We start from the raw sequence: 56,377 nt of genomic DNA, 5'->3' as shown, positions 1-56,377 counted from the left end.
TGGTGGCCGGGGAAACCAGCTGGTCTGGCTTTCGCCCGGACATGATTAACCGCCTCGCCGCGCAGGCCGCAAGGGCATGAGTGGGCTGGTCTACTTCTCCAGCAGCTCGGAAAACACGCTCCGCTTTATGGAGCGCGTCGGGCTGCCTGCGGTGCGCATTCCGCTCAACGAGCGGGAGCGTATTCAGGTAGACGCCCCTTACATTCTGGTGGTTCCCAGCTATGGCGGCGGCGGTACGGCAGGTGCGGTACCGCGTCAGGTGATCCGCTTTCTCAACGATCCCCATAACCGCGCGCTTATTCGCGGCGTGATTGCGGCGGGCAATCGTAATTTCGGCGACGCCTTTGGTCGCGCCGGGGATGTCATCTCTCAAAAATGCGGCGTGCCGTATCTCTATCGCTTTGAACTGATGGGGACACAGCAGGACGTAGAGAACGTGCGTAAAGGAGTGAACGAATTTTGGCAACGACAACCGCAGAACGCGTAATGCAGGCGACACCGGACTACCACGCCTTAAACGCGATGCTTAACCTCTACGATCGCGAGGGGCGCATCCAGTTTGGTAAAGATCATGACGCCGTGGACGCCTTTTTTGCCGCCCACGTCCGTCCAAACAGCGTGACGTTCGCCAGCCAGGATGAGCGTCTCGACTACCTGGTCAACGAAGGGTATTACGAAGAACGCGTGCTCTCCCGTTACAACCGCGCCTTTGTGGTCAGGTTATTTGAGCGGGCCCACGCCAGCGGTTTTCGGTTCCAGACGTTTCTGGGCGCCTGGAAGTATTACACCAGCTACACCCTGAAAACCTTTGACGGCAAACGCTACCTTGAAAGCTTTGAGGATCGCGTGGTTATGGTGGCGCTGACCCTGGCCCAGGGCGATGAAGCCCTGGCTGAACAGCTGATGGAAGAGATCCTCTCCGGACGCTTCCAGCCGGCCACCCCGACCTTCCTTAACTGCGGCAAGACCCAGCGCGGCGAGCTGGTCTCCTGTTTCCTGCTGCGCATAGAAGACAATATGGAGTCGATTGGCCGCGCGGTAAATTCGGCGCTGCAGCTGTCCAAACGCGGCGGCGGCGTGGCGTTTTTACTGTCTAACCTGCGTGAAGCGGGTGCGCCAATTAAGCGCATTGAGAACCAGTCATCCGGCGTGATCCCGGTGATGAAGATGCTGGAAGATGCCTTCTCCTACGCCAACCAGCTTGGCGCGCGTCAGGGGGCCGGGGCGGTCTACTTGCACGCCCACCACCCGGACATTCTGCGTTTTCTGGATACCAAACGCGAAAACGCCGACGAAAAAATCCGTATCAAAACCCTGTCGCTAGGCGTGGTGATCCCGGATATCACCTTTAAGCTCGCCAAAGAGAATGCCGACATGGCGCTGTTCTCGCCGTATGACATCGAGCGAATTTACGGCAAAGCGTTTGGCGACGTGGCGATAAGCGAGCTTTACGACGAGCTGGTTGCCGACGATCGCATTCGCAAAAAATACATCAACGCCCGCGATTTCTTCCAGCGGCTTGCCGAAATTCAGTTTGAGTCCGGCTACCCGTATATCATGTATGAAGACACGGTAAACCGTGCGAACCCGATTGCCGGGCGCATCAACATGAGCAACCTCTGTTCGGAGATTTTGCAGGTCAACAGCGCGTCCACTTATGACGAGAATCTGGACTACGCCGACATCGGCAAAGATATCTCCTGCAACCTCGGGTCGCTGAATATTGCCCACACCATGGATTCCCCCGATTTTGGCCGTACGGTCGACACAGCGGTTCGCGGCCTGACGGCAGTATCAGACATGAGTCATATCCGCAGCGTGCCGTCCATTGAGGCAGGCAACGCCGCGTCGCACGCCATCGGCCTGGGCCAGATGAACCTGCACGGCTATCTGGCGCGGGAAGGCATCGCCTACGGCAGCCCGGAAGGGCTGGATTTCACCAACCTCTATTTTTACACCATCACCTGGCATGCGCTGCACACCTCAATGATGCTGGCGCGCGAGCGCAACCAGCGCTTCGCGGGCTTTGAGCAGTCGCGCTATGCCAGCGGGGAATATTTCAGTCAGTACCTGGAGGGCGACTGGCAGCCGAAAACGGAGAAAGTGCGCGCGTTATTTGCCCGCGCCGGGATCGTTCTGCCCACGCGCGAAATGTGGCAGCAGCTGCGTGACGATGTGATGCGCCACGGCATCTATAACCAGAACCTGCAGGCGGTGCCGCCCACCGGCTCTATCTCCTATATCAATCACGCCACGTCGAGCATTCACCCGATTGTGTCGAAAATTGAGATCCGCAAGGAGGGCAAAACCGGGCGCGTCTACTACCCCGCCCCGTTTATGACCAATGAAAACCTGGCGCTGTATCAGGACGCGTATGAAATTGGCCCGGAAAAAATCATCGATACCTACGCCGAAGCAACCCGACACGTGGATCAGGGCCTGTCGCTGACGCTCTTCTTCCCGGACACGGCCACCACGCGGGATATCAACAAAGCACAGATTTATGCCTGGAAGAAAGGCATTAAAACGCTCTATTACATTCGCCTGCGCCAGCTTGCGCTGGAAGGCACCGAAATCGAAGGCTGCGTGTCCTGCGCGCTGTAAGGAGAAAGGATGAAACTGTCACGCGTGAGTGCGATTAACTGGAACCACATTCAGGATGATAAGGACCTGGAGGTGTGGAACCGCCTGACCAGCAACTTCTGGCTGCCGGAAAAAGTGCCGCTTTCTAACGATATTCCGGCCTGGCAAACCCTGAGTCATGCCGAGCAGCAGCTGACAATTCGCGTCTTTACCGGTCTGACGCTGCTGGACACCATCCAGAATACCGTTGGCGCCCCCGCGCTGATGGCCGATGCGCTGACGCCGCATGAAGAGGCGGTGATGTCGAACATCAGCTTTATGGAAGCGGTGCACGCCCGCTCCTACAGTTCGATCTTCTCGACGCTGTGCCAGACCAAAGATGTGGATGCGGCCTACAGCTGGAGTGAAGAGAGCGAGTCACTGCAGCGCAAGGCCAACCTGGTGCTGGATTATTATCAGGCCGATGAGCCGCTGAAGAAGAAAATCGCCAGCGTGTTTCTGGAATCATTCCTCTTCTACTCCGGCTTCTGGCTGCCGATGTACTGGTCGAGCCGCGGCAAACTCACCAACACCGCCGATCTCATTCGCCTCATTATCCGGGATGAAGCGGTGCACGGGTATTACATCGGCTATAAGTACCAGAAAGGGCTGGAGAAAGTCAGTGATGCCAGACGCGAGGAGCTAAAAGGATTTGCCCTTGATTTGCTGATGGATCTTTATGATAACGAACTGAGCTATACCGAAGAGCTCTACGCCGGAACCGGCTGGGAAGAGGAGGTAAAAGCCTTCCTCTGTTACAACGCCAATAAGGCGCTGATGAACCTCGGCTACGAGGCGTTGTTCCCGCCGGAAATGGCCGACGTGAACCCGGCAATTCTGGCGGCGCTCTCCCCCAACGCTGATGAAAACCACGACTTCTTTTCCGGGTCCGGCTCATCGTATGTGATGGGTAAAGCGGTGGAAACAGAAGATGAGGACTGGGATTTTTAATGAGCGCCTTAACGTTCATTAATTAAATATAAATATTCCAATTTCCTTCCGGATATTTCTCCTTCAGCTACACTGTCATCTCCACGACATATTCGCCTGAATCACTCCGATCCAGGCGAATTCTCCCGATGGCGCAGCAAAAAATTCACAAAAATTCAGATCGCGCTCAGCCCTTTACTCATGGGAAATTCAGCCGTTTCGCTTACTGCAAAATTCAACCCATAAGCAAACCCAGGGTTGCCTCAGAATCTGAGTATGTTAGGGTTATGCCCGTTAACAATTTACCATGGTAATCATATCGACATAAACAAATAACAGGACACTCTCTATTGCATGGCAATTAAATTAGAAGTGAAGAATCTTTATAAAATATTTGGCGAGCATCCGCAGCGCGCATTCAAATATATTGAAAAAGGCCTTTCGAAAGAGCAAATTCTGGAAAAAACCGGGCTATCGCTTGGCGTTAAAGACGCCAGTCTGGCCATTGAAGAAGGCGAGATTTTTGTCATCATGGGGTTATCCGGTTCGGGTAAATCCACTATGGTTCGCCTTCTCAATCGCCTGATTGAACCCACCCGTGGGCAGGTCCTGATTGATGGTGTAGACATTGCCCAAATATCAGATGCCGAACTCCGCGAGGTGCGCAGAAAAAAGATTGCGATGGTCTTCCAGTCGTTCGCCCTGATGCCGCATATGACGGTACTGGATAATACCGCCTTTGGTATGGAATTAGCGGGCGTTGCCGCCAGCGAACGTCAGGAAAAAGCGCTTGATGCATTGCGCCAGGTGGGGCTGGAAAATTATGCCCATGCGTATCCGGATGAGCTTTCCGGCGGCATGCGTCAGCGTGTAGGTTTAGCCCGCGCATTAGCCATTAATCCCGATATTTTATTAATGGATGAAGCCTTCTCGGCGCTTGATCCCTTAATTCGCACCGAGATGCAGGATGAGCTGGTAAAATTACAGGCCAGACACCAGCGCACCATTGTCTTTATTTCTCACGATCTCGATGAAGCCATGCGTATTGGCGACCGCATTGCCATTATGCAAAATGGCGAAGTGGTGCAGGTCGGTACACCGGATGAAATTCTGAATAATCCGGCAAATGATTATGTGCGGACCTTCTTCCGCGGCGTGGATATTAGCCAGGTGTTTAGCGCCAAAGATATTGCCCGTCGTACCCCGAACGGCATTATTCGTAAAACGCCAGGTTTCGGTCCGCGCTCTGCCCTTAAGCTTCTGCAGGACGAAGACCGTGAATACGGTTATCTGGTTGAACGCGGCAATAAATTTGTCGGCGTTGTCTCCATCGATTCTCTCAAAACCGCGCTCAGCGAAAACCAGGGAATTGATGCGGCGTTAATTGACGCTCCGCTTGCCGTGGATGCCGAAACGCCGCTCAGCGAGTTGCTCTCTCATGTCGGCCAGGCACCCTGTGCCGTGCCGGTTATTGGGGAAGAACAACAGTACGTCGGCATCATCTCAAAACGGATGTTGCTGCAGGCTTTAGATCGCGAGGGGGCAAACCATGGCTGATCAATCTAACCCGTGGGGCACCACAGAGGCAGCAGACAGCGCTGCGCAATCTGCCGATGCGTGGGGTTCCACGCCAGCACCTGCCGATGGCGGTGGCGCGGCAGACTGGCTCAATAATGCGCCAGCACCGGCACCAGAACATTTCAATATTATGGATCCGTTCCACAAAACGCTCATCCCCCTGGACAGCTGGGTAACGGAGGGGATCGACTGGGTGGTTACCCATTTCCGTCCCGTCTTCCAGGGGATCCGCGTTCCGGTGGATTACATCCTCAATGGCTTCCAGCAGCTGATGCTGGGCATGCCCGCGCCGGTGGCGATCGTGCTGTTCTCGCTGATCGCCTGGCAGTTTGGTAGCGCAGGCATGGGGATCGCCACGCTGATCTCGTTGATTGCGATTGGTGCTATTGGCGCGTGGTCGCAGGCGATGATCACCCTGGCACTGGTGCTGACCGCCCTGCTCTTCTGCATTGTCATTGGTTTGCCTACGGGGATCTGGCTGGCGCGCAGTCCACGGGCGGCGAAGATCGTTCGTCCGCTGCTGGATGCGATGCAAACCACGCCAGCGTTCGTTTATCTGGTGCCCATCGTGATGCTGTTCGGTATCGGCAACGTGCCGGGCGTGGTGGTGACCATTATCTTCGCCCTGCCGCCGATTATTCGTCTGACGATACTCGGGATTAACCAGGTGCCTGCGGATCTGATTGAGGCCTCCCGTTCGTTCGGTGCCAGCCCGCGGCAGATGCTGTTTAAAGTTCAGCTCCCGCTGGCAATGCCCACCATCATGGCGGGGGTTAACCAGACACTAATGCTGGCGCTCTCGATGGTGGTGATCGCCTCGATGATTGCCGTTGGCGGGCTGGGTCAAATGGTACTGCGCGGTATTGGCCGCCTCGATATGGGGCTGGCGACCGTCGGCGGCGTGGGCATTGTGATCCTCGCCATTATTCTTGACCGCCTGACCCAGGCTGTCGGTCGTGATTCACGCAGTCGCGGCAACCGTCGCTGGTATACCACCGGCCCTGTCGGGTTACTCACCCGCCCATTCAGAAAATAAGGAACAACGATGCGACATAAGGTACTTTTTGCCACAGCGTTTGCCACCCTTGTCTCCACCAGCGCATTCGCCGCGGACCTGCCGGGTAAAGGCATTACCGTGCAGCCGGTGCAGAGCACCATTTCGGAAGAGAGCTTCCAGACGCTTATCGTCAGCCGCGCGCTGGAGAAGCTGGGTTATACGGTCAATACGCCGAGCGAAGTGGATTACAACGTCGGCTACACCTCGATTGCCTCCGGTGATGCGACCTTCACTGCCGTCAACTGGCAGCCGCTGCACGACGATATGTACGCCGCGGCTGGCGGTGATAAGAAGTTCTACCGTGAAGGCACCTTCGTGACCGGTGCGGCGCAGGGTTATCTGATCGACAAGAAAACCGCCGACCAGTACCACATCACCAATATTGAGCAGCTAAAAGATCCGAAGATCGCCAAACTGTTCGACACTAACGGCGACGGCAAAGCCGATATGATGGGCTGCTCGCCGGGCTGGGGTTGTGAAGCGGTGATTAACCACCAGAACAAAGCGTACGGTCTGGCGAAAACCGTCGACGTGAGCCACGGCAACTACTCGGCGATGATGGCCGACACCATCGCCCGCTTTAAAGAGGGTAAACCGGTGATTTATTACACCTGGACCCCGTACTGGGTGAGCGACGTGCTGAAGCCGGGTAAAGATGTGGTGTGGCTGCAGGTGCCGTTCTCCTCCCTGCCGGGCGAGCAGAAAGATATCGACACCAAACTGCCGAACGGCATGAACTACGGCTTCCCGGTGAATACGATGCATATCGTCGCCAACAAAGCCTGGGCGGAGAAAAACCCGGCCGCCGCCAAACTGTTCTCGGTAATGAAGCTGCCGCTGGCGGACATCAACGCCCAGAATGCGATGATGCACGCGGGCAAATCGTCTGAGGCGGATGTGAAGGGCCACGTTGACGGCTGGATTAAAGCCCACCAGCAGCAGTTTGATGGCTGGGTGAAGGAAGCGCTTGAGGCGCAGAAGTAAGTTTTTCCCCTCACCCCGGCTCTCTTAATCGTTCCCTCTCCCACAGGGAGAGGGTTAGGATGAGGGCACCAGACCGCACCATCCCCTAAACCGCACAATCCATCACCCGACAATCCCCCATCCTTCACAATCATTAGTTATTATTGTTTCCGGAAAAATAATCACTTAACTAATGATTTCTGAAACCCATGACAAAAACATCTCAGGGGCTTAGCCCCGCGCTTATTCTTTTAATGTCCGTGGCAACGGGTCTGGCGGTCGCCAGTAACTACTACGCTCAACCTCTGCTCGATACCATCGCCCGGGCGTTTAACCTTTCTGCCAGCTCGGCAGGCTTTATTGTCACCGCCGCGCAGCTCGGCTATGCCGCCGGGCTGCTGTTCCTGGTGCCGCTCGGCGACATGTTTGAGCGCCGGATGCTGATTGTCTCCATGACCCTGCTGGCCGCAGGCGGCATGCTGATCACCGCCAGCAGCCACTCTTTAACAATGATGATTATCGGCACCGCGCTGACGGGTCTGTTCTCCGTGGTGGCGCAAATTCTGGTTCCACTGGCCGCCACCCTCGCCGCACCGGAAAAGCGCGGCAAAGTGGTGGGCACTATCATGAGCGGCCTGCTGCTGGGGATACTGCTGGCACGTACCGTAGCAGGTCTGCTGGCCAGCCTTGGCGGCTGGCGTACCGTCTACTGGGTGGCAAGCGTGCTTATGGTGGTGATGGCGCTCGCGCTCTGGCGCGGCTTGCCGAAGGTGAAGCAGGAAAATCACCTGAACTATCCTCAGCTTCTGGCCTCCGTGTTCAGCCTCTTTACCCGGGATAAACTCCTGCGCACCCGCGCGCTGCTGGGATGTTTCACCTTCGCCAACTTCAGCATCCTATGGACGTCGATGGCCTTTCTGCTGGCCGCACCGCCATTTAACTATTCCGAAGGGGTGATTGGTCTGTTTGGTCTGGCCGGTGCGGCGGGGGCGCTCGGCGCGCGTCCGGCAGGCGGGCTGGCCGATAAGGGCAAATCCCACATGACCACCAGCGCGGGGCTGATACTGCTTCTGCTCTCCTGGGCAGCCATCTGGTACGGTCATACCTCCGTGCTGGCGCTGATCGTCGGCATTCTGGTGCTCGACCTCACCGTACAGGGCGTGCATATCACTAACCAGACCGTGATTTACCGCGTGAAGCCAGACGCGCGAAACCGTCTTACTGCCGGATACATGACCAGCTACTTCATTGGTGGTGCTGCGGGCTCGTTAATTTCCGCCTCGGCGTGGCAGCATGGCGGGTGGACAGGCGTGTGCGCGACAGGAGCCGTTGTCGCCGCGCTAAACCTGGTAGTATGGTGGCGCGGATACCATCGTCAGGAAGCCATTCACTAAGTTTTACATAGCTTTGGGCCTCTTAGGGTGTAAAGGGGCCCCTCACTCTGTTAATGTAAACGTAATCACTTATCCCAGAAATTTTAATGTGGGTGACATATTTTCAAACGGCATGAATAGTTCAGACCCCTGTCCTCACATCCTCTCTTCAGCGGGTTCATCCCTCTCTCTTTCTGTGCTCACCGGGTCACGGACTTACCCGGCGCTTTCTGATAGTGACATTAGTTTGGCGGATTTAACCGCACAAATAATTCATTTACATTATTTGTCACTATCGTTACTATATCGGCTGTAATTAATGAGGTTATGCCCAAATGGATAGTTCGTTTACGCCCATTGAACAAATGCTTAAATTCCGCGCCAGTCGTCATGAGGACTTTCCGTATCAGGAAATCCTGCTGACCCGCCTGTGCATGCACATGCAGGGGAAACTGCTGGATAATCGTAATAAGATGCTGAAAGCTCAGGGGATTAACGAGACGTTATTTATGGCGTTGATTACGCTGGAGTCTCAGGAAAACCACAGTATTCAGCCGTCTGAGCTGAGCTGCGCGCTGGGTTCGTCCCGTACGAACGCCACCCGTATCGCTGATGAGCTGGAAAAGCGCGGCTGGATTGAACGCCGTGAAAGCGATAACGACCGCCGTTGCCTGCATCTGCAACTGACCGACAAAGGTCACCAATTCCTGCGTGAGGTGCTGCCACCTCAGCACAACTGCCTGCACAAACTCTGGTCTGTCCTCAGCACAAGCGAGCGCGACCAGCTTGAGCACATCACTCGCAAGCTGCTCACCCGTCTGGATCAGATGGATGAAGATGGCGCCATCCTTGAGGCGCTGCGCTAACGCGACGACACGCTCGAACATCCAGATTTAATAAAAGAAAACTGACAGGCCAGCACGTGACACTGCTGGCCTTTCTGACAACAGGTCGGCTCAGCCGATGTGAAAATAAGAAGATCGTGGAGAACAACAATGAGCGCAAATGCGGAGAACACAACCCCGCAGCAACCGGCCAACAAGAAAGGCAAACGTAAGAGCGCCCTTCTTCTGTTGACCTTGCTCTTTATCATTATTGCCGTGGCATATGGGATCTATTGGTTTTTAGTATTGCGTCATGCAGAAGAGACAGACGACGCATACGTGGCAGGGAATCAGGTACAAATTATGGCGCAGGTGTCGGGCAGCGTGACAAAAGTCTGGGCTGACAATACCGACTTTGTGCAAAAAGGGGATGTGCTGGTCACGCTGGATCCGACCGACGCTCAACAGGCGTTTGAAAAAGCACAGACCGCGCTGGCCTCCAGCGTGCGTCAGACCCGTCAGCTGATGATCAACAGTAAGCAGCTGCAGGCCAACATCGACGTGCAGAAAACCGCACTCGCCCAGGCGCAGAGCGATTTGAACCGTCGCGTGCCGCTCGGTACCGCCAATCTGATTGGCCGTGAAGAGCTGCAGCACGCCCGCGATGCCGTTGCCAGCGCCCAGGCGCAGCTGGATGTGGCTATTCAGCAGTACAACGCTAACCAGGCGATGATTCTCGGTACCAGCCTTGAAAACCAGCCTGCGGTACAACAGGCGGCGACCGAAGTGCGTAACGCGTGGCTTGCCCTGCAGCGTACCAAAATCGTCAGCCCGATGACCGGCTACGTCTCCCGTCGTTCCGTACAGCCAGGCGCGCAGATCAGCCCAACCACGCCGCTGATGGCGGTCGTGCCGGCGGACAATCTGTGGGTTGATGCGAACTTTAAAGAGACGCAGCTTGCCCATATGCGTATCGGCCAGACCGCAACTGTTATCAGCGACATTTACGGTGACGACGTGAAGTACACCGGTAAAGTAGTGGGTCTGGATATGGGTACCGGCAGCGCCTTCTCGCTGCTGCCTGCGCAAAACGCCACCGGTAACTGGATCAAAGTGGTGCAGCGTCTGCCTGTGCGTATCGAGCTTGATCCTAAACAGCTGGCAGACCATCCGCTGCGTATTGGCCTCTCCACGCTGGTGACGGTGGATACCGCTAACCGCGACGGCCAGATTCTGGCAAGCCAGGTACGTAGCACCCCGGCTTATGAAAGTAACGCCCGTGAAATTAGCCTCGATCCGGTCAACAAGCTGATCGATGACATCGTGAAGGCAAACGCCGGTTAATCCGAAGGTGAGCGTTATGCAACAGCAAAAGCCGCAAAAACCGCTGGAAGGCGCGCAGCTGGTCATTATGACCATTGCGCTGTCGCTGGCGACATTCATGCAGGTGCTGGACTCCACCATCGCAAACGTGGCGATCCCGACGATCGCCGGGAACCTTGGCTCATCATTGAGCCAGGGAACTTGGGTCATTACCTCGTTCGGGGTGGCAAACGCTATCTCCATTCCGATTACCGGCTGGCTGGCGAAGCGCGTCGGTGAGGTGAAGTTGTTCCTGTGGTCAACAGTGGCGTTTGTGCTGGCCTCCTGGGCGTGCGGGATGTCCAGCAGCCTGACGATGCTGATTTTCTTCCGTGTCATCCAGGGGATTGTCGCCGGGCCGCTGATCCCCCTTTCGCAAAGTTTGCTGCTGAGTAACTACCCGCCTGCAAAACGCTCCGTCGCGCTGGCGCTGTGGTCAATGACCGTGATCGTCGCGCCTATCTGCGGACCGATTCTCGGCGGGTACATCAGCGATAACTACCACTGGGGTTGGATCTTCTTCATCAACGTTCCGATTGGAGCGGTTGTGGTTCTGATGACGCTGCAATCCCTGCGCGGTCGTGAGACCCGTACCGAACAGCGGCGAATCGACAGCATTGGTCTGGCGCTGCTGATCCTCGGTATCGGCAGTCTGCAGATAATGCTCGACCGGGGTAAGGAGCTGGACTGGTTCAACTCGCAGGAGATCATCATCCTGACCATTGTCGCGGTGGTGTCGCTGAGCTTCCTGATTGTCTGGGAGCTGACGGACGACAACCCGATAGTCGATCTCTCGCTGTTTAAGTCGCGAAATTTCACCATCGGCTGTCTGTGTATCAGCCTCGCCTATATGCTCTACTTCGGCGCGATTGTTCTGCTGCCGCAGCTGCTGCAGGAGGTGTATGGCTATACAGCGACCTGGGCGGGTCTGGCCTCTGCGCCTGTTGGGGTGATCCCGGTGCTGCTGTCGCCGATCATTGGCCGCTTTGCCCATAAGCTCGACATGCGCAGGCTGGTGACTTTCAGCTTCATTATGTATGCGGTGTGCTTCTACTGGCGTGCGTATACCTTTGAACCGGGGATGGACTTTGGCGCCTCTGCGTGGCCGCAGTTTATTCAGGGCTTCGCGGTAGCGTGCTTCTTTATGCCGCTGACCACCATCACGCTGTCTGGCTTACCGCCTGAGCGTCTGGCGGCCGCGTCGAGCCTGTCGAACTTTACCCGTACATTAGCGGGCTCCATCGGGACATCGATCACCACCACGCTGTGGACAAACCGGGAATCGATGCACCATGCGCAACTGACCGAAGCGGTAAATCCGTACAACCCGAATGCGCAGCAGATGTATAGCCAGCTTCAGGGGATGGGCATGACGGAACAGCAGGCGTCCGGCTGGATTGCCCAGCAGATCACCAACCAGGGGCTGATTATCTCGGCTAACGAGATTTTCTGGATATCCGCGGGGATCTTCATCGTCCTGCTGGGGCTGGTGTGGTTTGCCAGACCGCCGTTTGGTGCCGGCGGTGGAGGGGGTGGCGCGCACTAGTCCTCTGCGTGAAATGCCCGGTGGCGCTTCGCTTACCGGGCCTACGATATGTGCACATCCGGCAAAACCCGCGCTGTTGTCCAAAACGCGACAGCAATTGTCACATCCGATAAAGCAGCGCTCCTGAAATCGATTCACGATAGTGAAAAGACAACAGGAGCGCATCATGCTGAACACACCCGCCGACAAGTACCAGCCTTATCCCGTTATTTCTCTTTCCGACCGTCGCTGGCCTGAGCAACGCATCACCCATGCCCCGCGCTGGCTCTCAACCGATTTACGCGATGGCAACCAGGCCCTGGCCGAACCCATGGACAGCACGCGCAAGCTGCAGTTCTGGGATCTGCTGTTAAGCTGCGGGTTTAAAGAGATTGAAGTTGCCTTTCCTTCTGCGTCGCAGACGGATTTCAACTTTGTTCGCCAGTTGATTGAAGAGAATCGCATCCCGGATGACGTCACAATTCAGGTATTAACCCAGGCACGGGAAGACCTGATCGTCCGCACCTTTGAATCGTTACGTGGCGCGAAACAGGCCACCGTCCATCTGTATAACGCCACCGCCCCGCTGTTTCGCCGCCTGGTGTTCGGCCTGGAGAAAGCGCAAATCGTTGAGCTGGCAACACGCTCCACGCGGCTTATCCGCACGCTGTGCGAAGAGAACCCGGAGACGCGCTGGCAGTACGAATACTCCCCGGAGACCTTCTGCTTTACCGAGCCGGAGTTTGCGCTGGAGATTTGTGAAGCGGTGGCGGAGATCTGGCAGCCCTGCGCCGAACGGCCCATGGTGATCAACTTACCGGCCACCGTGGAGGTCAGCACGCCAAACGTGTATGCCGATCAGATCGAGTATTTCTGCCGCCACTTTAGCCGTCGCACCGATGTTTGCATCAGCGTTCACCCGCATAATGACCGCGGCACCGGCGTGGCCAGCGCAGAGCTGGCGGTGATGGCGGGTGCGGACCGGGTGGAAGGCTGTCTGTTTGGCAACGGCGAACGCACGGGTAACGTCTGCCTGGTAACGCTGGCGATGAATCTCTACAGCCAGGGGATCAGCCCGAATCTCAACTTTAGCGATATGAACCGGGTGGTAGAAGTGGTGGAAGCCTGCAACCAGCTTCCGGTACACCCGCGCCATCCGTGGGCGGGACGGCTGGCCTATACCGCCTTCTCGGGCTCGCATCAGGACGCCATTAAAAAAGGCTTTGATGCCCGCAAACCGGGCGAGCGCTGGGTGATGCCGTATCTGCCCGTCGATCCGCAGGATATCGGCTGCACGTATGAAGCGGTGATTAGGGTTAACAGCCAGTCCGGGAAAAGCGGCAGCGCCTGGCTCATCGAGCAGAATCATGGTCTGAAGTTGCCCCGCGCGTTGCAGCAGGATTTTAGCCAGCATGTGCAGCAGGAGACCGATCGCCATGGTAAAGAGATGACGCAGCACGCCCTGTGGCAGCTGTTTCGCAGCCGCTACGGGCTGGTCGCAGACCCACACTTTGCCCTGCAATCTTATCGCAGCGACAGTCAGCAGGACGGTCAGTTACGTTTGACGGCAAGCGTCGTGACGCAGGGCGCAACGCGCCAGCTTGAAGGCCAGGGCAACGGGCTATTATCCGCGGCAGCCAGTGGGTTAAGCCGCTGGCTCAACACCCCGTTTGTGATTAAAGACTACCACGAACATACGCTGGGGGAGCGCAGCGACAGCCGCTCGGTGGCTTACATCCGCTGCCTGTTCCAGGACGGCAGCAGCCGTTGGGGAGTGGGCATTGACAGTGACGTGGCGCGCGCCTCGCTCCAGGCGCTGTTTAATGCGGTGAGCTGTCTTTGAAGTAATCGCTGGGTGATGTCCCCATCACCCGGCGAAACATCGCGGTAAAGGCGCTGTGGCTACCGTAGCCCAGATCCAGCGCCACGCGTAACACGGGCTGCCCCTGAGCCAGCCGTTGCAACGCCTCCAGCAGGCGCGCCCTTCTCAACCACTCTGCGTAGCGTAAACCGGTCTGCTGTTGAAAATGACGGTTCAGTGTGCGCTCGCTCATGCCTGCGCAGCTCGCCGCCTCAGTACTGCTCCAGCTTTCACCGGGTGCCTGGCGGATCCGCTGGCAAAGCTGGCGTAACGGCTCGCTTTCCGGCTCCGGCAGATGAAACGGCAGCACTGGCATCAAACGGATCTCATCCAGAATCAGCTCATACACCCGCTCGTCGCGGCTCCCCGGCGAGTAAGATTCATCAAGCAGCAGGGAAGCGAGGATCAGTTCGCGTAACAGCGACGAGATCTGCACGATCTGGCAGGTTGCAGGGAGATCGGCCCGCGCCAGCGGATCGATAAACAGCGTACGCGCCGCCACGTTGCCGGTGATGCGAAGCGAGTGTTGCGTTCCTGCTGGCAGCCAGACGCCACGGCCCGGCGGAACAACCCAACAGCCCGATGCGGTATCCACTCTTACCACCCCGCTCAGGGTGTGCAGCAGCTGGGCACAGTCGTGCTGGTGCCACGGCTCGCTGTCACCATGAACGTAATCATGGGCAAACGGAACGAGGGGACGATGGGTAAAGGAGAAGGTAGACGTTGTGGTCATGGGTTAAACAACCCTCACCCTACCCTCTCCCGGTGGGAGAGGGAAAAGGTGCACTAGATGTGCAGTTCCTGCAGTTTTTCTTTTGGCAGGGCCAGCTCTTCGTTGCTGTTGACGCGAACATCACGCTCGATGATGTGACGCGCGATCTCCTGGGCTTCTTCCAGAGAGTGCATCTGGTATGTGCCGCACTGGTAGACGTTCAGCTCGGGGATCTGGTTCTGCTCTTTTACCTTCAGCACGTCCTGCATGGCCGCTTTCCAGGCATCAGCAACACGCTTCTCTTCAGGCTGGCCGATCAGGCTCATGTAAAAACCGGTACGGCAGCCCATCGGAGAGATATCGATAATCTCCACGCCGTTACCGTTCAGGTGGTCACGCATAAAACCAGCAAACAGGTGTTCCAGCGTATGAATGCCCTTTTCCGGCATCACTTCTTTATTCGGCACGCAGAAGCGCAGATCGAAAACGGTGATCGTGTCGCCGTGCGGGGTGTTCATGGTCTTCGCCACGCGGACTGCAGGTGCTTCCATACGGGTATGGTCGACAGTAAAGCTATCTAATAACGGCATACGTCACCTCCGATAGTGATTTTTTTTAAAATAAACTGAACTCTTCTACAGAATGCACGTCTGAGTATATGAAAGACGCGCATTTGTTATCATCATCCCTGAATTCAGAGATGTATATTTTGGCCACAGCGATGTGGCCTTTTTCTTTTCTGCTTAAGCCTGCTTAGCCAGAAACGCCTCAAACGACTCCGTATCCGCCGCTTCGACCTCTTTCTGACGTACGACAGACGCATCGCGCTCCGCCGCAAAATCCGCTTCGCTCAGGATCTCTAATGGCTCCTGCATCAGCATTTCACGGTACTCCGCGGAGAGGGCTCGCCCTGTTCCGCCGATGCCCTGATCAATCATAGAACGCAGAATACGCGCCGAGAATGTCAGTTCCGGGTTATCAAAGCATTCCACTAACTGGTCGCAGACCTGTTGATACGCTTCGCCACCGTAAAGGCTGTCCATTGTCTGGGCAACGCGCTTCAGGTCGCGGAACAGATCTTTACCCACTTTCGGCAGCGGGAACTGCGCCGTTTCACAGCCGATACCCAGCGTCAGGCCCGGTTTGCGCCCTTCCAGGATCACGCGGTTCCAGTTAGTGCGGGTACAGAGCAGTTCGTCTGAACTCATTTCCGGCGCATCGGCCAGCACACACCAGACCATAAACAGATCCAGGAAGCGAACCTGCTGCTCATCAACACCGACCGGTGAGAACGGGTTGATATCCAGTGAGCGCACTTCAATGTATTCGATCCCGCCGCGCTGCAGCGCATCCGACGGGGTTTCACCGCTGCGCGTCACGCGCTTCGGACGAATCGGTGCGTACAGTTCGTTTTCAATCTGCAGCACATTGCTGTTGATTTGCAGACGTTTGCCGTCTTTTTCGAGGCCGATTTTCTCGTACTCTTCCGACGGGGTTTTGATCGCCCGCTTCAATCCTGCCACATATTCGTGCAATTCGTTAAACGTAATACCGAGATTGCTTTGCGATTTATTGGTATAGCCAAGGTCGCTCAGACGCAGCGAGGTGGCATACGGCAGGTAGTACATTCCGCACGCGGTCTTCTCGAACGGTAGCGTCGTCGGTTTCCCCTGCAGGAACGAGGAGCATATAGCCGGAGACGCACCAAACAGGTAAGGAATAACCCAGCCAAAACGGTAATAGTTGCGGATCAGGCGGAAATAACCCGCGGAGATCGCGTCCTTATCCGTTTCACCGCATTTCGCCTGCCAGAAAGCCATCGGCAAAGAGAAGTTGTAATGTACGCCTGAGATCGTCTGCATCAACGCGCCGTAGCGGTTTTTCAGACCCTCGCGATACAGCGTTTTCAGTCGACCGATATTCGACGTGCCGTATTGCGCCAGTTCAATCTCCTGCCCCTGCTCGATATAGCAGGGCATGCTGAGCGGCCACATACGCTCATCGCCCATATTTCGGGCGGTGTAGCGATGGATGTCGCGCAATATCGTCAGCATATGATCAATATCACCGTCCACCGGAGTGATAAATTCCAGCAGTGCTTCAGCGAAATCGGTAGTGATCCATTTATGTGTCAGCGCCGAGCCTAACGTCTTCGGGTGACCCGTCGTCGCTAAGCTGCCATCCGCGTTTACGCGCAGCGTTTCACGCTCAAGGCCACGCTGAATACCCTTCAGTGCCTGAGGGTGGTTTTCCAGCCAGGCCAGCGCCTGTGATACGTCCGGGATCAAATTGACCTCCCGCCTGTCAAAGTAATGTTACTCAGCATAATTGTAATGGTTGACGATTGAAGGTCGCGTATTCATTCCACCAATTAGTGCCACCACGTCATACCCTGTAGTGTTGCCCACGCCACAAGAACATAGCGCAACGCCTTGCCAAGGCACAAAAAAAAGAGCACCGGCCCCCAGGAGATGCGCATCCATCCCGCCAGCAGACACAGTAAATCGCCTATTACAGGCATCCAGCTTAATAACAGCGTGGCAGCGCCATAGCGTTTTAGCCAGCCGACTGCCTTTTCCTGCCAGCGCGATTTTTCACGCAGCGGAAAGAAACGCCCAAGAATAACGTTAGTCAGCCCTCCAAGGCTATTACCCATTATTGCTATTAACACAAGCAACCAGGGCTGACTCACGCCAGACAACAGCATCGCCACCAGCACCACTTCCGAATTACCCGGTAAGAGCGTAGCACTTAAAAAACTGCTGGCGAATAATGATAAAAGTGACAGCGCGTCACTCACAGTAAGCGAACATCCACCGCATCCATTCCGGCAGCACGCGCGGCCTGAATGCCAAAGTCGGCATCTTCAAAGACAACGCATTTTGCCGCCGGCACACCCATTCGTTCTGCGCAAAGCAGGAAGGTGTCCGGTGCGGGTTTGTGATTTTTAACATGGTCGGCGGCAACCACTGCAGAAAAATAGTGGCGCAGGCCAAGATGGTTGAGCAGCGCTTCGGCGATGGCGCTTTCGCTGCCCGTGCCGACCGACATCGGGCGACGTCCGTGCCACTCTTTTACCACGTCAATAAGCGGCAGAGGACGCACGGTATCCAGCAGGATAGCTTTGACTGCATCGGTTTTTTCACGCGCGAGCTGGTGCGGATCGAGATCGGCCTGATTAAGTTCAATCACGGCCTGTGCGATACGCCAGGTAGGAGATCCGTTGAGGGCAATCATCGCCTGGAGATCGAAGCGCATACCGTAACGTCCAAGAACGTCCGTCCAGGCCTGGCGATGCGTGGGTTCGGTATCCAGAAGCGTGCCATCCATATCGAAGATCAAACCGTCATACTGTGCGTACATCGTGCTCTCGCTAACCGATTAACAAAGGGTTACTTTATCGTAAACGGGCGTTTTTGTCGCTGACAGAGAATGTGATTGCTGACGGAACGTCGAAGGAATAAACAAACCAGGAGAAGATGGTGCATCCGGGAGGATTCGAACCTCCGACCGCTCGGTTCGTAGCCGAGTACTCTATCCAGCTGAGCTACGGATGCATCGGGATTTACTGCTATTGCTGCTGATACTTGGTGTCACTTCAAAAGCAACACAAAGTAATAGATGGTGCATCCGGGAGGATTCGAACCTCCGACCGCTCGGTTCGTAGCCGAGTACTCTATCCAGCTGAGCTACGGATGCATCAGGGTACTGCTTTCAGAAATAGTAAATGGTGCATCCGGGAGGATTCGAACCTCCGACCGCTCGGTTCGTAGCCGAGTACTCTATCCAGCTGAGCTACGGATGCATCGGGATTTACTACTGTACTGCTCGATGTTCATATCACTTCTAAAGCAATATGAAGTAATAGATGGTGCATCCGGGAGGATTCGAACCTCCGACCGCTCGGTTCGTAGCCGAGTACTCTATCCAGCTGAGCTACGGATGCAAAATGGCGGTGAGGCGGGGATTCGAACCCCGGATGCAGCTTTTGACCGCATACTCCCTTAGCAGGGGAGCGCCTTCAGCCTCTCGGCCACCTCACCACACAACGCCTCTTTCGAGTGCTTCGAGCCACTCGTTAAGAGCTTCTCGTCGCTGCGTGGCGCATATATTACTTTCTGGGACTTATAAGTCAAACAATTTTCCAAAAGCTTTTATCGTTTGCACAAATCACAGGCAATTCGCATGTAAAAGCCGCAAAGAGAGTGTTTTATAAGCGGATTTTGCAGGCATCCTCACAGAAATCTATGAAGAGAAGCGTGTGGTTTGGACGAGATAAGCTGGCGAGAGTGGTTAAAAACAGAGCGATTGAAATCGAACGGTAACTTTAAGCAGGAAAAATAACAGGAGGGGTTGCGTCTCGCCCGACAGCGAGACGCGACAATATCAGTAACTGGACTGCTGGGATTTTTCAGCCTGGATACGCTGGTAGATCTCTTCACGGTGGACAGATACTTCTTTAGGAGCGTTAACACCAATACGTACCTGGTTACCCTTTACCCCTAAAACTGTCACGGTGACCTCATCCCCAATCATGAGGGTCTCACCAACTCGACGAGTCAGAATCAGCATTCTTTGCTCCTTGAAAGATTAAAAGAGTCGGGTCTCTTGTATCCCGGCATTATCCATCATATAACGCCAAAAAGTAAGCGATGACAAACACGTAAAGTGTAAGCAGTCACGGCATCACATTCTGTTAAACGTAAGTTTAGCCGATATACACAAACTCAACCTGACTTTATCGTTATCGATAGTGCAGTGAACAAGACGCCATAACGTTACCGCTATGGCGTCTGTTTGTGCTTTGTAGTTATTACAGTTTCGCGCTTACCCAGCTTTCAACGCTGGCCAATGCCGCAGGAAGTGCCGCCGCATCCGTACCACCGGCTTGCGCCATGTCCGGACGACCGCCACCTTTGCCACCCACCTGCTGGGCAACCATGCCAATCAGTTCCCCTGCTTTAACGCGGTCGGTCACATCCTTAGAGACGCCCGCAATCAGAGAAACCTTACCTTCTGCTACCGTCGCCAGTACGATAACCGTCGAACCAAGCTGGTTCTTGAGATCGTCGACCATGGTACGCAGCATCTTAGGCTCTACACCTGCCAGATCGCTGACAAGCAGTTTGACGCCCTTAATGTCTACAGCCTTGCTGGAGAGGTTTGCACTCTCCTGCGCCGCAGCCTGCTCTTTCAGCTGCTGCAGCTCTTTTTCCAGCTGGCGAGTACGATCCAGCGCAGCACGCACTTTCTCGCCCAGATTCTGGGTATCGCCTTTCAACAGCTGCGCGATATCGTGCAACTGGTCGCTCTGCGCATGCAGGCTGGCAATCGCGCCTTCACCGGTCACCGCTTCAATACGACGCACACCTGCCGCCGTACCGGATTCAGAAACGATGCGGAACAGACCGATATCACCGGTACGCGATGCGTGTGTACCACCGCACAGCTCGGTAGAGAAGTCGCCCATGCTCAATACGCGAACACGGTCGTCATATTTCTCACCAAACAGGGCCATCGCACCTTTTTTCTTCGCCGCGTCGAGATCCATAATGTGGGTTTCGATTGGCAGGTTACGACGGATTTGCGCGTTCACCAGATCTTCCACCGCACGGATTTCAGACGGTTTCATCGCTTCAAAATGCGAGAAGTCGAAACGGAGCACTTTGTCGTTAACCAGAGAACCTTTCTGTGCAACATGCGTTCCCAGAACCTCACGCAGTGCAGCGTGCATCAGGTGCGTTGCCGAGTGGTTCAGACGGATGCGTGCGCGGCGCGCTTCGTCAACATTAGCCTGAACGCCCTCGCCCACTTTCAGGGAGCCTGAAACCAGTTTACCCAGATGACCAATCGCCTGGCCGTATTTCTGAGTGTCGTTCACACTGAAGCTGAAACCGTTGCCTTTCAGTTCGCCTTTATCGCCAACCTGACCACCGGATTCCGCATAGAACGGGGTTTTATCCAGAATGACAACTGCATCCTGACCTGCACTGATACTGTCTACGGCTTTGCCGTCAACAAACAGGGCGGTCACTTTGCCAGTCAGTTCCAGCGCTTCATAACCTTTGAATTCAGACGCGCTATCCACGCGGATCATCGCGTTGTAGTCTGCGCCAAAACCGCTGGACTCACGCGCACGACGACGCTGCTCTTCCATCGCCGCTTCGAAGCCCGCTTCGTCCACTTTGATGTTGCGCTCACGGCAAACGTCCGCCGTCAGGTCAACCGGGAAGCCGTAAGTGTCGTACAGGCGGAAGGCGGTTTCGCCATCCAGCGTGTCGCCCTTAAGCTTAGCGAGTTCTTCATCCAGCAGCGCCAGACCACGCTCCAGCGTACGGGCAAATTGCTCTTCTTCAGTCTTCAGTACTTGCTCAACCTGCGCCTGCTGGCGTTTCAGCTCATCACCCGCTGAACCCATTACGCCAATCAGTGGCCCAACGAGCTTATAGAAGAAGGTGTCCTTCGCGCCCAGCATGTTGCCGTGACGGATAGCACGACGAATGATACGACGCAGCACATAGCCACGGTTTTCATTCGACGGAATAACACCGTCAGCAATCAGGAACGCACAGGAACGGATATGGTCTGCGATTACGCGCAGTGATTTGTTGTTCAGATCGGTCGCGCCAGTCACTTCTGCAACGGCTTTGATCAGGGTGCTGAACAGATCAATTTCGTAGTTGGAGTTAACGTGCTGCAGAACAGCCGCAATACGCTCCAGGCCCATACCGGTATCAACGGACGGTTTTGGCAGCGGCTCCATGGTGCCGTCGGCCTGACGGTTGAACTGCATGAAGACGATGTTCCAGATCTCAATGTAGCGATCGCCGTCTTCTTCCGGGCTGCCTGGAGGGCCACCCCAGATGTGGTCGCCGTGATCGTAGAAGATCTCGGTGCATGGACCGCAAGGGCCGGTATCACCCATCTGCCAGAAGTTGTCAGACGCGTACGGTGCGCCTTTGTTGTCACCGATGCGAATAATACGTTCGCGCGGGATACCGACTTCTTTTTCCCAGATTTCGTAGGCCTCGTCATCGGTTTCATAGACGGTAACCCACAGACGCTCTTTCGGCAGGTTGAACCAGTTTTCACCGGTCAGCAGTTCCCACGCGTATTGAATAGCATCATGTTTGAAATAGTCGCCGAAGCTGAAGTTACCCAGCATTTCGAAGAAGGTATGGTGGCGCGCGGTGTAACCGACGTTTTCCAGGTCGTTGTGTTTACCGCCCGCACGCACGCAACGCTGTGAGGTTGTGGCGCGGGAATAATTACGCTTGTCGAGACCAAGGAACACATCCTTGAACTGGTTCATCCCGGCGTTGGTAAACAGCAGAGTTGGGTCGTTGTTCGGTACCAGGGAGCTGCTGGCAACAACCTGGTGTCCCTTACTATGGAAAAAATCGAGAAACGCCTGACGGATCTCAGCGGTGCTCTTGCTCATAATTATCCTGAAATCAAGCTAACGAAATGTCGTAGCAAGCCGGTATCGGTAAACCCCTGGACAGACCTGCTACTGGAAAAAGTGGGAATAAGATAAGTTTTCTTTGGTGGGAAGTAAAATCCCGCATGCGTTCAATCGGCAAAATTACGCCAGATATCCTGAATATCTTCCATCAGAAAGCCGCGGTAGAGCAAAAAGCGCTGGATTTTGACTTTTTCTGAAAATTCACGCGGCAGCGGTTCACCGTATTTACGAATCGCCTGCTCTTTTGCCAGCGCACACCAGTCGGTGTCACAGTCGCGCATTGCTTTTTCGATGGACTCACGGGCAACGCCCCTCTGGTTCAGCTCCTGACGGATACGCGCCGGACCGTATCCCTTGCGGCCACGGCTGGCCAGGAACCGGGAAGCAAAACGGTCGTCATCCAGATAGTGATGCTCGTAGCACCAGGCAATCACCCGGTCATAATCTTCCGCGGTGGCATCAATCTCTTCCGGCCCATTTTTACTCATCACCGGGGCCGACAGTTTACGCCGCAGCTCTTGTTCACTGTGGTCACGCACGGCAAGGATCCGCACCGCGCGGTCCAGTAATCGCGCATAAGCGGGTCGACGCGTTGTGGATTCGCTCATAAAAAACCTGCTGGTTCAGAAATGCAAAAAGGGCCGCATCAGCAGCCCTTCATTTTTAAACGAAAGCCTTAAAAGTCTTCGTTAGTTTCTTCAGCATCCGCACCATCAACCACAAAATCAGGTTTAGAGTCCTGGTTGTTCAGCAGAAGCTCACGCACTTTCTTCTCGATCTCTTTCGCTGCAGCCGGGTTCTCTTTCAGCCAGGAGATCGCATTCGCTTTACCCTGACCAATTTTATCGCCGTTGTAGCTGTACCATGCGCCCGCTTTTTCGATCAGCTTCTCTTTCACGCCCAGGTCAACCAGTTCGCCGAAGAAGTTGATACCTTCACCGTAGAGGATCTGGAATTCAGCCTGTTTGAACGGCGCGGCGATCTTGTTCTTCACGACCTTCACGCGGGTTTCACTCCCCACCACGTTCTCACCCTCTTTCACCGCACCGATACGGCGGATATCCAGACGGACAGAAGCATAGAATTTCAGCGCGTTACCACCGGTAGTGGTTTCCGGGTTACCGAACATTACGCCAATTTTCATACGGATCTGGTTGATGAAGATCAGCAGCGTGTTGGACTGCTTCAGGTTACCGGCCAGCTTACGCATTGCCTGGCTCATCATACGTGCCGCGAGGCCCATGTGAGAGTCGCCGATTTCGCCTTCGATTTCCGCTTTTGGCGTCAGCGCAGCAACGGAGTCGACCACGATAACGTCAACCGCACCGGAACGCGCCAGCGCGTCACAAATCTCCAGCGCCTGTTCACCTGTATCTGGCTGAGAACACAGCAGGTTATCGATATCCACACCCAGCTTACGAGCATAAACAGGGTCCAGCGCGTGCTCGGCATCGATAAAGGCACAGGTTTTACCTTCGCGCTGCGCCGCGGCAATCACCTGCAGCGTCAGGGTGGTTTTACCGGAGGATTCTGGCCCGTAGATCTCTACGATACGGCCCATTGGCAGACCGCCCGCGCCCAGCGCGATATCCAGAGAAAGCGAACCGGTGGAGATCGTTTCCACATCCATGGTACGGTCTTCACCCAGGCGCATGATGGAGCCTTTACCGAATTGCTTTTCGATCTGGCCCAGTGCTGCCGCCAACGCTTTCTGTTTGTTTTCGTCGATAGCCATTATTACTCCTGTCATGCCGGGAGAAGCGACTGTGCTTCACCGTGGATTTCTGTTCTGTTGGTGCAATTATACTGTATGGTCATACAGTATCAAGTATTTTGTAGAAATTGTTGCCAGAGCGTTTTTAACGCATAAACGGTGGCCTGACGACGCACGCTTTCACGATCGCCGCTAAAGCACTCGCGACGCGTGATCCCTTCACCTTTAGAGGTGGCAAAACCAAACCAGACGGTGCCGACAGGCTTCACGTCACTGCCGCCGTCCGGGCCGGCGATACCGCTAATAGAGATGGCATAATCTGCACGCGCCGCTTTCAGCGCACCAATCGCCATCTCAATCACCACCGGTTCGCTGACCGCGCCATGCTGTTCAAGCGTGGATTCATGCACGCCAATCATTTGCGCTTTAGCTTCGTTACTGTAGGTCACAAAGCCGCGTTCAAACCAGGCGGAACTGCCTGCAATATCGGTAATGGCTTTAGCAACCCAGCCGCCGGTACAGGATTCGGCAGTCGTAATAGTCGCGCCACGTTGCTTAAGCGCCAGTCCTACGACTTCGCTAAGCTGCATCAATTCATGGTCAGTCATTCTCGCTCCGGGCATCAGAAAAACGTGCAGCACAAGATAGCACTTTCTCGTCAGATATGGAGATGAGGATCATGTTTTACGAGGGGGGTTCAGAAAAAAGCCGATGCGAAGGCACCGGCTAAGAAAAGGTTACTTCATGCTCCTGGCGAGGGTATTTACGTTATGGCGAAACGCCTTAACGTAGGTATCCGCCACGCCGCCTTTGGCCGACAGCGCCTCCGGGTAAAGTTCGCCCCCCGGCTGCGCACCGGTGGCCGTGGCAATTTGTTTAACCAGGCGCGGGTCGAGCTGGTTTTCCATAAACCAGGTTTTCACCCCGTCCGCTTTAATCTGATTGATAATCTCAGCCACCTGCGCTGCGCTGGCTTCGCTCTCTGACGACAAGCCCTGCGGCGCAATAAAGGTTACGCCATAGGCGCGGCTGAAGTAGCCGAAGGCGTCATGGCTGGTGAGGACTTTACGTTTTACCTGCGGGATCTGGCTGAACTGCGTTTTGGCCCAGCTGTCCAGTTGCATAAGCTGCGCGATATAGGGTCGACCGGTGGCCTCCAGCGCCGCCTTATCTTCAGGATCGGCTTTTACCAGACCGGCAAGGATATTTTGCGCATACAGTGCCCCGTTCGCCGCGCTGTTCCAGGCATGCGGATCGGTCACGGTTTTTCCATCCTCTTCAAGCGTGTGGGTTTTCACCCCGGTCGAGGCCACCACCAGCTGGCCCTTAAATCCGGAGGCCTTCACCAGACGGTCGAGCCAGCCCTCCAGCCCCAGACCGTTCACCACCACTACATCGGCCTTGCTGAGCGCCGCACTGTCTTTCGGCGACGGTTCAAAGGTATGCGGATCGCCGTCCGGCCCCACCAGCGTGGTCACATTGACCCGGTCGCCCCCTACCTCACGCGTAATGTCTCCCAGAATGGAAAAACTGGTGACCACATTGAGCGTTTTCGCCATCACGCCCTGTGACAACATCCCGAGCGCGAGCGCCATTATTAACCCTGTACGTTTCATCATTTCCCCTTGCGTTAAAAAAGCGCACGCAGGCTGCCAGCCAGGTGGCTTCGTGTGCCAAATAAAACAGAAATAAAGAACAGCGCGCTGGCGGTCAGCACGATGGACGGCCCTGCGGGTAAACTCACCGCCCAGGAGAGGCTTAACCCCAGCCATGCGCAAAAAACGCCGCTGATGCCCGCCAGGCAGAGCAACCCCGGCAGGGTGCGCACCCAGCAGCGTGCCGCCACCGCCGGCAACATCATCAGCCCGACGGCCATTAGCGTGCCGAGAACCTGAAATCCGGCCACCAGGTTAAGCACCAGTAACGCCAGAAACAGCCCGTGCAACAGGCCGGGCAGCCAGCGGGCGTTAACCTGTAGCCAGGCGGTATCGAACGCCTCGGTCACCAGTCCACGATAGAAAACTGCCAGCGTCACCAGCGTGAAGATGCACACGCCAGCCACAAACAGCGCGGCGTCGTTATCCACCGCCAGAATGGAGCCAAACAGCAGGTGCAGCAGATCGACGTTCGAACCGCGCAGCGACACCAGCGTCACGCCCAGCGCCAGCGAGCCGAGATAGAACCCGGCAAAACTGGCATCCTCTTTGAGCGGCGTACGTCGACTGACCAGCCCGGCCACCAGCGCCACGGCGATCCCGGCGATAAACCCGCCGATGCTCATCGCCAGCAGTGACATACCGCTCAGCAAATAACCCACCGCAACGCCGGGTAAAATGGCGTGTGAAAGGGCATCGCCCATCAGGCTCATCCGGCGCAGTTGAAGGAAAACGCCCAGTGCCGTGGTGCTGACGGACAGCGCCAGGCACACCACCAGCGCGCGACGCATAAAGCCGTATTCGATAAACGGCTGAAAGAAGAGATGCCAGATCATGCCACCCTCACCCGCTCGGTTTTCCAGTGCGGAATAGCCGTATCCAGCCGTAGCGTTTGCGGAAAATGACGCGATACGCGCTCGCTGTCATGCAACACCGCAAGCAGGGTCTGGCCCTGCATGTACATCTCGAGCATCAGGTCCATTAGCACGTTACAGGTAGCTTCATCGACGCCGGTAAAAGGTTCATCCAGCATCACCAGCGGCGCCTGTTGCACCAGGATCCGCGCAAACAGCATGCGCTGAAACTGGCCGCCGGAGAGTGCATCGATGGTAGATAACGCCATGGCGTCCAGCCCGACACGCTCCAGCGCGCTGGCAATGCGCGAGCGTGTTTCCCGGCGAAAGCCGGAAAAGAGCGACACACGCGGCCAGCAGCCCATACTCACCACATCCTGCACTGTCAGCGGAAACTGCGCCTCCAGCGCGTGACGCTGTGCCAGCCAGCCAATCACCGGGCGTTTCTCCTGCCAGCGAAAACGGCCGCTCACCGGCGGAATAAACCCGGCGAGCGTTTTGAGCAGCGTGGATTTTCCACATCCGTTGGCCCCGATAATGGCGGTCATACTTCCGCGTTCAATTACGCCCGACAAGGCACGCGTAACGGGCATGCGGTCGTAACCCGCAACCAGTTCATTCATGACAATCATGGCAATGCCACCGCCCAGCGCACGGCCAGCCCGATAAATACGATATTCACCAGCGCCAGCAGAAACCTAACTGCCGCAGACAAAGAGAAAAGGGACGTTGACATGTTGACACCACATTAAATGTTATAACGTAACAATAATGAAAGGCGATTGAGATGTAAATGGCGCGTTTGCAAAGGGAGTGTGGCGAAATGTTTCTGCAAAATTCCCCTCTCCCGTGGGAGAGGGGGGAATAAAGCGACTTACTGACTGAACGGTGACGCCGCAGGGACACGCGCCTGCGATACCGCCAGGCCCAGCTGCCACACGGCCATCGCATAGTGCGTGCTGTGGTTATAGCGGGTGATGGTGTAGAAGTTTGGCATACCGTACCAGTACTGATACCCGGTTCCTACATCCAGACGCAGCAGGCTCACCTGATCGACATTACCCAGCGGCTGCGTTGGCGTTAAACCTGCCGCCGTCAGCTGCGCAACGCTGTATTTGGTTTTGAAGCCGTTTTCCAGACCAAACGCTTCGCCGTTAGCCTGCACGGCAACCTGCCCACCCGGCGTCCAGCCGTGTGCCTTGAAGTAGTTCGCCACGCTGCCGATGGCATCCACCGGATCCCACAGGTTGATGTGACCATCTCCGTTAAAGTCGACGGCATACTGTTTGTAGGAAGAGGGCATAAACTGGCCGTAGCCCATCGCTCCGGCAAACGACCCTTTCAGATCGAGCGGGTCATCCTGTTCGTTACGCGCCATCAGCAGGAAGGTTTCCAGCTCGGAAGAGAAGTACTCGGCACGACGCGGATAGTTAAACGAGAGCGTGGCCAGCGCATCAAGAATGCGCGTTTTACCCATCACGCGGCCCCAGCGCGTTTCCACACCAATAATGCCGACGATGATTTCAGGCGGCACGCCGTAGACCTGCCACGCGCGATTGAGGGCATCTTCATACTGATTCCAGAACACCACGCCATTTTGCACGTTGTCCGGGGTAATAAACTGTTTGCGATAGCGCAACCACGCACCGTTTGGCCCGGTTGGCACCTGCGCTGACGGTGCCTGCCTGTCCATCAGGCGCAGCACGTAGTCCAGACGTTTCGCCTGCGACAAGATTTCATGCAGTTGCTGTCTGTCAAAGCCGTGTTTGCTCACCATTTTATCGATGAACTGTTCGGCCGCCGGGTTATTCGCAAAGTCGCCCCCCATCTGCATCATATTGTGCTGCGGCTCCAGCAGGAATCCTCCTGAAGGCGCGCCAGCCGTCTGCACAGCGGCTTCAGTCTTGGGTTTACTACTACAGGCGGACAGCAGAATAAGCGCAGGTAACAACGCTGCATAACGACGCTTGAACATGGGACATCCATTTAACGGGTTCGATAAGAACCCAGTATGGTAAAGCATCCGCAACACCTCAAGGAAGCGGTACGCGCCTTACCCACCAAATCTTTACGCTCCTCAACGCAAATCTGCGCTTTTTTCAACCAAAATGCGTCTCCCCCGCCTATTAACTTTCAAAATAATCCATTTTTCTTTCATTGTGAGATCTGATTAACACTTTAAAACCTTTCAAAGTGATTATTATTAGTCCCGGAAATACAAAACAAGAAAAGTCTCACAGGAGAGAAGAATGATAGAAACCATCACCCACGGCGCCGAGTGGTTCATCGGGCTGTTTCAGAAAGGCGGAGAAGTCTTCACCGGCATGGTGACCGGGATCCTGCCCCTGCTGATCAGCCTGCTGGTGATCATGAACGCGCTGATTAATTTTATCGGCCAGCAACGCATTGAACGCTTCGCCCAACGCTGTGCCGGGAACCCGTTATCCCGTTACCTGCTGTTGCCCTGCATTGGAACCTTCGTTTTCTGCAACCCCATGACCTTAAGCCTCGGCCGCTTTATGCCAGAAAAATACAAGCCGAGTTATTACGCCGCCGCCTCATATAGCTGTCACTCCATGAACGGCCTGTTCCCGCATATCAACCCGGGGGAACTGTTTGTTTATCTCGGCATTGCCAGCGGCCTGACCACGCTTGGCCTGCCGCTCGGCCCACTGGCGGTGAGCTATCTGCTGGTCGGCCTGGTCACCAACTTCTTCCGTGGCTGGGTGACCGATCTCACCACCACCATTTTTGAGAAAAAAATGGGCATCCAGCTTGAGCAACGCGTTCATTTGTCAGGAGCCACAGCATGAGCCGGATCCGTATTGAGAAAGGCACGGGTGGCTGGGGCGGCCCGCTGGAGTTCGACGCCACCGAAGGCAAAAAAATCGTCTATATCACCGCAGGCACACGCCCGGCGATTGTCGACAAACTACGCGAGCTGACCGGCTGGGAAGCGGTCGACGGTTTCAAAGAAGGCGAACCACCGGAGGCGGAAATCGGCGTGGCAGTTATCGACTGCGGTGGCACCCTGCGCTGCGGCCTCTATCCGAAGCGTCGCATTCCGACGGTGAATATTCACTCCACCGGAAAATCGGGCCCGCTGGCGCAGTACATCCTCGAAGACATTTATGTCTCAGGCGTGAAGGAGGACAACATCACGCTGGTGAATGGTACGCCCGCGCCGCAAAAAGCCGCACCGCGTGATTACGACACCAGTAAGAAGATCACCGAGCAGAGCGACGGCCTGCTGGCGAAGGTCGGCATGGGAATGGGATCCGCCGTGGCGGTACTGTTCCAGTCCGGGCGCGACACCATCGACACGGTGCTAAAAACCATTCTGCCGTTTATGGCCTTCGTCTCCGCGTTAATCGGCATCATCATGGCCTCCGGTCTGGGAGACTGGATCGCCCACGGCCTCGCCCCGCTTGCCAGCCACCCGCTCGGTCTGGTGACGCTGGCGCTGATCTGCTCCTTCCCGCTGCTGTCGCCGTTCCTCGGCCCGGGGGCGGTGATTGCTCAGGTCATCGGCGTCCTGATTGGCGTGCAGATTGGTCTGGGCAACATTCCTCCGCACCTGGCTCTGCCTGCGCTGTTTGCCATTAACGCTCAGGCGGCCTGCGACTTCATTCCCGTTGGCCTGTCGCTGGCCGAAGCGCGCCAGGACACCGTACGCGTGGGCGTGCCGTCTGTGCTGGTCAGTCGTTTCCTGACGGGCGCACCGACGGTGCTGATTGCCTGGTTCGTTTCCGGCTTTATTTATCAATAAGAGGTTCCTGCGATGACCGTGATTTATCAGACCACCATCACCCGCATCGGCCAGAGCGCGGCCGATGCGCTCAGCGACCAGATGCTGATCACTTTCCGTGAAGGTGCACCGGCAGATATCGAAGAGTTTTGCTTTATCCACTGCCACGGCGAGCTGCACGGAGCGTTAAAGGCAGGAAGCCAGCTGGAGCTGGGTGACATCCGCTATGCCGTCACCGCCGTGGGCGACGTGGCCGAGCAAAACCTGCGCGAGCTGGGCCACATCACCCTGCGGTTCGATGGCCAGCCGCAGGCAGAGTATCCCGGCACGGTTCACGTGGAGGGGCCGGTTCCGCAGGCTGTTACCCCAGGCTGCACATTAAAATTTGTTGCGTAATTAAGGAGAGCGTTATGAGTCAGGTTGCCGTTGTCATTGGTGGAGGACAAACCTTAGGAGAGTTTCTCTGCCGTGGGCTTGCCGCAGAAGGTTACCGCGTGGCGGTAGTGGATATTCAGAGTGAGAAAGCCGCCCGCGTGGCGGATACCATCAATACCGAGTTTGGTGAGGGGATGGCGTACGGGTTTGGTGCCGATGCCACCAGCGAGCAGAGCGTCATGGCGCTGGCTCGCGGGGTAGACGAGATTTTTGGCCGTACCGACCTGCTGGTCTACAGCGCAGGGATCGCGAAAGCGGCGTTTATCAGCGATTTCGAACTGGGGGACTTTGACCGCTCGCTGCAGGTGAATCTGGTGGGTTACTTCCTCTGCGCCCGCGAATTTTCCCGTCTGATGATCCGCGACGGCATTCAGGGGCGCATCATTCAGATCAACTCCAAATCGGGCAAAGTGGGCAGCAAGCATAACTCCGGCTACAGCGCGGCGAAATTTGGCGGCGTAGGGCTGACCCAATCTCTGGCGCTGGATCTGGCCGAATACGGGATTACCGTTCACTCGCTGATGCTGGGCAACCTGCTGAAGTCGCCAATGTTCCAGTCGCTGCTACCTCAATATGCCACCAAGCTTGGCATCAAAGAAGACGAAGTGGAGCAGTATTACATCGACAAAGTGCCGCTGAAGCGCGGGTGCGACTATCAGGACGTGCTGAACATGCTGCTGTTTTACGCAAGCCCGAAAGCCTCGTACTGCACCGGCCAGTCGATTAACGTCACCGGTGGGCAGGTGATGTTCTGATCGAGCAGTCTGATGCCCTCACCCTCTCCCACCGGGAGAGGGAATATAACAAGGAGCCGATATGGTAACCGCACTCATCACCGTCGCCGCCCTCGCCTGGATCTGCCAGATGGCATTCGGCGGCTGGCAGATCCATCAGTTTAACCGCGCGTTTGACGCCCTGTGCCAGAAGGGCCGCGTGGGCGTCGGGCGCTCCGGGGGGCGCTTTAAACCGCGCGTTGTGGTTGCAATTGCGCTGGATGAACAGAATCGGGTATGCGACTCCCTCATCATGCGCGGGATGACAGTGTTTGCCCGCCCGGTGAAAATTCAGGCAATTAACGGCATATCGTTGCAGGAATTACAGCCTGATGTGATCTTCCCCCACGATCCACTCTGTCAGAATGCACTATCATTAGCGCTTAAATTGAAACATGGATAATTTCGTTGTGAACGCGATAAGCTTGCGAAATTATCATTTCGCAACGTAAGGAACGAAGCGCCTATGAAACCTCGTCAGCGGCAGGCGGCCATTCTTGAGCATCTGCAAAAGCAGGGAAAATGCTCGGTAGAAGAGCTGGCCCACTACTTTGACACCACCGGCACAACGATACGCAAGGACCTGGTATTGCTCGAAAACGCAGGCGCGGTCATTCGAACCTACGGTGGGGTGATGCTCAACAAAGATGAAGCCGACCCGCCTATCGATCACAAAACGCTGATCAACACCCACCAGAAAGCGCTGATTGCCGAAGCCGCCGTGAAATTTATCCATGATGGTGACTCCATTATTCTTGATGCGGGCAGCACCGTCCTGCAGATGATCCCGCTGCTCAACCGCTTTAACAACATCACGGTGATGACCAACAGCCTGCACATCGTCAACGCCCTGGCAGAGTTCGACAGCGAACAAACCATTCTGATGCCCGGCGGTACCTTCCGTAAAAAATCGGCGTCCTTTCACGGCCAGCTGGCGGAAAATGCCTTCGAGCACTTCAGCTTTGACAAACTGTTTATGGGCACCGACGGCATCGACCTGAACGCCGGTGTCACCACGTTCAACGAGGTGTTCAGCGTCAGTAAAGCCATGTGCAACGCCGCCCGGGAGGTGATTTTGATGGCGGACTCCTCGAAGTTTGGCCGTAAAAGCCCCAACATTGTCTGCAGCCTTGAAAGCGTCGATACGCTGATTACCGACGCAGGGATCGATCCGGCGTTCAAAAAAGCGCTGGAAGAGAAAGGCATCGATGTGATCGTAACGGGAGAAAAAGATGAGTGATTTTCTGTTAAACGCAGGCCGTCAGACCCTGATGCTGGAGCTACAGGAGGCCAGCCGCCTGCCGGAACGGCTGGGCGACGATTTTGTCCGCGCCGCCAACACCATCATCCAGTGTGAAGGCAAAGTGATTGTCTCCGGGATCGGCAAGTCCGGCCACATCGGCAAAAAAATTGCCGCAACGCTGGCGAGCACCGGGACACCGGCGTTCTTCGTGCACCCGGCTGAAGCCCTGCACGGCGATCTGGGGATGATTGAAAGCCGCGACGTGATGCTGTTTATCTCCTACTCCGGCTCGGCCAAAGAGCTGGACCTCATCATCCCGCGCCTGCAGGAAAAATCGATCGCCCTGCTGGCCATGACCGGTAAATGCCGTTCGCCGCTGGCGCTGGCGGCCAAAGCGGTGCTGGATATTGCCGTGGAGCGTGAAGCCTGCCCGATGCACCTCGCCCCCACCTCCAGCACCGTCAACACCCTGATGATGGGCGATGCGCTGGCAATGGCGGTGATGCAGGCGCGCGGTTTCAATGAAGAAGATTTCGCCCGTTCACACCCTGCCGGGGCGCTCGGCGCACGGCTGCTGAATAATGTTCATCACCTGATGCGCTCTGGCGATGCCATCCCGCAGGTCAAACTCGATACCAGCGTGATGGACGCGATGCTGGAGCTGAGCCGCACCGGGCTGGGACTGGTCGCCGTCTGCGACGATACGCGCCAGGTGAAAGGCGTCTTTACCGACGGCGACCTGCGCCGCTGGCTGGTGGGCGGCGGCAAGCTGGAGGCACGCGTCTCAGAAGCGATGACCTCTGGCGGGTTAACGCTGAATGCCAACAGCCGCGCCATTGAAGCCAAAGAGGTGCTGATGAAACGTAAAATCACCGCCGCGCCGGTGGTGGATGACGCTGGTCGCCTGTGCGGCGCCATCAACCTGCAGGATTTCTACCAAGCAGGCATTATTTAACCCTTCAGTCCCAGACGCTTCGCCAGCCGGTGCAGGTTGGCGACGTCCATTTCCAGCGCCCGCGCGCACGCCGCCCAGCTGCGGTTGTTCTGTTCCAGCGCGCGGGTAATCATCTGACGCTGAAATTCTTCCGTCGCTTCACGCAGATTCTCGTTCACGCTTTCAGGCGCAGCGGGCTTCACGGACGGTATATTTTCATCATGCAGGGCAAAATGGCGCGCATGAATCACGATGTCATCCCCCGTGCGCGTCGCCCGCGCCAGCACCACCGCGCGATGGATGGCGTGCTCCAGCTCGCGTACATTACCCGGCCAGCCGTAGGTCAGCAGATGGCCTCGCGCCCCCGGGCTTAATACCACGCGCGACAAGCCCATTTTGAGCCGACACTGTTCGCAGAAAAAACCCGCCAGCAGCACCACATCCTCCCCACGCTCGCGCAGCGGCGGCACGGTAAGCGGAAAAACACTCAGACGATGGAACAGATCGGCGCGGAAATTGCCGTTCAGCACCGCTTCGCGCAGGTCGCGGTTGGTTGCCGCCAGCACACGCACGTTGACCCGTAAGCTGCGGTCGTCTCCCACGCGCTGAATATCACCGTACTGTAATACGCGCAGCAGCTTGGCCTGCAGCGACAGCGAAAGCTCGCCTATTTCATCGAGGAACAGCGTGCCGTTATCGGCCATTTCAAACTTGCCGCTGCGGTTGCTGATGGCCCCGGTAAATGCCCCTTTGACGTGACCAAACAGCTCGCTTTCCGCCACGCTTTCCGGCAGTGCGGCGCAGTTAAGGTAGACCAGCGGGTTGGCCGCACGCGGTGAAGCTTCGTGAATGGATTTCGCCACCAGCTCTTTACCGGTGCCGGTCTCACCGAAGATCAGCACGTTCAAATCGGATGCCGCGACGATCTCAATCTCTTTTTTGAGCTGCACCATGCCTGGCGAGAGGCCAATCATCTCCGTATGCGCGACCTGTTCAAACGCCGCCGGGCTGCCGGGAAGAATATTCTGGCTCTCCAGTTGTTCAATCAGCAGAGCATTGTTCAGCGCCCCGGCCGCCAGGGCCGCAATCAGGCGCAGTTCTTCGTCGCTGAAGGTATCGAACTGGTCCGGCGACATGCCGTCGAGGGTCAGCGCCCCAATCAGGTTTTGTCCGGCAAACAGCGGCAGGCCGATACAGGCGTGCACCTTCAGGCTCTCCTGTCCGGGTATAAGGCCGTCGTACGGGTCGGGCAGATCGCTGTCTGCCGGAAAACGCACTACGTCACCCGCCCGGGCGATAGTTTCCAGCCGCGGGTGACCTTCCAGCGTAAAGCGTCGCCCGAGCACGTCCTGCGCCAGCCCGTCGATGGCCAGCGGAATAAACTGCCGTCCCTCGTAGCGCAGCAGCGCCGAAGCATCGCAGTCCAGCACGTGGCGCAGCGTGGAGATCAGCCGCTGAAAACGATCCTGATGCCCGATGCCGGTTTGCAGTTCAATGGCGATTTTCGCCAGCACGTCTACGGAAAAGCTCATGTCTGCCTCGCTGTCATTTTGACAATACATAGTGTCATATTGACATCTTTAACGATAGTCATAATGACTACCCATTCCGGGGCATAAAAAATTTAATCCATAAAAATCAATAAAATAAAAGTTGGCACGCAAGTTGATATAGACAAAACATCTTTTTCAACACGCCGTATTATTTGAGGTTGCTATGTCTATTCTGGTTAAAAATAACATTCATTGGGTTGGTCAACGTGACTGGGAAGTGCGTGATTTTCACGGAACGGAATATAAAACGCTGCGCGGCAGCAGCTATAACAGCTATCTCATTCGTGAAGGTAAAAACGTACTGATCGATACCGTCGATCATAAATTCAGCCGCGAGTTCGTGCAGAACCTGCGCAGTGAAATCGATCTGAACGACATCGACTACATCATCATCAACCACGCGGAAGAGGATCACGCCGGGGCGTTGACCGAGTTGATGTCCCACATTCCGGATACCCCGATCTACTGCACCACCAACGCCATCGACTCCATCAACGGTCACCATCACCATCCGGAGTGGAACTTCCACACCGTGAAAACCGGCGACACGCTGGATATCGGTAACGGTAAACAGCTGATCTTCGTAGAAACCCCGATGCTGCACTGGCCGGACAGCATGATGACCTACCTGACCGGCGATGCGGTGCTGTTCAGCAATGACGCCTTTGGTCAGCACTACTGCGACGAACGCCTGTTTAACGATGAAGTGGATCAGACCGAGCTGTTCGAACAGTGCCAGCGCTACTACGCCAACATCCTGACCCCGTTCAGCCGTCTGGTGACGCCCAAAATCACCGAGATCCTCGGCTTCAACCTGCCGGTGGATATGATTGCCACCTCCCACGGCGTGGTGTGGCGTGAAAACCCCACCCAGATCGTTGAGCTGTACCTGAAATGGGCGGCGGATTATCAGGAAGACCGCATCACGATTTTCTACGACACCATGTCCAACAACACCCGCATGATGGCAGACGCCATCGCCCAGGGCATCAACGAGGTGGACCCAAACGTGGCGGTGAAAATCTTCAACGTGGCGCGCAGCGATAAAAACGAGATCCTCACCAACGTCTTCCGCTCTAAGGGCGTGCTGGTGGGCACCTCCACCATGAACAACGTGATGATGCCGAAAATTGCTGGCCTGGTGGAAGAGATGACCGGTCTGCGCTTCCGTAACAAACGTGCCAGCGCCTTTGGCTCCCACGGCTGGAGCGGCGGCGCGGTAGATCGTCTCTCCACCCGCCTGCAGGATGCCGGTTTTGAGATGTCCATGAGCCTGAAGGCCAAATGGCGTCCGGATCTTGACGCGCTGGAAGTCTGTCGTCAGCACGGCCGCGATATTGCTCGTCAGTGGGCGCTTGCACCGCTTCCTGAGGCCGCAGCACTCCCCGCCGAACAGCCGCAAACCTGTGCCGGGGCAGCCAGCGCCGATCTCGGTCCACGCATGCAGTGCAGCGTCTGCCAGTGGATCTACGACCCGGAACTGGGCGAGCCGTTGCAGGACGTGGCTCCAGGTACGCCGTGGAGTGAGGTGCCGGACAACTTCCTCTGCCCGGAATGTTCCCTCGGAAAAGACGTCTTTGACGAACTGGCAACGGAGGCAAAATGAGCAACGGTATCGTCATCATCGGCTCGGGCTTTGCCGCCCGCCAGCTGGTGAAAAATATCCGCAAACAGGACGCTAATGTGCCGCTGACGATGATCGCGGCCGACAGCATGGACGAGTACAACAAGCCCGATTTAAGCCATGTGATTAGCCTGAACCAGCGCGCCGACGATCTCACCCGCCAGACGGCGGGGGAGTTCGCGGAGCAGTTCAACCTGCGTCTGTTTCCGTACACCTGGGTCACCGATATTGACGCCGATGCCCACGTGGTAAAAGCGAAAGATAAAACCTGGCAGTACGACAAGCTGGTGCTGGCGACGGGGGCCTCTGCGTTCGTGCCGCCGGTTACCGGCCGCGAGCTGATGATGACGCTCAACAGCCAGCAGGAGTATCGGGCCAGCGAAACGAAGCTTCGTGATGCAAAACGGGTAATGATTGTTGGCGGCGGTTTGATTGGCACCGAGCTGGCGATGGATTTTTGTCGGGCGGGTAAAGCCGTCACCCTGGTCGACCACGCGGCAAGCATTCTGTCGGCCTTGATGCCTGCAGAAGTAAGCAGTCGCTTACAGCACCGTCTGACCGACATGGGCGTGCATCTGCTGTTGAAATCGCAACTGCAACATCTGAGCGAAACCGAAGGCGGCATTCGCGCGACGCTTGACCGCCATCGCAGCCTGGAAGTCGATGTGGTGGTTGCCGCGACGGGGTTGCGCCCGGAAACGGCGCTGGCGCACCGCTCAGGCGCTGAAACAGGCCGTGGCGTGAAGGTGAATAGCTACCTGCAAACCACGCAACCCGACATTTACGCCCTGGGGGACTGCGCGGAAATCAACGGCCAGGTACTGCCTTTCCTGCAGCCGATCCAGCTTAGCGCCATGTATCTGGCAAAAAACCTGCTCGGCAACAGCGCGCCACTGAAATTACCGGCCATGCTGGTGAAGGTGAAAACGCCTGCGTTGCCGCTGCATCTGGCAGGTGAAACCCAGCGCCAGGATCTGAACTGGCAGATCGCTGTGGAAGCTCAGGGAATGGTCGCGCGCGGCTCTGACGCCGATGGCCAGCTCCGCGCCTTCGTGGTTAGCGAAGATCGGATGAAGGAGGCTTTCGCGCTACTGAAATCGCTGCCCGCTTAACCCTTAACCTTTTACCACGCTTACTTAACCCTGGGATTTTATTATCCACAGCCCCGATGTCCCGGGGCTTTTTTTTACGTAATCTATTAGCAAGATAAATACAAAAAAGGTAAATCATCGCCATCTGTCCTTAACTTATTATTTAACTGAATATAAAAGAGTGAAAACCTTCATAAACAGCAAGATATGCATTCCATTTTTCCAGCAAAACGGCACCCTACTTCGCTTTACCGGAACGACATCATGGCGATTTTACCCCTCAAACACAATGGTTTTAGCGCAGCACTCAGGAATGTATGACCAGCGCGTCGTAGCCGCGCCAGCGGTAGTTGATCATGGAGATCAGCCAGCAGGCGACAAACAGCCCAACCACCACAAAACCGGCGTTGCCGAGGTTATCGTTGACGGCACCAATGCGATCCCAGATGCCGCCGCTGAGGGCAAATTTTTCCATCAGCAGCCCCAGCGCTTCCAGCCCGCCGATAAACACCGCCACCACCACAGAGGTACCGGTAATGGTCATGTTGTAGTAGAGCTTGCGCTGCGGCTTGTTAAATGCCCAACCGTAAGCCCCCACCATCAGCAGGTTGTCGAGGGTATCCACCAGCGCCATGCCGCTGGCGAAAAGCGCCGGGAAGATCATGATTGACCACACCGACATACCGTTTGAGGCGCTGGCGGCAGAGATCCCGAGCACGCCGATTTCAGTGGCGGTATCAAAACCAAGCCCGAACAGAAAACCGACCAGATACATCTGCCAGCTTTTGTTGACCAGGCGGAAAGTCGCGCCAAACAGCCAGTTCATTATTCCGCCCTGCGCCGGGAGGGAGATGTCTCCCTGCACCGCCTGCCCGTTTTTCAGCGCCTGAAAATTGCGCCAGACGCCGCGCAAAATCACCATATTGACTAACGCCATCGCCAGCAGGAACGTCGCGGAGACGGCCGTGCCAATCAGGCTGCCGGTTTCATGAAACCAGGCCATATTTTTCTGAAACGCGGTCGCCGTCGCGGCTATGGCGATGGAAGCCAGCACCACAATGGTGGAGTGCCCCAGTGAGAACCACGCCCCGACACCAGAGGGGCGCTTGCCCTGCTGCATCATCTTGCGTGTCACGGTATCAATGGCCGCGATGTGGTCAGCATCCACCGCGTGACGCAACCCATAGCACCAGGCAAGCAGGCTTGCGGCCATTAACGCAGAACTGCTGCTAAAGGCGTTCCACGCCCAGCCCCACGCCAGAAGATTAGCCATTACCAGCGCCAGCAGCAGGAGCGCGGCGCGAGGTTCATTGCGTAAGCGTCGTAACATTTTACATCCTTTTTGAACATGACCGGGCTGCGGCAACCACCGCCTGCCCGAAGGAGATAGCCCCGTCACCCGCAGGCAGATGATAGGGAAAAAGAAGCGTGAAATCAGAGAGGTGTACCCGCAGACGCGCCCGCAGCAGGCGGTTATGCAACACGCCGCCGCTGAAACAGACGGTAGAGAGCGACAGGCGTCGGGCATGGTGTCGGGCTAACGCCGCCAGCCCTTTTGCCAGCGCGTCGTGAAAGGCCCACGCGCGCTCGCAGGGTTGCGCCTGCCAGGCCAGCCACTGCTTCCAGAAGAGCGCAAGGTTTTCAACCTGAAGCGTCACCGGGTGCTCAACACCCGGACACTGCGCGGCCAGCGCCTCCAGCCTGCGTGCGGCTTCGCCTTCATAGCGTTGTGTTTCAATACCCAGAGCACTGGCCACCGCATCAAACAACCGCCCGCAGGACGACGCCAGCGGCGCGTTAAGGCCGCGCTGAACGGCGGTCGCTAAAAGCGGCCAGTTTTGCGAACGTACGGCGCGGGTTTCCGGGTAGCGTTGCCAGTCAGGAACAAACGCCAGGCAGTGTGCCAGCAGATTTCGCCAGGGCTGCATGGCCGCGAGATCGCCGCCCGGCATCGCCACGGCGGGCAGGCCGCCCAGATGCTCGCACTCAAGGTAGTTCACCAGCAGACACTCCCCGCCCCACAGCGCGCCGTGCTCGCCCATGCCGATCCCGTCCAGCGTCAGGGCGATGGCGTCGCCACCGTCGAGCGGCCAGCCGTTTTCGGCAAGGCAGGCCGCGGCATGCGCGTGATGATGCAGTACGGTATCGACCGGCAGCGCCTGCTCCTGTGCCCAGAGCCGGGCGTGATAGCCAGGATGGGCATCGCACACCAGCCGCTCTGGCTGAAAGGCGTAGATCTGCTGCATCAACGACAGTGCTGAACGCCACTGGGCCTCGACACCGTCGTCACTGAGATCGCCAAAATGCTGGCTCAGCACCGCCTGGTTACCGCGCACCAGACAGAAGGTATTCTTCATGTCGGCACCGGTCGCCAGAATAGAGGGAACAGGGCTAAAACCGGCGGGTAACGTGATGGCATCCGGCACGAAACCGCGCGCCCGACGCAGCATGGCCCCGTCCTGATCAATCACGGAATCGTCCATCCGCTGCAGGATGTCGCGGTTATGGAGCAGAAAACCGTCAGCAATCTCTGCGAGCTGTTCCAGCGCCTGTGGATTACTGATGGCAGGCGGTCTGCCGCTGAGGTTGCCGGAGGTCATCACCAGCGGGCGTCGCGTCTCCTGCATCAGCAAATGGTGCAGCGGATTGGCCGGGAGCATCACACCGAGGCTATCCAGGCCCGGTGCGATGTCGTCCGGGAAGGCCGGCAGCCAGGCTTTAGGGATCAGCACGATGGGCGCGGCAGGCGAGCGCAGCCGCGTTTGCACCGGCTGCGGAAGGCCGTCGGCGCTGGGGATCATCACCGCCAGCGGTTTCCCCGGACGCTGCTTACGTGCCCGCAGCATTGCCACCGCCTGCGGGTTAAGCGCGTCGCAGGCCAGATGAAATCCGCCCAGCCCTTTGATAGCCACAATGCCACCGTTTTTCAGCATCTGCACCGCCGCGTTCAGCGCCAGCTCGCGGGTGACAACCCGATCGGCCGCACGCCACTCAAGCTCAGGGCCGCAGTCCGGGCACGCCACGGGCTGGGCGTGAAAACGTCGGTCCGCAGGGTTGCGGTATTCCGTTTCGCACGGCGAGCAGAGCGGGAATGGCGCCATGGCCGTGGCCGGGCGGTCATACGGCATGGCGCGGATAATGGTAAAACGCGGGCCGCAGTGGGTGCAGTTAATAAACGGGTAACGATAGCGGCGCTCGTGGGGGTCGTTCATCTCCGCAAGGCACGCGGGACAGGTGGCGGCATCCGGTACAATCTGGGTGTCCATTGCTCCGCCCGCGCTGTGGCGAATGGTGAATGTCTCCGGCAGCGTTGACCAGTGGAACGGCTGCGTGTCGATACTCTCGATGCGCGCCAGCGGCGGGCAGTCCTGGCGCAGCCTCGCGGTGAAATGCCCCCCATTACCCGCGAGGCGCACCAGCACGCCCTCTCCGTCGTTGCAGACATCGCCGGTCAACTGCAGCGCCTGAGCCAGTTGCCAGACGAAGGGCCGAAAGCCCACGCCCTGCACCTTGCCACGCACCCGCAACTGTACGCCGTTACCGCCCATGACGGATCAGAACAGCAGAGATGAGGTGGTATCGAACGCTGCGCGACGGCGCTTCTCGGCGCTCATCTGCTCGAGCTTATCGCGATCCACGCAAACCAGCGCGTGTGTCGGGCAGGCCTCCATACAGGCCGGACCGGCGTCACGGTGATAGCAAAGATCGCATTTGTTGGCTTCGGCTTTTTCCGCCCGCACGTTCAGCCCCATGCCGCTGTTGCGGACCACCGGACGAACCACCACCTCCATCGCGCCATACGGGCAGGCGACCACGCAGGTTTTACAGCCGATACAGCGCGCCTGCATCACATGCACAAAGCCTTTTTCACGTTTGATTGCCCCGTTAGGGCAGACGTTGGCGCACGGCGCGTCTTCGCACTGACGGCAGATAGCGGCAGTGGAAATATTCACGCCTTTGATGACGTGGATCCGCGGCAAAAAGGTCTCTGGCGTAAGCGAAGCGCAATCCTGCTCCGCCTGATGAGACACCACGCACGCCACTTCACAGGTACGACAGCCAATGCATTTACTGGCATCGGCCATAATAAAACGGTTCATCTGCTTCTCCAGCATTACAGTCATGCGCGGAGATATTCATAAACCGTGCCAGTTTTTAACTCGTTGATTTATAGTGATTTAGAAAATGACGCCAGGGCTGTCATCGTCACTTCTGACGATGACAGCTGTCGACATCAGCGGTGCGGGCCGTCGATGACAGAGTCGCGCAGGATAAGCTCACCCGAGAAGGTTTGCTGATATTTAAACTCGCCGCCGTCGAGCATAAAAATCAGGCGGCTGATGGTCTCTTTAATCATCTCCGTGACCGGAATACGCACGCTGGAGAGCGAGGGCACGATGTAGGGCGCAATCGCCACATCGTCGAAGCCTACCACCGACACCGCATCAGGCGTGGCGACGCCGCTGTCGTGAAGCTGTTTCATGGCGCCAATCGCCATATCGTCGTTACTCGCCACCAGCGCGGTAAAGGTTTCGCCGCGCGAGAGCAGCTCAGACACGGCCGCCGCGCCGCTGGCCGGGTTCCATTTGCCGTGGGCGATCAGCGTCGGACGCAGCGGGATCTGGTGCTGCGCCAGGGCATCTTTGTAGCCGGAGAGACGCTCCACGCCCGTGGGCGAATCCAGCGAGCCGGTGATAAACGCAATGTCACGGTGCCCTTTCTCAATCAGCTGTGACACCGCTTCCTGACAGGAGGCTTTATGATCTGACCAGACGCTGTGGCTGCTGTTTTTACGCAGGCGACGGTTCAGTACCATGATCGGCTGCTCGTATTTCTCGACGATCTCGTCCATCTCTTCCACGCTCAGAAAACGCGGATAGATAATGACCGCGTCACAGCGCATATCAAGCAGGTACTGGATGGCTTCGCGCTCTTCATCGGCGCTGTGCTTGCCGTCCGCCAGGATCAGCTGCCGCCCCTTCTCTTCCGTCATGCGGGCGGCGTGAAACAGCAACTCACTAAAATAGACGCCGTGATACAGGGTGTTGGTCACCACCAGTCCCAGCGTCTGGGTGCGTTTGGTCGCCAGGTTGCGCGCCAGCAAATTGGGGCGATAGCCGCTCTCTTCGATGGCCTGAAACACCCGGTCTTTGGTCTCCTGGCTGACATAGCCATTCCCCGACAGCACCCGGGAAACCGTCGCTTTCGAAACGCCTGCCCGCTTCGCCACTTCAAGCATCGTGGTCATGTTGTTATTCCCTTTCATACTGATGGCACGCAGTGTACTGCACTGCCAAACAATTGTCGCAACGACGCGCTCACGCTTTTTGAACCGTCTGGTGATCGCCATCACGAAATGAAAAAATGGTCAAAATGCGATCTTGTTTCATTCAAAGAAACTCATGATGATTGTGTGGAACCGGTTTCCTACATACTCTCACAACGACAACAGGATCACATCCGATGGCCAAAAATTATGCCGCGCTGGCGCAAGACGTTGTCAGCGCGCTTGGCGGCAAAGACAACATCGTCGCCGTCACCCATTGCATGACGCGACTGCGTTTCGTCCTGAAAGACGAAACCGCTACCGATACCGCACGCCTGAAAAATATCAGCGGCGTACTGGGCGTGGTACGTAACGACAACCAGTGCCAGGTGATTATCGGCAATACCGTTTCTCAGGCGTACCGTGAGGTGGTGAGCCTGCTGCCAACCGACCTCCAGCCTGCCGTGCCGGAAGGCCCACAGAAATTGACCCTGCGCCGCATCGGTGCCGGGATCCTCGACGCGCTGATTGGCACCATGTCGCCGCTGATCCCGGCGATCATCGGCGGCTCGATGGTCAAGCTGCTGGCGATGATCCTTGAGATGACCGGCGTGCTGGAGAAAGGCGCGCCGACGCTCACCATTTTGACCGTCATCGGCGACGGGGCGTTCTTCTTCCTGCCGCTGATGGTGGCAGCATCTGCCGCGGTGAAATTCAAAACCAACATGTCGCTGGCGATCGCCATTGCAGGCGTGCTGGTGCACCCGAGCTTTATCGAGCTGATGGCGAAAGCCGCGCAGGGTGAGCACGTCGAATTCGCGTTTATCCCGGTGACGGCGGTGAAATACACCTACACCGTGATCCCGGCGCTGGTGATGACCTGGTGCCTGTCGTATATCGAACGCTGGGTGGATCGCATTACGCCTGCGGTGACGAAAAACTTCCTCAAGCCGATGCTGATCGTGCTGATTGCCGCCCCGCTCGCCATCGTGCTGATTGGGCCGCTGGGGATCTGGATCGGTAGCGCCATCTCCGCGCTGGTCTACACCATCCACGGCTATCTGGGCTGGCTCTCCGTGGCGATCATGGGCGCGCTCTGGCCGCTGCTGGTCATGACCGGGATGCACCGCGTCTTTACCCCGACTATCATTCAGACCATTGCCGAAACAGGTAAAGAGGGAATGGTGATGCCGTCGGAAATCGGTGCCAACCTGTCGCTCGGCGGTTCATCCCTGGCGGTGGCATGGAAAACGAAAAACCCGGAGCTGCGCCAGACGGCGCTGGCCGCGGCGGCTTCCGCCATCATGGCGGGCATCTCTGAACCGGCGCTGTACGGCGTGGCGGTTCGCCTGAAACGCCCGCTGATTGCCAGCCTGATTAGCGGCTTTATCTGTGGTGCGGTGGCCGGTATTGCGGGGCTTGCCAGCCACTCGATGGCGGCGCCGGGGCTGTTTACCAGCGTGCAGTTCTTCGATCCGGCCAACCCGATGACCATTGTCTGGGTATTCGGCGTCATGGCGCTGGCGGTCGTGCTCTCCTTCGTGCTGACCCTGATATTAGGCTTTGAAGATATCCCGGTCGAAGACGAGGCTGAAAAAGCCCGCGCCCTGCAGAGTGCGCCGGTGCAGGCCAAAACCGCACAAGTTTAACCGTATAACGAGGTAGAAATGTCTGTTTTTCCACAAGGATTTTTATGGGGCGGCGCGCTTGCCGCCAACCAGAGCGAAGGCGCTTACCGTGAAGGCGGCAAAGGGCTGACCACGGTCGACATGATCCCTCACGGCACAAACCGCCTGGCGGTGAAGCTTGGTAAGGAAAAGCGTTTTTCGCTGCGTGACGACGAGTTTTACCCAAGCCACGAGGCGATCGATTTTTACCATCGCTACAAAGAGGACATCGCCCTGATGGCGGAGATGGGCTTTACGGTGTTCCGCACCTCGATTGCCTGGAGCCGCCTCTATCCGAACGGCGACGAACCGCTGCCGAACAAAGAGGGCATTGCCTTTTATCGCGCGGTGTTTGAAGAGTGCAAAAAGTACAACATTGAGCCGCTGGTCACCCTGTGCCACTTCGACGTGCCGATGCATCTGGTGACGGAGTACGGCTCCTGGCGCAACCGCAAGATGGTGGATTTCTTCGCCCGCTACGCCCGCACCTGTTTCGAAGAATTTAACGGTCTGGTGAAATACTGGCTCACCTTCAACGAGATCAACATCATGCTGCACAGCCCGTTCTCCGGCGCGGGGCTGGTGTTCGAAGAAGGTGAAAACGAAGATCAGGTGAAATACCAGGCCGCGCACCACGAGCTGGTCGCAAGCGCGCTGGCGACCAAAATCGCCCACGAGGTAAACCCGGAAAACCAGGTCGGCTGCATGCTGGCGGGCGGGAATTTCTACCCTTACTCCTGCAAGCCGGAAGACGTATGGATGGCGCTGGAGAAGGACCGCGAGAACCTGTTCTTTATCGACGTGCAGGCGCGCGGCAGCTATCCGGCCTACTCCGCCCGCGTGTTCCGCGAAAAAGGGGTGGTGATTGTGAAAGATCCGGGCGACGACGAAATGCTGAAAAACACCGTCGATTTTGTATCGTTCAGCTATTACGCCTCGCGCTGCGCGTCGGCCAATATGAATGCGAATAATACCAATGCGGCGAACATCGTCAAATCCCTGCGCAACCCGCATATTCAGGTGAGCGAATGGGGCTGGGGCATCGATCCGCTCGGCCTGCGCATCACCATGAACATGATGTACGACCGTTATCAGAAACCGCTGTTCCTGGTGGAAAACGGCCTTGGCGCAAAAGATGTCATTGATGAAAACGGCGAAATTAACGATGACTACCGCATCAGCTATCTGCGCGAACATATCCGCGCGATGGGCGATGCCATTGAGGACGGTGTGCCGCTGATGGGCTATACCACCTGGGGCTGCATTGACCTGGTGGCGGCCTCAACGGGCGAAATGAGCAAGCGCTACGGGTTTGTCTACGTTGACCGCGACGATGCCGGAAACGGCACGCTGGAGCGCAAACGCAAGAAGTCGTTCTGGTGGTATAAGAAGGTGATTGCGAGTAACGGGGGGGATCTGGCGTAGCCTGTTGCCCTCACCCTAACCCTCTCCCACAGGGAGAGGGGACAAAAAACACCCTCTCCCCTATGAGGAGAGGGGTTCAAACCCACCCTTTCCAACCCACCCCGCAAGCCGTGAATAGACCACTTCCACCGCGGCTTTCACCGGGGGTGTCATCGGGTAATAAAATCCGACGATGTCCGGCTGAATGCCCAAAAACAGCACCTCGCCCACGTCCTCTTTGATCTGATCCACCAGATAGTTAAGCGGCATATTATGCGTGGTCATCATGAACATGTCGGCAATGTCGTCCGGGTCGATCAGGCGGATGTCCCCCGGGTTCAGCCCCATATCCGTAGCATCGACAATCAACAGCCGATCAGGGTGCAGCTCGCGGATGGCCACCACATCGTTTTCCGGCGCGCTGCCGCCGTCAATCACCACCCAGTTGCCCTGCGGATTCGCGGCACACATCTCTGCCAGCAGCGGGCCTGCGCCGTCGTCGCCCATCATGCTGTTGCCGACACACAGTAAAACGTCAGTCACGTAATCTCCTCACCATCAGGTAGATGGCACTTTCCTGATGAATATCATGCAGCATGCTGAGCAGCGTTTTGCTCCACGCCTGCTGTTCGGGGGTTTGCCGTTTCAGCGCCGCGTCAAACGCGTTCGCCAGCATCGCAATATGGTTGGCGTCGATAACGATCTCACCGTACTTCGGTACCCCTTCCATTTTGCGCCGCGCCGTACTGCCCTCTTCCAGCGTGGCGATCCACGCCAGATAGTCGGACCACGGGCAGCTCAGCGCCGCCTCCAGGCAGTCGATCACCCCGAGGTGATGCCCAATCGCCAGGCTGTAATAGACCACCTGCTGCGCCGCGTCCGGCGTGGCATCGTTCTCATCAATAAATTTACGGCTCAGCTGACTGAACACCACCGTCTCACTCATCGGATACGCGCCTCATCCACAATGCTGTTCAGGTTCGCCACAATCTCATTGAGACGCGGATCGTTTTCCGCCTCCAGCCAGCGCGCCACCTGGTGCTCGCCCTGGCTCAGCAGGCGCAGGTAATCGTCGGCAATCTGGCGGCCATAGCGATAGCCCGCCAGCCTGCGCGCCGTGCGGTCTACCTTCACCCGCAGCGGCTGCACCATGTCCGGGTGCAGGATCATCGCAGGCTGATTGTCGGGTTCACCCGGTTCACGGGCGTGGATTTTCTGCTCCAGCAGGCCGAGCGCCATGGCAAAGCCGTACAGCGTGGCGGCAGGCGTCGGCGGACAGCCCGGAATGTAGACGTCCACCGGCACGATTTTGTCGGTGCCGCCCCACACACAGTAGAGGTCATAGAAGATGCCGCCGCTGTTACCGCACGCCCCATAGGAGATACAGATTTTCGGATCGGGCGCAGACTGCCAGGCGCGCAGCGCGGGCGAGCGCATGGCGCGGGTGACGGCCCCGGTGAACAGCAGAATGTCGGCATGACGCGGAGACGGCACCACTTTGATGCCGAAGCGTTCGGCGTCAAACAGCGGTGACAGCGTGGCGAAGATCTCAATCTCGCAGCCGTTGCAGCCGCCGCAGTCCACGCGGTAAACGTAGGCCGAGCGTTTGATTTTTTTCAACAGCGACGCTTTCATGCTGGCGATGGACTCCTCCACCGTCATTGGCACCGGAATGCCCCGCTCGTCGCGCGGACCGAGTAAGTTTTCCATCAGCTGGCCTCTCTCATATGACGGGTGATATCGATGCGGTCGGACGGCAGCAGGCATTTCTGCCGTTTGCATTCCGGGCAGGTTTCAAAGCTTTCGCGATGATGCTCCGCGCGGGCGTCGCCGTTGTGCTTCAGCAGCGCGATGGCGTAGTCGATCTCTTTTTGTACGGCGAACGGACGTTTGCAGACGCGGCAGTTACACAGGGCAAAACGCGACTGCTGCAAAAAGTCTTCTTTCTTCCACACCGCCAGCTCGTACTCCTGAGACAGACGAATGGCGACCGTCGGGCAAACCTCTTCGCAGCGGCCGCAGAAGATGCAGCGTCCGAGGTTAAACTGCCAGGCCAGCTCGCCGGTTTTCAGATCCGTTTCCACCGTCAGGGCATTCGACGGACAGGCGTTGACGCAGGCCGCACAGCCGATGCACTGCTGCGGGTTGTGCTCCGGCTTGCCGCGAAAGTTTTTATCCACCGGCATCGGCTCCAGCGGGTAGCGGCTGGTGGGCGTGCCGGTTTTGATCACTTTTTTGATAAAGGTAAACATGACGAGTCCTTATTTCAGCGGCGAGTTCTTACGCTCGATGCTGTAGCGCTCAAGCTCTTTGTACGGCACCACCTGGCTTTTCTTCTTGCGCACGTCCACCACGGTCATGCGGTCGGTGCAGGAGTAGCACGGGTCGAGGCTGCCGATGATCAGCGGCGCGTCGGAGACCGTGTTGCCGCGCAGCATATAGCGCAGGGTTGGCCAGTTGGCGTAGGTGGCCGCACGGCAGCGCCAGCGGTAAAGCTTCTGGTTATCGCCGGTCATGCTCCAGTGGATGTCGTCCCCGCGCGGCGCTTCGGCAAAGCCGAGGGCAAAGCGGTTCGGGATGTAGGTGAAGCCCTCCACCATCAGCGGGCCGCCCGGCAGGTTATCGAGCCCAAAGTCGATCATATTCAGCGCGGTGAAGACCTCGTTGATACGCACCTTCAGGCGGGAGATGACGTCGCAGCCCTGTTCGCTGTGTACGGTCATTGGCAGCAGGCCGTAACCGACAAACGGGTGATCGGCGCGGGTGTCGCGGGCGTGGCCGCTGGCGCGCACCATCGGGCCAACGTTGCTGAAGTCGCGGGCGATCTCCGGATCAAGACGGCCGATCCCCACGGTACGCTGCTCGATGTTGGGCGTGCTGAGCAGCATATCCACCAGCTCCTGCACGTCGCGACGCATCTGCTGTGCCAGCTGTCGGGTCTGGATCATGTCGTTTTTAAGCAGGTCACGGCGGATCCCACCGATCAGGTTCAGACCGTAGGTTTTACGCGCCCCGGTGAGGATCTCCGCCATCTTCATCGACGCCTCGCGCACGCGGAAGAACTGCATAAACCCGGAGTCGAAACCGACAAAGTGACAGGCCAGACCGAGATTCAGCAGGTGCGAGTGCAGACGTTCCACTTCCAGCAAAATGGCGCGGATCATCTGCGCGCGCTCCGGCACCACGATCCCCATGCCGTTCTCCACCGAGGTGGTATAGGCGGTGCTGTGGGCGAAGCCGCAGATGCCGCACACGCGGTCCGAGAGGAATGTCACCTCGTTATAGCCCATCCGGGTTTCCGCCAGCTTTTCCATGCCGCGATGGACGTAGAACAGGCGGTAGTCGGCGTCAATGATGTTTTCGCCGTCAACAAACAGGCGGAAGTGGCCTGGTTCATCAGAGGTGACGTGCAGCGGGCCAATCGGCACCACGTTGTTCTTTTTGTTGCCGAGTTCGTTAATGAACTCGTAGGTTTCGCTGTCGGTGGTTGGGGCCGGACGCTGGCGGTAATCCATGCTGTCCTTGCGCAGCGGATACAGTTCGTCCGGCCAGTCGTCCGGCAGCACCAGGCGGCGTTCATCCGGCAGCCCCACCGGCACCAGGCCATACATGTCACGCACTTCGCGCTCGCCCCAGACGGCGGCAGGCACGCGCGGTGTGACGGACGGGTACTCCGGCTTGTTCGGGTCGACTTCCACGCGTACGGTAAGCCAGCACTTATCGCCCTTCTCCATCGACATCACGTAGTACACCGCGTAATTGCCGCACAGCTGACGCTCGTCATTGCCGAACAGCACCGACAGCCAACCGCCCTGCTGGTAGTAAAGAAACTCCACCACTTCCGGCAGATAGTTCACCTTAATGGTGACGGTTACCTGGTCTTTGGTCTGCCATCCTTCATCCAGCACAACACCCGGAAAAGCCTGATGCAACGCGGCGAGATACTGCTGACCTTTCTTTTCTTCAGACATAAATACTCTCTTTAATCACGCCACCAGCAAGGAGACGAACGCTAAAAATGCAAAACCAAAACCGGCCCAGGTGATGCGCGAGGTCGCGACAAAGCGCAGACGTGCCATGCTGTTTTCAAACAGGGCAATCACCAGCACGCCGACCAGCAATTTGAGCGCGGCAACCACCACGGCCAATACCAGCCCCCCAGCGGAGAAATGCGTCATCTGCCCCCACGGGAAAAAGACGCCGAGGAACATCTGCAATACCACCAGCTGCTTGAGGCTGATGCCCCACTTAAGCACCGCAAAGCCGTAGCCGCTGTATTCGGTGAGCGGTCCTTCCTGCAGCTCCTGCTCGGCTTCTGCGAGGTCAAACGGCAATTTGCCCATCTCAATAAAGGTGGCGAACGCGCAGGCGCAAAGGGCCAGCACTAGCGGGAGGGTACGTGACACCGGCCAGTGGTAAACGGTGTGGGTGATAAAGCTGATATGGGTGGAACCCGCGACCTGCGCGGCCACCCACAGCCCCAGCAGCAGGATCGGTTCGACCAGCACGCCCAGCATCGCCTCGCGGCTGGCGCCGATACCGGTAAACGGGCTGCCGGTATCCAGGCCCGCAATAGCAAAGAAGAAGCGGGCAATGGCGAAGAGGTAAATCAGCGTAATCAGATCCCCAAGTGCAGGCAGCGGCGAGCCCACCGTCACCACCGGCAGCGCGGTGGCGATGGTCAGCATCACGCCGACCATCACGAACGGCGTCAGGCGGAAGACCCAGCCTGCGGCATCCGGTGCCACGCTCTGGCGGGAGAGCAGCTTGAAGAGATCGCGGTACTCCTGGAGCACGCCAGGCCCGCGACGGTTGTGCATCCGGGCGCGCGCCACGCGCGTGATGCCCGACAGCAGTGGCGCAACGGCGAACAACACCAGCGCCTGAAGTATTGCCAGTAACAGACTCATGTCAGGCTCCTCGTGAAATCACAATGACCACCAGCACCGCCAGCTCGATCAGCGCCAGAAGGCGGAACAGCGCAGGTACAGCGGCGCTCTGCCAGCCCGGCATCCAGCCCACCGGGTTCAGCCAGTGGCGCAGCTTCAGCACGGCAGCGAAGTTCTCTTTCACCGGCATGGCAAAACCGTGGGCGGTGATGACCATCGATTGTTCGTGTTCGTAGCCACAGGCCCAGGCCGCCCCGCGCGAGCGGGAGGGGAGTCGGTCGCGCCTGAAGAACAGCATCAGCACAAACGGCAGCAGCGGTGCGGCAATCAGCAGCAGCGCCATCATCGGCTGGGAGACGGTGGTATGGGCGGTGGTCAGCGGCAGTGGAATGGCGTTACCCAGCAGCGGCAGCAGCCACGGCGCGGCAACCCCGCCCGCAATGCAGCACAGCGCCAGCGCGACCACGCTGGTGGCCATCAGTACCGGGGCGCAGCAGGCGTTTTCCGCTTCCCGCGTGCGCGGTGCGCCAAGGAAGGTGACGCCGTAGACTTTTACCATACACATCACCGCCAGCGCCCCGGTTATCGCCAGCCCAACCGCCAGCAGCGGGCCGAGCAGTCGGGCGATAAAGGCGTCGCTCTGACCGAGCGCGAAGAAGGACTGGTAGATCACCCACTCGCCCGCAAAGCCGTTCAGCGGCGGCAACGCGGCCATCGCCATCAGCCCGACCAGCATGGCGAGAGAAATCACCGGCATCTTTTTGCCGATGCCGCCGAGTTTTTCGATATCCCGATGACCGGTACGGAACCAGACGCTGCCCGCGCCCAGGAACAGGGTGCTTTTAAACAGGCTGTGGTTAACGAGGTGATACAGCCCCCCGATAAACCCGGCGGCAATCAGCGCCGGTTGATTAAGTGCCAGGCCGGTCACGCCTGCGCCGATGCCGAGCAGGATAATGCCGATATTTTCCAGGGTGTGGTACGCCAGCAGACGCTGAATGTTGTGCTCCATCAGCGCATACAGCCCGCCGACAAAGGCGGTAACCATACCTGCGATAAGCAACGCGACACCCCACCACAGCGGCGGCTGGCCGCCGGTCAGGGTGATCGTCAGAACGCCGAACAGACCGACTTTCATCACCACGGTGGAAAACAGCGCGGCAGCGGGTGCAGAGGCATTCGCGTGCGCCTGCGGCACCCAGCCGTGCAGAGGGATGATCCCGGCCAGCAGGCCAAAGCCCACCACGCCCAGCAGCCAGACGTCATTTCCCAGCGGCTGACCGTTAAGCGCTGCGAAGTCGAGCGTGCCGAAACGTTGCCACACCAGCCAGCAGACCAGCGCCAGCAGCAACGTGCCGAGGCGACCGAGCGCAAACCACAGCTTGCCGGAGGCGCTACATCCCGTCAGGAACACGCCGCAGAGCGCCATGATCTCCGCCATCACCACCAGCGCGCCGAGGTTGCTGGCAATGACGGTGCAGACCGCCGACGCCATCAGCAGGTTAACCAGCAGACCATTCGCGCGGGTGTGCTGATGGCGGTGCCAGTCAATATTGAACAGGCTGATAAACACCCCGCACAGACCAAAAGTCACCAGCCAGATGGCGTTCAGCGGCGTGAGCTGAACGGTATGACGGACGATCGGAATCATTGCTTCGGCGGTCTGACCGCTGAGTAACACTGCCGTACCTGCTGCCAGCGTCATCAGGCTGCCCACCGCCCCGCCGATACCGGCGATCCAGCCGCTCAGGGTTTTATGGAATGACAGGAGCCACGCCAGCACAGCAGCGGCGGCAAAGTACGCCACGGCGCTGTTAATCATGAATATCGCGTTCATTTCGCCCCCTCGTTAAGCGCCTGAAGCAGAGAAAGATCGCCGACGTCGGTATTAATGGTCAGCTCGCGCTTGCGTTTGCTGGTGCGGGCAATATCGCGAATGTTGACCAGAATCAGCGCTTTGGTCGGGCAGGTGCGCACGCAGGCCGGGCCCTGCTCATCGAAGCTGCACAGGTCGCACTTCACCGCCACCGCACGCACGCCGGGCACCCAGTCAAGCAGCGTACTGACACGTGCCGGAGCCGGGGGAGCAGGTGGCGCTTTTGGGGTGTTGGCATTCGCCGGAATATGCAGCGGACGGCTGCCGGAAAATTCAATCGCACCGAACGGGCAGGCTATGCCGCACAGCTTGCAGCTCACGCACAGGCTTTCGTTCAGCTGTACCGCGCCGTCAACGCGGGTGATGGCATTCACCGGACAGACGCCCGCGCACGGCGCATCTTCACAGTGGTGGCAGAGCTGCGGGGCAGACTCTTTTTCATTACGCATGACGCGCAGGCGCGGCATGGACTGGAGCCCGTGCAGGCGGTGCGTTTCCGAACAGGCCGCCTCACAGGTTCGACAGCCAATACAGACCGTCGAGTCAGCAATTACAAAACGGTTCACCGGGTCATCCTCTGGTGATAGTCATTTTTGACGAAAAACTGTCATGTCGACACTTCTCGACACGTGATGATCAGGCCACGTTCGCTGAGGCGTGTTCATCCATCAGCTGCTTCAGGTTGACCGGGAGATCGTGTTCAACGGCGGTGTACAGACCGTTATAAACCGGCGCGATTTTTTCCAGATAGTGCTCCAGCACCTGCTGGCGATCGCGGTTGCTGACGTGACCGTCAACCATGCCGTCGGCCATCAGTTGCGCCTTCGCAATACACTGTTTTTCACCCTCTTTTGTCTCGACGTAGTACTCAATGGTGTGGCTGTTGAAGGTGTCGGCCAGGGTGACGTAAATCGTGAAATGGCCGAACAAAACAAAGCGCATATCCCCCTGCGCCGCACAGCTCATGGCGTGGTGAAGACGGGCTTTGGAAAGGGTGATCCCCTGGACCAGTGAGTTGCAGTAAAGGTGCCACTGGTCCTGTAACTGCTGGTGACGCTGCGCGATGTAATCCGCTTTTTCGCTAATTTCCCAAATAGTCATAGAAGGTATCCGGTTAATGGAGATAGCGGCTGTTAAGCAGATTCCATGCCATTTTTTAATGCATTGATATTTAATGGGTTTAATTCAAAACAGGCTGTCAACAAGAGGGTGTCGACGTGTCATTTCGACAGCGTTGACATCGTCACCCCCTAACCAAAACCAGGCTGGCATTGTTATTGCATTAACGGGGCAATTCATTAAGGAGGCGTCATGCACGAAATCACCCTCTGCCAGCGGGCACTGGAACTCATCGAACAGCAGGCAGCGCAAAACCACGCGACGCGCGTGACCGGCGTCTGGCTGAAGGTCGGGGCCTTTTCCTGCGTCGAAACCAGCGCCCTCACCTTCTGTTTTGAGCTGGTGTGCCGCGGCACGCTGGCGGAAGGCTGCGCACTTCATATTGAAGAGCAACAGGCGGAGTGCTGGTGCGAGCAGTGTCAGCAGTACGTCACCCTGCTGTCGTCGAAGGTCCAGCGCTGCCCACAGTGTCAGCACACCGGCCTTCGCATCGTGGCGGATGACGGGATGCAGATCCAACGCCTTGAAATCGAGAAGGAGTAAAGTATGTGTAGTACCTGCGGTTGCGCCGAAGGCAACCTGTATATCGAAGGGGATGAACACCGTCCTCACTCCGCGTTTCGCTCCGCCCCTTTTACCCCCGCACCGCGTCCGGCAGCGGCACTCACCGGCATTCGCTTTGCGCCTCAACGCTCCGATATGGGCGATCTTCATTACGGCCACGGCGAGGCGGGTACCCATGCGCCGGGCATGAGCCAGCGCCAGATGCTGAACGTGGAAATCAACGTACTCGATAAAAACAACCAGATCGCCGCCCGCAACCGCGCCCGGTTTGCCGCACGTCAACAGCTGGTGCTCAACCTCGTCTCCAGCCCCGGCTCCGGCAAAACCACGCTGCTGACGGAAACGCTCAAACGCCTGAACGAACGCGTCTCCTGCGCGGTGATCGAAGGCGATCAGCAAACGGTCAACGATGCCGCCCGTATTCGTGAAACCGGCACCCCGGCGATTCAGGTCAATACCGGTAAAGGCTGCCATCTGGATGCGCAGATGATTGCCGATGCCGCGCCGCGTCTGCCACTGGCGGATAACGGCATTCTGTTTATCGAAAACGTCGGCAATCTGGTCTGCCCGGCCAGCTTCGATCTCGGGGAGCGGCATAAAGTGGCGGTCCTCTCGGTGACCGAAGGAGAAGACAAGCCGCTCAAATATCCGCATATGTTTGCCGCCGCGTCGCTGATGCTGCTGAACAAAGTGGACCTGCTGCCGTACCTGAATTTCGACGTGGATAAATGTCTGGCTTATGCCCGTGAAGTGAACCCGGACATTGCGATCCTGCTAGTCTCCGCCACACGCGGCGACGGCATGGCGCACTGGCTAAACTGGCTGGAGAGTGAACGATGTGCATAGGCGTCCCTGGACAAATCCATTCCATTGACGGAAACCAGGCCAAAGTGGAGGTCTGCGGCATATTGCGTGACGTCGATTTAACGCTGGTGGGCAGCACCGATGAGACGGGCGTCTCGCGCCTTGGTCAGTGGGTGCTGGTACACGTGGGGTTTGCCATGAGCGTGATTAATGAAGCGGAAGCGCGCGACACGCTGGATGCCCTGCAGAATATGTTCGATGTGGAGCCGGACGTCGGCGCGCTGCTGTACGGCGAGGAACGGTAATTATGCGTTACGTTGATGAATACCGCGCACCTGAGCAGGTAATGCAGCTTATCGGTCATCTGAAAACGCGGGCCGCCCTGCTGAAACACACGGCGGAAAAGCCGCTGCGGATCATGGAAGTCTGCGGCGGGCACACCCATGCCATTTTCAAATTTGGCCTCGATCAGCTGCTGCCGGACAACATAGAGTTTATCCATGGCCCGGGCTGCCCGGTTTGCGTGCTGCCCATGGGGCGCATCGACAGCTGTATCGAGATCGCCAGCCAGCCTGACGTCATTTTCTGTACCTTTGGCGACGCGATGCGCGTGCCGGGGAAAAAGGGCTCGCTGCTGCAGGCCAAAGCGCGCGGCGCGGATGTGCGCATCGTGTACTCGCCGATGGATGCCCTGAAGCTTGCAACCGATAACCCTGGCCGAAAGGTGGTATTTTTCGGGCTGGGTTTTGAGACCACCATGCCCGCTACGGCGATCACGCTGCAGCAGGCAAAACGCAGCAACGTCACCAATTTTTTCTTTTTTTGTCAGCACATTACGCTTATCCCGACGCTGCGCAGCCTGCTGGACGCCCCGGACAACGGCATTGACGCG

The 56,377-nt window shown here is 57.4% G+C and carries 55 protein-coding genes and 5 tRNA genes (2 of these 60 running past the window's edge); 27 read left to right on the top strand and 33 right to left on the bottom strand.

Going from position 1 to position 56,377, the window contains the following annotated elements; genetic code table 11:
• The 12 genes from nrdH to leuA form a co-directional block, all read left to right on the top strand.
• Window positions 1-80: the 3' portion of a glutaredoxin-like protein NrdH gene (gene nrdH, locus EQV24_RS15005; protein ID WP_013098419.1), read on the top strand. 160 nt of this gene lie to the left of the window's left edge; 80 of the gene's 240 nt are visible here — the last part of the coding sequence; its start codon lies off the left edge, out of view; it ends in the stop codon at window positions 78-80.
• Window positions 77-487, top strand: coding sequence for a class Ib ribonucleoside-diphosphate reductase assembly flavoprotein NrdI (nrdI, locus tag EQV24_RS15000; protein ID WP_130626736.1), 411 nt, complete (start codon window positions 77-79; stop codon window positions 485-487). Before nrdH ends, nrdI begins: the two co-directional genes overlap by 4 nt.
• Window positions 460-2,604, top strand: a complete 2,145-nt coding sequence (nrdE, locus tag EQV24_RS14995) for a class 1b ribonucleoside-diphosphate reductase subunit alpha (protein ID WP_130626735.1) — start codon at window positions 460-462, stop codon at window positions 2,602-2,604. The genes nrdI and nrdE overlap by 28 nt, the downstream gene beginning before the upstream one ends.
• Before the next feature lie 9 nt (window positions 2,605-2,613).
• Entirely contained in the window at window positions 2,614-3,573 is a 960-nt protein-coding gene (gene nrdF, locus EQV24_RS14990) for a class 1b ribonucleoside-diphosphate reductase subunit beta (RefSeq protein WP_020684925.1), read from the top strand.
• Window positions 3,574-3,906: 333 nt separating this feature from the next.
• Window positions 3,907-5,109 carry a glycine betaine/L-proline ABC transporter ATP-binding protein ProV gene (gene proV, locus EQV24_RS14985; protein ID WP_013098423.1) on the top strand — a complete coding sequence of 401 codons (1,203 nt, stop codon included), beginning with the start codon at window positions 3,907-3,909 and terminating at the stop codon, window positions 5,107-5,109.
• The gene (proW, locus tag EQV24_RS14980; RefSeq protein WP_013098424.1) at window positions 5,102-6,166 is read left to right on the top strand and encodes a glycine betaine/L-proline ABC transporter permease ProW; all 1,065 of its coding nucleotides are present in this window, start codon (window positions 5,102-5,104) and stop codon (window positions 6,164-6,166) included. Before proV ends, proW begins: the two co-directional genes overlap by 8 nt.
• A 9-nt stretch (window positions 6,167-6,175) precedes the next feature.
• Window positions 6,176-7,171 carry a glycine betaine/L-proline ABC transporter substrate-binding protein ProX gene (gene proX / locus EQV24_RS14975; protein ID WP_013098425.1) on the top strand — a complete coding sequence of 332 codons (996 nt, stop codon included), beginning with the start codon at window positions 6,176-6,178 and terminating at the stop codon, window positions 7,169-7,171.
• Window positions 7,172-7,359: 188 nt separating this feature from the next.
• A complete protein-coding gene (locus EQV24_RS14970; protein ID WP_102752895.1) occupies window positions 7,360-8,544 on the top strand; it encodes an MFS transporter in 1,185 nt (394 codons plus the stop codon).
• A gap of 314 nt (window positions 8,545-8,858) precedes the next feature.
• Window positions 8,859-9,389: a transcriptional repressor MprA gene (gene mprA, locus EQV24_RS14965; RefSeq protein ID WP_013098427.1), complete on the top strand. Its 531-nt coding sequence runs from the start codon at window positions 8,859-8,861 to the stop codon at window positions 9,387-9,389.
• Between the two features lie 129 nt (window positions 9,390-9,518).
• Complete coding sequence (gene emrA, locus EQV24_RS14960) at window positions 9,519-10,691, top strand: multidrug efflux MFS transporter periplasmic adaptor subunit EmrA (RefSeq protein WP_013098428.1); 1,173 nt, start codon at window positions 9,519-9,521, stop codon at window positions 10,689-10,691.
• A 16-nt stretch (window positions 10,692-10,707) separates the two neighbouring features.
• On the top strand, window positions 10,708-12,255 hold the full coding sequence (emrB, locus tag EQV24_RS14955; protein WP_013098429.1) for a multidrug efflux MFS transporter permease subunit EmrB: 1,548 nt from the start codon (window positions 10,708-10,710) through the stop codon (window positions 12,253-12,255).
• A 166-nt stretch (window positions 12,256-12,421) separates the two neighbouring features.
• Complete coding sequence (gene leuA, locus EQV24_RS14950; RefSeq protein WP_130626734.1) at window positions 12,422-14,077, top strand: 2-isopropylmalate synthase; 1,656 nt, start codon at window positions 12,422-12,424, stop codon at window positions 14,075-14,077.
• Here the strand turns inward: leuA and EQV24_RS14945 are convergent.
• From EQV24_RS14945 to mltB, 19 genes are all read right to left on the bottom strand, one after another.
• Complete coding sequence (locus tag EQV24_RS14945; RefSeq protein ID WP_013098431.1) at window positions 14,055-14,828, bottom strand: helix-turn-helix transcriptional regulator; 774 nt, start codon at window positions 14,826-14,828, stop codon at window positions 14,055-14,057. The two genes, leuA and EQV24_RS14945, sit on opposite strands and share 23 nt — an antisense overlap.
• A gap of 53 nt (window positions 14,829-14,881) precedes the next feature.
• Window positions 14,882-15,397: an S-ribosylhomocysteine lyase gene (luxS, locus tag EQV24_RS14940; RefSeq protein ID WP_013098432.1), complete on the bottom strand. Its 516-nt coding sequence runs from the start codon at window positions 15,395-15,397 to the stop codon at window positions 14,882-14,884.
• A gap of 153 nt (window positions 15,398-15,550) precedes the next feature.
• Window positions 15,551-17,095, bottom strand: coding sequence for a glutamate--cysteine ligase (gene gshA / locus EQV24_RS14935; RefSeq protein ID WP_013098433.1), 1,545 nt, complete (start codon window positions 17,093-17,095; stop codon window positions 15,551-15,553).
• A gap of 83 nt (window positions 17,096-17,178) precedes the next feature.
• A complete protein-coding gene (locus EQV24_RS14930; protein ID WP_130626733.1) occupies window positions 17,179-17,607 on the bottom strand; it encodes a YqaA family protein in 429 nt (142 codons plus the stop codon).
• Window positions 17,604-18,170, bottom strand: coding sequence for a fructose-1-phosphate/6-phosphogluconate phosphatase (yqaB, locus tag EQV24_RS14925; RefSeq protein ID WP_020686219.1), 567 nt, complete (start codon window positions 18,168-18,170; stop codon window positions 17,604-17,606). The genes EQV24_RS14930 and yqaB overlap by 4 nt, the downstream gene beginning before the upstream one ends.
• Window positions 18,171-18,287: 117 nt before the next feature.
• A tRNA-Arg gene (locus tag EQV24_RS14920) sits at window positions 18,288-18,364 on the bottom strand.
• A gap of 65 nt (window positions 18,365-18,429) precedes the next feature.
• A tRNA-Arg gene (locus EQV24_RS14915) sits at window positions 18,430-18,506 on the bottom strand.
• Between the two features lie 29 nt (window positions 18,507-18,535).
• Window positions 18,536-18,612 (bottom strand) — tRNA-Arg (locus EQV24_RS14910).
• Window positions 18,613-18,676: 64 nt separating this feature from the next.
• Window positions 18,677-18,753: transfer RNA gene (locus EQV24_RS14905), tRNA-Arg, on the bottom strand.
• 4 nt (window positions 18,754-18,757) lie between these two features.
• Window positions 18,758-18,850 (bottom strand) — tRNA-Ser (locus tag EQV24_RS14900).
• Window positions 18,851-19,193: 343 nt separating this feature from the next.
• Window positions 19,194-19,379: a carbon storage regulator CsrA gene (gene csrA / locus EQV24_RS14895; protein WP_000906486.1), complete on the bottom strand. Its 186-nt coding sequence runs from the start codon at window positions 19,377-19,379 to the stop codon at window positions 19,194-19,196.
• 241 nt (window positions 19,380-19,620) lie between these two features.
• Window positions 19,621-22,248: an alanine--tRNA ligase gene (alaS, locus tag EQV24_RS14890; protein WP_130626732.1), complete on the bottom strand. Its 2,628-nt coding sequence runs from the start codon at window positions 22,246-22,248 to the stop codon at window positions 19,621-19,623.
• 131 nt (window positions 22,249-22,379) lie between these two features.
• A complete protein-coding gene (gene recX / locus EQV24_RS14885) occupies window positions 22,380-22,880 on the bottom strand; it encodes a recombination regulator RecX (protein WP_130626731.1) in 501 nt (166 codons plus the stop codon).
• 68 nt (window positions 22,881-22,948) lie between these two features.
• Window positions 22,949-24,007 (bottom strand): recombinase RecA, encoded by a 1,059-nt coding sequence (gene recA, locus EQV24_RS14880; RefSeq protein WP_013098438.1) that lies wholly within the window; start codon window positions 24,005-24,007, stop codon window positions 22,949-22,951.
• Between the two features lie 89 nt (window positions 24,008-24,096).
• On the bottom strand, window positions 24,097-24,594 hold the full coding sequence (gene pncC, locus EQV24_RS14875; RefSeq protein WP_013098439.1) for a nicotinamide-nucleotide amidase: 498 nt from the start codon (window positions 24,592-24,594) through the stop codon (window positions 24,097-24,099).
• A gap of 129 nt (window positions 24,595-24,723) precedes the next feature.
• Window positions 24,724-25,602 (bottom strand): metal ABC transporter substrate-binding protein, encoded by an 879-nt coding sequence (locus EQV24_RS14870; RefSeq protein WP_130626782.1) that lies wholly within the window; start codon window positions 25,600-25,602, stop codon window positions 24,724-24,726.
• Window positions 25,603-25,616: 14 nt separating this feature from the next.
• Window positions 25,617-26,477 carry a metal ABC transporter permease gene (locus EQV24_RS14865; protein ID WP_013098441.1) on the bottom strand — a complete coding sequence of 287 codons (861 nt, stop codon included), beginning with the start codon at window positions 26,475-26,477 and terminating at the stop codon, window positions 25,617-25,619.
• On the bottom strand, window positions 26,474-27,127 hold the full coding sequence (locus EQV24_RS14860) for an ATP-binding cassette domain-containing protein (RefSeq protein WP_038420474.1): 654 nt from the start codon (window positions 27,125-27,127) through the stop codon (window positions 26,474-26,476). Before EQV24_RS14860 ends, EQV24_RS14865 begins: the two co-directional genes overlap by 4 nt.
• 242 nt (window positions 27,128-27,369) lie before the next feature.
• The gene (gene mltB / locus EQV24_RS14855; RefSeq protein WP_023620633.1) at window positions 27,370-28,470 is read right to left on the bottom strand and encodes a lytic murein transglycosylase B; all 1,101 of its coding nucleotides are present in this window, start codon (window positions 28,468-28,470) and stop codon (window positions 27,370-27,372) included.
• A gap of 274 nt (window positions 28,471-28,744) precedes the next feature.
• Between mltB and srlA the strand changes: the two genes are divergently transcribed.
• The 7 genes from srlA to gutQ all read left to right on the top strand — a co-directional run bounded on the left by srlA (window position 28,745) and on the right by gutQ (window position 33,649).
• A complete protein-coding gene (srlA, locus tag EQV24_RS14850; RefSeq protein ID WP_013098444.1) occupies window positions 28,745-29,308 on the top strand; it encodes a PTS glucitol/sorbitol transporter subunit IIC in 564 nt (187 codons plus the stop codon).
• Window positions 29,305-30,264: a PTS glucitol/sorbitol transporter subunit IIB gene (locus EQV24_RS14845; protein WP_013098445.1), complete on the top strand. Its 960-nt coding sequence runs from the start codon at window positions 29,305-29,307 to the stop codon at window positions 30,262-30,264. The genes srlA and EQV24_RS14845 overlap by 4 nt, the downstream gene beginning before the upstream one ends.
• Before the next feature lie 12 nt (window positions 30,265-30,276).
• Window positions 30,277-30,639 (top strand): PTS glucitol/sorbitol transporter subunit IIA, encoded by a 363-nt coding sequence (gene srlB / locus EQV24_RS14840; RefSeq protein WP_048971792.1) that lies wholly within the window; start codon window positions 30,277-30,279, stop codon window positions 30,637-30,639.
• Between the two features lie 14 nt (window positions 30,640-30,653).
• Window positions 30,654-31,433 (top strand): sorbitol-6-phosphate dehydrogenase, encoded by a 780-nt coding sequence (gene srlD, locus EQV24_RS14835; RefSeq protein WP_013098447.1) that lies wholly within the window; start codon window positions 30,654-30,656, stop codon window positions 31,431-31,433.
• A gap of 61 nt (window positions 31,434-31,494) precedes the next feature.
• Window positions 31,495-31,854 (top strand): transcriptional regulator GutM, encoded by a 360-nt coding sequence (gutM, locus tag EQV24_RS14830; RefSeq protein ID WP_013098448.1) that lies wholly within the window; start codon window positions 31,495-31,497, stop codon window positions 31,852-31,854.
• Window positions 31,855-31,917: 63 nt separating this feature from the next.
• A complete protein-coding gene (locus EQV24_RS14825) occupies window positions 31,918-32,691 on the top strand; it encodes a DNA-binding transcriptional repressor (RefSeq protein WP_013098449.1) in 774 nt (257 codons plus the stop codon).
• Entirely contained in the window at window positions 32,684-33,649 is a 966-nt protein-coding gene (gene gutQ, locus EQV24_RS14820; protein WP_057072113.1) for an arabinose-5-phosphate isomerase GutQ, read from the top strand. Before EQV24_RS14825 ends, gutQ begins: the two co-directional genes overlap by 8 nt.
• On the opposite strand, the gene norR is transcribed toward gutQ, so the two are convergent.
• Window positions 33,646-35,160, bottom strand: a complete 1,515-nt coding sequence (gene norR, locus EQV24_RS14815; protein WP_045294928.1) for a nitric oxide reductase transcriptional regulator NorR — start codon at window positions 35,158-35,160, stop codon at window positions 33,646-33,648. The two genes, gutQ and norR, sit on opposite strands and share 4 nt — an antisense overlap.
• Window positions 35,161-35,344: 184 nt before the next feature.
• Here norR and norV point away from each other — a divergent pair, with 184 nt between their 5' ends.
• Both norV and norW read left to right on the top strand, forming a co-directional pair.
• Window positions 35,345-36,787, top strand: a complete 1,443-nt coding sequence (norV, locus tag EQV24_RS14810; RefSeq protein ID WP_013098452.1) for an anaerobic nitric oxide reductase flavorubredoxin — start codon at window positions 35,345-35,347, stop codon at window positions 36,785-36,787.
• Complete coding sequence (gene norW, locus EQV24_RS14805) at window positions 36,784-37,917, top strand: NADH:flavorubredoxin reductase NorW (protein ID WP_130626730.1); 1,134 nt, start codon at window positions 36,784-36,786, stop codon at window positions 37,915-37,917. The genes norV and norW overlap by 4 nt, the downstream gene beginning before the upstream one ends.
• 286 nt (window positions 37,918-38,203) lie before the next feature.
• Here norW and EQV24_RS14800 read toward each other — a convergent pair whose 3' ends face one another.
• The 4 genes from EQV24_RS14800 to EQV24_RS14785 all read right to left on the bottom strand — a co-directional run bounded on the left by EQV24_RS14800 (window position 38,204) and on the right by EQV24_RS14785 (window position 43,144).
• Window positions 38,204-39,226, bottom strand: a complete 1,023-nt coding sequence (locus EQV24_RS14800; RefSeq protein WP_038984766.1) for a HoxN/HupN/NixA family nickel/cobalt transporter — start codon at window positions 39,224-39,226, stop codon at window positions 38,204-38,206.
• Window position 39,227: 1 nt separating this feature from the next.
• Window positions 39,228-41,444, bottom strand: coding sequence for a carbamoyltransferase HypF (gene hypF / locus EQV24_RS14795; RefSeq protein ID WP_130626729.1), 2,217 nt, complete (start codon window positions 41,442-41,444; stop codon window positions 39,228-39,230).
• Between the two features lie 6 nt (window positions 41,445-41,450).
• Window positions 41,451-41,996: an electron transport protein HydN gene (hydN, locus tag EQV24_RS14790; protein WP_014833044.1), complete on the bottom strand. Its 546-nt coding sequence runs from the start codon at window positions 41,994-41,996 to the stop codon at window positions 41,451-41,453.
• Between the two features lie 134 nt (window positions 41,997-42,130).
• Window positions 42,131-43,144, bottom strand: a complete 1,014-nt coding sequence (locus tag EQV24_RS14785) for a LacI family DNA-binding transcriptional regulator (protein WP_029883949.1) — start codon at window positions 43,142-43,144, stop codon at window positions 42,131-42,133.
• Window positions 43,145-43,359: 215 nt separating this feature from the next.
• Between EQV24_RS14785 and ascF the strand changes: the two genes are divergently transcribed.
• Window positions 43,360-44,811, top strand: a complete 1,452-nt coding sequence (ascF, locus tag EQV24_RS14780; RefSeq protein WP_013098459.1) for a PTS cellobiose/arbutin/salicin transporter subunit IIBC — start codon at window positions 43,360-43,362, stop codon at window positions 44,809-44,811.
• An 18-nt stretch (window positions 44,812-44,829) separates the two neighbouring features.
• A complete protein-coding gene (locus tag EQV24_RS14775) occupies window positions 44,830-46,254 on the top strand; it encodes a 6-phospho-beta-glucosidase (RefSeq protein ID WP_130626728.1) in 1,425 nt (474 codons plus the stop codon).
• 60 nt (window positions 46,255-46,314) lie between these two features.
• Here EQV24_RS14775 and hycI read toward each other — a convergent pair whose 3' ends face one another.
• The 9 genes from hycI to hycA form a co-directional block, all read right to left on the bottom strand.
• On the bottom strand, window positions 46,315-46,776 hold the full coding sequence (hycI, locus tag EQV24_RS14770) for a hydrogenase maturation peptidase HycI (RefSeq protein ID WP_038420483.1): 462 nt from the start codon (window positions 46,774-46,776) through the stop codon (window positions 46,315-46,317).
• Window positions 46,769-47,179, bottom strand: coding sequence for a formate hydrogenlyase maturation HycH family protein (locus EQV24_RS14765; RefSeq protein WP_014833049.1), 411 nt, complete (start codon window positions 47,177-47,179; stop codon window positions 46,769-46,771). Before EQV24_RS14765 ends, hycI begins: the two co-directional genes overlap by 8 nt.
• The gene (locus EQV24_RS14760; protein WP_130626727.1) at window positions 47,176-47,943 is read right to left on the bottom strand and encodes an NADH-quinone oxidoreductase subunit B family protein; all 768 of its coding nucleotides are present in this window, start codon (window positions 47,941-47,943) and stop codon (window positions 47,176-47,178) included. Before EQV24_RS14760 ends, EQV24_RS14765 begins: the two co-directional genes overlap by 4 nt.
• Complete coding sequence (locus EQV24_RS14755) at window positions 47,943-48,485, bottom strand: formate hydrogenlyase complex iron-sulfur subunit (RefSeq protein WP_013098464.1); 543 nt, start codon at window positions 48,483-48,485, stop codon at window positions 47,943-47,945. The genes EQV24_RS14760 and EQV24_RS14755 overlap by 1 nt, the downstream gene beginning before the upstream one ends.
• 9 nt (window positions 48,486-48,494) lie before the next feature.
• On the bottom strand, window positions 48,495-50,204 hold the full coding sequence (gene hycE, locus EQV24_RS14750) for a formate hydrogenlyase subunit HycE (RefSeq protein ID WP_095439838.1): 1,710 nt from the start codon (window positions 50,202-50,204) through the stop codon (window positions 48,495-48,497).
• A 15-nt stretch (window positions 50,205-50,219) separates the two neighbouring features.
• The gene (locus EQV24_RS14745) at window positions 50,220-51,143 is read right to left on the bottom strand and encodes a respiratory chain complex I subunit 1 family protein (RefSeq protein WP_062730074.1); all 924 of its coding nucleotides are present in this window, start codon (window positions 51,141-51,143) and stop codon (window positions 50,220-50,222) included.
• Window position 51,144: 1 nt separating this feature from the next.
• Complete coding sequence (hycC, locus tag EQV24_RS14740; RefSeq protein WP_130626726.1) at window positions 51,145-52,959, bottom strand: formate hydrogenlyase subunit 3; 1,815 nt, start codon at window positions 52,957-52,959, stop codon at window positions 51,145-51,147.
• On the bottom strand, window positions 52,956-53,564 hold the full coding sequence (locus EQV24_RS14735; protein ID WP_013098468.1) for a 4Fe-4S dicluster domain-containing protein: 609 nt from the start codon (window positions 53,562-53,564) through the stop codon (window positions 52,956-52,958). The genes hycC and EQV24_RS14735 overlap by 4 nt, the downstream gene beginning before the upstream one ends.
• Window positions 53,565-53,634: 70 nt before the next feature.
• Window positions 53,635-54,099, bottom strand: coding sequence for a formate hydrogenlyase regulator HycA (hycA, locus tag EQV24_RS14730; protein WP_038420486.1), 465 nt, complete (start codon window positions 54,097-54,099; stop codon window positions 53,635-53,637).
• Window positions 54,100-54,309: 210 nt separating this feature from the next.
• On the opposite strand from hycA, the gene hypA reads away from it, so the two are divergent.
• The 4 genes in view from hypA to hypD are tightly spaced (at most 3 nt apart) and all read left to right on the top strand, a layout consistent with a single transcriptional unit that may run on beyond the window.
• A complete protein-coding gene (hypA, locus tag EQV24_RS14720; protein ID WP_038420487.1) occupies window positions 54,310-54,660 on the top strand; it encodes a hydrogenase maturation nickel metallochaperone HypA in 351 nt (116 codons plus the stop codon).
• A gap of 3 nt (window positions 54,661-54,663) precedes the next feature.
• A complete protein-coding gene (gene hypB / locus EQV24_RS14715; protein WP_020689279.1) occupies window positions 54,664-55,527 on the top strand; it encodes a hydrogenase nickel incorporation protein HypB in 864 nt (287 codons plus the stop codon).
• Complete coding sequence (locus tag EQV24_RS14710; RefSeq protein ID WP_020689280.1) at window positions 55,518-55,790, top strand: HypC/HybG/HupF family hydrogenase formation chaperone; 273 nt, start codon at window positions 55,518-55,520, stop codon at window positions 55,788-55,790. Before hypB ends, EQV24_RS14710 begins: the two co-directional genes overlap by 10 nt.
• Before the next feature lie 2 nt (window positions 55,791-55,792).
• Window positions 55,793-56,377, top strand: the 5' portion of a protein-coding gene (gene hypD / locus EQV24_RS14705; RefSeq protein WP_020689281.1) for a hydrogenase formation protein HypD. Its footprint extends 537 nt past the window's final position; 585 of the gene's 1,122 nt are visible here — the first part of the coding sequence; its start codon is at window positions 55,793-55,795; the stop codon falls past the right edge of the window.

Source organism: Enterobacter sp. A8 (genome assembly GCF_004296595.1).
In the GTDB taxonomy this organism is placed as follows: domain Bacteria; phylum Pseudomonadota; class Gammaproteobacteria; order Enterobacterales; family Enterobacteriaceae; genus Enterobacter; species Enterobacter cloacae.
Note: the sequence above shows the minus strand (reverse complement) of the source record. Positions and strands in the feature narration are given on the sequence as shown.

Excerpts from the sequence above, each read along its gene's own strand:
- gutQ (WP_057072113.1), top strand. The coding sequence starts at position 32,684 with ATGAGTGATTTTCTGTTAAACGCAGGCCGTCAGACCCTGATGCTGGAG.
- norV (WP_013098452.1), top strand. The coding sequence starts at position 35,345 with ATGTCTATTCTGGTTAAAAATAACATTCATTGGGTTGGTCAACGTGAC.
- EQV24_RS14870 (WP_130626782.1), bottom strand. The coding sequence starts at position 25,602 with ATGAAACGTACAGGGTTAATAATGGCGCTCGCGCTCGGGATGTTGTCA.
- luxS (WP_013098432.1), bottom strand. The coding sequence starts at position 15,397 with ATGCCGTTATTAGATAGCTTTACTGTCGACCATACCCGTATGGAAGCA.
- hypF (WP_130626729.1), bottom strand. The coding sequence starts at position 41,444 with ATGGGCGGTAACGGCGTACAGTTGCGGGTGCGTGGCAAGGTGCAGGGC.
- mprA (WP_013098427.1), top strand. The coding sequence starts at position 8,859 with ATGGATAGTTCGTTTACGCCCATTGAACAAATGCTTAAATTCCGCGCC.
- EQV24_RS14865 (WP_013098441.1), bottom strand. The coding sequence starts at position 26,477 with ATGATCTGGCATCTCTTCTTTCAGCCGTTTATCGAATACGGCTTTATG.
- EQV24_RS14785 (WP_029883949.1), bottom strand. The coding sequence starts at position 43,144 with ATGACCACGATGCTTGAAGTGGCGAAGCGGGCAGGCGTTTCGAAAGCG.
- leuA (WP_130626734.1), top strand. The coding sequence starts at position 12,422 with ATGCTGAACACACCCGCCGACAAGTACCAGCCTTATCCCGTTATTTCT.
- EQV24_RS14860 (WP_038420474.1), bottom strand. The coding sequence starts at position 27,127 with ATGATTGTCATGAATGAACTGGTTGCGGGTTACGACCGCATGCCCGTT.
- alaS (WP_130626732.1), bottom strand. The coding sequence starts at position 22,248 with ATGAGCAAGAGCACCGCTGAGATCCGTCAGGCGTTTCTCGATTTTTTC.
- hycE (WP_095439838.1), bottom strand. The coding sequence starts at position 50,204 with ATGTCTGAAGAAAAGAAAGGTCAGCAGTATCTCGCCGCGTTGCATCAG.
- hydN (WP_014833044.1), bottom strand. The coding sequence starts at position 41,996 with ATGAACCGTTTTATTATGGCCGATGCCAGTAAATGCATTGGCTGTCGT.
- ascF (WP_013098459.1), top strand. The coding sequence starts at position 43,360 with ATGGCCAAAAATTATGCCGCGCTGGCGCAAGACGTTGTCAGCGCGCTT.
- EQV24_RS14775 (WP_130626728.1), top strand. The coding sequence starts at position 44,830 with ATGTCTGTTTTTCCACAAGGATTTTTATGGGGCGGCGCGCTTGCCGCC.
- EQV24_RS14970 (WP_102752895.1), top strand. The coding sequence starts at position 7,360 with ATGACAAAAACATCTCAGGGGCTTAGCCCCGCGCTTATTCTTTTAATG.
- norR (WP_045294928.1), bottom strand. The coding sequence starts at position 35,160 with ATGAGCTTTTCCGTAGACGTGCTGGCGAAAATCGCCATTGAACTGCAA.
- norW (WP_130626730.1), top strand. The coding sequence starts at position 36,784 with ATGAGCAACGGTATCGTCATCATCGGCTCGGGCTTTGCCGCCCGCCAG.
- emrA (WP_013098428.1), top strand. The coding sequence starts at position 9,519 with ATGAGCGCAAATGCGGAGAACACAACCCCGCAGCAACCGGCCAACAAG.
- nrdI (WP_130626736.1), top strand. The coding sequence starts at position 77 with ATGAGTGGGCTGGTCTACTTCTCCAGCAGCTCGGAAAACACGCTCCGC.
- EQV24_RS14765 (WP_014833049.1), bottom strand. The coding sequence starts at position 47,179 with ATGAGTGAGACGGTGGTGTTCAGTCAGCTGAGCCGTAAATTTATTGAT.
- hycA (WP_038420486.1), bottom strand. The coding sequence starts at position 54,099 with ATGACTATTTGGGAAATTAGCGAAAAAGCGGATTACATCGCGCAGCGT.
- recA (WP_013098438.1), bottom strand. The coding sequence starts at position 24,007 with ATGGCTATCGACGAAAACAAACAGAAAGCGTTGGCGGCAGCACTGGGC.
- gutM (WP_013098448.1), top strand. The coding sequence starts at position 31,495 with ATGGTAACCGCACTCATCACCGTCGCCGCCCTCGCCTGGATCTGCCAG.
- EQV24_RS14945 (WP_013098431.1), bottom strand. The coding sequence starts at position 14,828 with ATGACCACAACGTCTACCTTCTCCTTTACCCATCGTCCCCTCGTTCCG.
- EQV24_RS14800 (WP_038984766.1), bottom strand. The coding sequence starts at position 39,226 with ATGTTACGACGCTTACGCAATGAACCTCGCGCCGCGCTCCTGCTGCTG.
- EQV24_RS14760 (WP_130626727.1), bottom strand. The coding sequence starts at position 47,943 with ATGGAAAACTTACTCGGTCCGCGCGACGAGCGGGGCATTCCGGTGCCA.
- recX (WP_130626731.1), bottom strand. The coding sequence starts at position 22,880 with ATGAGCGAATCCACAACGCGTCGACCCGCTTATGCGCGATTACTGGAC.
- EQV24_RS14710 (WP_020689280.1), top strand. The coding sequence starts at position 55,518 with ATGTGCATAGGCGTCCCTGGACAAATCCATTCCATTGACGGAAACCAG.
- hypA (WP_038420487.1), top strand. The coding sequence starts at position 54,310 with ATGCACGAAATCACCCTCTGCCAGCGGGCACTGGAACTCATCGAACAG.
- yqaB (WP_020686219.1), bottom strand. The coding sequence starts at position 18,170 with ATGTACGCACAGTATGACGGTTTGATCTTCGATATGGATGGCACGCTT.
- EQV24_RS14845 (WP_013098445.1), top strand. The coding sequence starts at position 29,305 with ATGAGCCGGATCCGTATTGAGAAAGGCACGGGTGGCTGGGGCGGCCCG.
- mltB (WP_023620633.1), bottom strand. The coding sequence starts at position 28,470 with ATGTTCAAGCGTCGTTATGCAGCGTTGTTACCTGCGCTTATTCTGCTG.
- csrA (WP_000906486.1), bottom strand. The coding sequence starts at position 19,379 with ATGCTGATTCTGACTCGTCGAGTTGGTGAGACCCTCATGATTGGGGAT.
- proW (WP_013098424.1), top strand. The coding sequence starts at position 5,102 with ATGGCTGATCAATCTAACCCGTGGGGCACCACAGAGGCAGCAGACAGC.
- srlA (WP_013098444.1), top strand. The coding sequence starts at position 28,745 with ATGATAGAAACCATCACCCACGGCGCCGAGTGGTTCATCGGGCTGTTT.
- srlD (WP_013098447.1), top strand. The coding sequence starts at position 30,654 with ATGAGTCAGGTTGCCGTTGTCATTGGTGGAGGACAAACCTTAGGAGAG.
- EQV24_RS14755 (WP_013098464.1), bottom strand. The coding sequence starts at position 48,485 with ATGTTTACCTTTATCAAAAAAGTGATCAAAACCGGCACGCCCACCAGC.
- proX (WP_013098425.1), top strand. The coding sequence starts at position 6,176 with ATGCGACATAAGGTACTTTTTGCCACAGCGTTTGCCACCCTTGTCTCC.
- srlB (WP_048971792.1), top strand. The coding sequence starts at position 30,277 with ATGACCGTGATTTATCAGACCACCATCACCCGCATCGGCCAGAGCGCG.
- hypB (WP_020689279.1), top strand. The coding sequence starts at position 54,664 with ATGTGTAGTACCTGCGGTTGCGCCGAAGGCAACCTGTATATCGAAGGG.
- EQV24_RS14745 (WP_062730074.1), bottom strand. The coding sequence starts at position 51,143 with ATGAGTCTGTTACTGGCAATACTTCAGGCGCTGGTGTTGTTCGCCGTT.
- emrB (WP_013098429.1), top strand. The coding sequence starts at position 10,708 with ATGCAACAGCAAAAGCCGCAAAAACCGCTGGAAGGCGCGCAGCTGGTC.
- EQV24_RS14825 (WP_013098449.1), top strand. The coding sequence starts at position 31,918 with ATGAAACCTCGTCAGCGGCAGGCGGCCATTCTTGAGCATCTGCAAAAG.
- proV (WP_013098423.1), top strand. The coding sequence starts at position 3,907 with ATGGCAATTAAATTAGAAGTGAAGAATCTTTATAAAATATTTGGCGAG.
- hycC (WP_130626726.1), bottom strand. The coding sequence starts at position 52,959 with ATGAACGCGATATTCATGATTAACAGCGCCGTGGCGTACTTTGCCGCC.
- pncC (WP_013098439.1), bottom strand. The coding sequence starts at position 24,594 with ATGACTGACCATGAATTGATGCAGCTTAGCGAAGTCGTAGGACTGGCG.
- nrdF (WP_020684925.1), top strand. The coding sequence starts at position 2,614 with ATGAAACTGTCACGCGTGAGTGCGATTAACTGGAACCACATTCAGGAT.